Below are 57,671 nucleotides of genomic sequence, written 5' to 3'. Positions count from 1 at the left end.
ATTGTCGTACCAAGTTGTTCGCTCGTCTTTTTCAAGCATTCTAAAACAGCCTTTGAGGATTTTGAATCCAAGTTCCCGGTTGGCTCGTCAGCAAAAATGACTGAAGTGTCATTGATCAACGCTCGGCAAACTGCGGTGCGTTGTTGCTGTCCTCCTGACACCTGATAGGGATATTTATTTTTCAAACTAGTAATGTTTAAGAGCTCCATCAATTGTTCGGCCTTTTTGTTCATCACAGCGTTCTTTTCCCGATTTAAGATCATCGGTAGCATGATATTTTCTTGGATGGTTAAGCTGTCGAGCAGATTGAATTCTTGAAAAATATAACCTATATGCGAACGTCGAAATATGGACAGTTCGTCCCCTGTCATCCTACCAAGACTTTTCCCATCGATAAAAATATCTCCTGATGTAGCTTGATCAAAACCACTTAATATTTTCAACAATGAGGATTTCCCGCTCCCCGATGGTCCCATAATCGCCGTGAACTCCCCTGCTTCAAGTTCAAGATTAATATTATGTAAGGCGATTGTTTCGGCAAAATCCTTACCGCCGCCGTATACTTTTTTGATGTTACTTGCCTTAATGATACTCATGGTTACCTCCTACACGTTTCTGAATGTAAGGCTATTATAGTAAGGCAAGAACGATGTTACAATTACGCTAACTTACAGTAACATTACAATTTTGTAAGGAAAACTATTGTCTTTTACTAGTTATCATGATGTTTCATTGGGTATGTAATCGCCACGGTGGTGCCCATTCCCTGTATCGAGGATATCGACAACTTATGGTGAAGCGAATCGGCGATTTTTTTTGCGATAAATAAACCGATTCCGGTGGCATTTCGCGTCTTCCGACCGTTCTCACCTGTAAAAAATGGCTCAAATACCCTTTTTATTTCATAAGGTGAAATGCCTATACCATTGTCTTCAATGATTAATTGAATCGTATTCTCTTCTTGGCAAATCCGAAACTTAACGATTCTTTCACTTTCTTGTATGGCTGTGTACTTTATCGCATTCGAAATGATTTGTTCAATTAGTAATCTGTTCCATTTTTTATCTGTTAAAATTGATACATTTTTCTCGGAAACGCATAGCTTCGGAAATACACCATTTTGAATGAACTGATCCTTCTTTTTATTAATCATTTCGCGGAGCTCTTTTACTAGATTTGTTTCCTCAATCGAAAAATCCTGTTGAAAATAATCTAGACGTAAGTAGCTTAGTACACTATTGAGGTTTTCATTAATTAGGCGATTTTCCTTATTTATTTTTTCAAGCACCTCGATCGTTAGTTGACCATCCTGTTTACTATTTTGGATTAGTAAATCAATCACTGATGTCGGCGTTTTAATATTATGGATAATTTGTGAGATCACCTTATGTCTATGGTCATTTTGCATCTCAAGCCCATTAAGACTAGTTAAGGCCTCTTTTTCTAATCTGCTAATCGTGGCAAACGCTCGCTGTTGTTCATTTGTTAAGGTATTAACACGAGGCTTTCTATCGCCAATTCCAGCTTGGAAACTGTCTAATAAGTGGCAATATCGCCAATATCGAACTGCCCGCTCACAAATAAATAAAAGATAAACGAAACTTACCAGTAAAATCGGATAGAAGTATTCCAGCTTTTCGCCTATTTCTAGTGTATAAAAAACGATAACAAGCGAAGCACCACCATAGTATGTTAGTGTAAAGAATAATTGATCCTTCAAAAAATCAACGAAAATCCGTCTATTCATTTTGGAGCTCCAACCAATACGGGACAAATTGATAACCATAGCCCCTCTTTGTGTGAATAGCTTCATTAAGGCCGATGACAGCCAGCTTCGTTTTTATTCTAGAAATGTTAACATTAAGGGTATTGTTATCAACGAACGCGACATCATCCCACAGCTCAGTTAATAAATCTTCACGTGGCACAATGACACTCGGTCTTTCCGATAAATACTTTAATATCTTAAACTCATTTTTCGTCAGTTCATTTCGCTTGTTCTGATACGTTACAGTAAACGTATTAAAATCTAGCTGAAAATCACCGATAATTTGATTGGTTTTTTCTGTCTGAAAGCTGCCATAGGCTCTACGGATACAGGCTTTGATTTTTGACTGAAGCACTTCAACGCTAAAGGGCTTAACCACATAATCATCTGCCCCTAACTCCACTCCTAGTATTTGATCCGCATCGGTACTTCGAGCTGACGTTATAATAATTGGGACACTGCTTTTCTTCCTCATTGCTCTGCAAACATGAAAACCGTCTAAATACGGTAGATTAATATCGAGAAGAATCACATCTGGACTAATTTCGATTAGCTGCTCGACTACGTTATTGAATTCCTTTATCACAACCACCTCATATTGATATCGCAGCAACATTTTAGAGATGATTAATCTTAATTCGGGATCATCTTCAACTAAGGCAATTTTATACATCTTGTTCTCCCCCATCATAAGTTACATCAACATAATACCATAACCGATAGACGATATATTTGCCTCATTTCCTCTAAAAAAAGGCGGTCGATTGGATAAAGACCACCTTATCATTTTTATCTCCACATTAATCAGGGTAAGTTTTTGCACTTACAGTAATTTTTTTGTCCAGAATCCACCTCGGAAATATCTTGGTTCATACGAGACGACGAATGCTTTTGGTACCCTATTTTCAATAATCTTTAGTAATCTCTTTTCATTGCTTCGCTTAGCCAATACTTGCATCACCAAGCGATTTCCATCTCTACCCTCAGCTTCCCAGCTCGTGACACCAAATCCCTTTTCCCTTAATATAAATGGAACCTCAACATCATTTTTATCTATAACAATTTGTATCGTCACGTAACCCAATGCTAGCCACTGCTCAATCTTACTTCCAAGATATACACCGCTCCCCCAACCAAGGCAATAGGCAACTAAGTTCTGTATTTTATCGATATTATCCAAAACGATGTTCAACCCAATAAGATAAATGGCAACTTCAAAAACACTGATGATCGAAGCTAAAATATTCTGTCCCTTCATGACAAACAAAAGACGTATTGTAAAAAGGGAAACGTATGTAATATTTATGACGATAATAGTTAAAATCATTTCTACTTCATTCATAGTAACCTCCATGTAATGGCATTTTTCAAATCGGTTCTTATCAAGCTCGATGAGCGAATCAATATTAATCAATTTAACCATTATCGGATATTTTAATAGGTAATCCCCTCATCAATGGAGCAAAAAATACTCAGAATCGTTATACTATAGGAAGGAGTTGGTGATTTATGGATATGTTTTCAATAATTGCACAAGATAAAATTCGCCGCGCTATGGAAAATGGGGAATTTGACAATCTGCCCGGTATAGGTAAACCTTTGAAATTGGATGATCATTCCCATATTCCAGAAGAGCTTCGGATGGCTTATTCACTTTTAAAAAATGCAAATATGATTGAGGAATATGATGCATTGAGACAAGAACTGATGACCATCGATCAGCTTATTGATGCCAGTCAGGACGATGCGGACAGAGACCGGCTTAAACAAGAAAAAAGCGAAAAACAATTGCGCCTTGATGCCTTGCTAAAAAAGCGGAGAACGATGGCTAGCCCTGCATCTGCCTACTATAAAGAGCGAGTATTAGAACGATTTAAAAAGAAGGAAGAAAAATAATGCCTAAAGAGAATGAGGGGTTAATGTTAACAAAAACTCATAACCCCGAAAATAACGAACAGCTTATTAGCCAATATTTTAATCACTGTTCTGATTTAGATACAGCTTTGTGTGAAACGGAAGAATTCTTCGCTAAAATTACTTCCCAAAATGTTTCTATTTCCCCAGTGAAAAGCCCCCCATCACCGGAATTCGCGCTTCCAATTAAACAACGAATCACTGAGGGATTGTGGCGTCTTAACGCTAAGCCTTCTGCTGTTCTTGAACGAACTTCTACCAAAATTGACAAACGAGGAAGAATCGTTCCCGATTGGATGGATACTTTGAATTCTGAGTATCAAACTTTATTAGGAAAAATCGAAGCAGAAGTGAATGTAGTTGATTTTGGCGCAATTGGTGATGGTAAAACGGATAATACAGCTGCTTTTAAAAAAGCAATTGGAAAAGGACGAGTAAAAGTAATCGTACCAGAAGGAATTTTCAGCGTGAAAAGCATACAGCTTCCCTCCTGGACGATATTGGTTGGTGCTGGTAAAGGTGTGACGACCATAAAGCTACACGATTCTTCCCCAAAAGCAACGCAGCTCATTACGAATACGCAGCAATGGCTTGGGAATCATCATATCTATGTTGGCTGTATGAGTTTGGATTGGAATGTTGAAAGACTTGATTCTAGCGAAAAAACAAACTCAGGCGGCAATGCTTCAAGCTGCCTCACTTTCGCGAATGTCACCTATGGCTGGGTCAAGGATGTAGAGGCTATCAATCCTGGTTTGCATTGCTTTGATATTTCAGCCACTAAGTATAATTACGGTGGCGATGGCTATCGCGCTCGTGGCAGCAGCAGCTACGTTTGGCTTGACGGTTTAACCGGATATGGATTTGGTGACGATGGAATCACCACACATCATAGTGATTACCTATACATTTCACATTGTCATATGTGTGACCCTAGCGGCCGCGCTCATCAGAAGGGCTTTTCCAACTCAAACGGTATAGAAATTGATGATGGTTCCCGAAATGTTTTACTCGTTCACAACTCTACTGCTCGTTGTTTTGGTGGAGTGGAAATCAAAGCTCATGGAAACTCCTCGGCTGCATCTAATGTGCAAATTGTCGGGCATATTTCAGTTCATGATAACCGTTCATACAATTTTAGGCATATAGGACATCACAAGCATGATGATGCCCAATCAAAATCGGCATTTAATATTCTCGCGACACAGCTTGTGTCAATTGCACCATGCTATTCCCATTTATATAAAGATTCTACACCTCGAGCATTAGTTATTTCCGCTTATCGAAATGTGGTAATTAATAGGATGTCGATTGTAGGTGACTCAACCTCTGATTTTCAGGGAAACCCGCTATGTGCGATTCAGTATCGAGCTAGAAATATCGTATTGAATCAGATTGTGATGAGGAATTTTCTTAATGCTGGACCCGGAATAAAGGTATTTGGAGGGAAAAACCGTGCTGATTTTGTAGAAATATACAAAGCTACCGCAGATGATAGCATCGGAAAGCCGATAGAGATTGGAAAAGGCATGGAGCATATTCTTGTGGAATAGGGTGAATCAGAGGCGTGATTAGGTGGACATACATACCGCTATTTTGTTAAAAATTACGATTTTCTTATCTTATCGGACATGTAATCCCTAATTTAGCTTGATGATCGTTATTATCATGATTTTTATAACAAATAACATTCTCAATGTCCGGAAATATGTTCAAATCGGCCTTTTTTATCTTAATAGTGGACTCAGTGTCCGGAAAAAAACATAAAAGAGGCTGTCCCAAAAGTTTAAACTTAGGGACAGCCTCGTTCTTTTTTATTTTAGTTCAAACGGAAGCTTGCTGCTTGCTTGTTCAACCAAGTTCCTAACTTTGTAAAGAGAATCATGAATAGAACGGACATCGCAACGCCTTTAATTAAGTTAAATGGCAGAATTCCGGCCACGATATACTCTTTCACTTCTGGGCCACTCATTGCTGGCATGTTAAGGAAGAATGTGTAAGCTGGTAAAATAATTAAATAGTTTAAGACACTCATCACAACTGCCATAATCGTTGTTCCTAGTACGAGCGCAACTGTCATGCCCTTTTTCGACTTTAGCTTATTATAAACATAATAAGTTGGTAAAATATATAAAATTCCGGCTAAGAAATTAGCAATATGACCAACAGGAACGCCGGTTTCACTACCTTTAATAAAATAATCCAATACGTTTTTCATTAATTCGATTAAGACGCCGGCCATAGGACCAAGGACGATTGCTCCAATCAACGCAGGAACATCACTAAAATCAATTTTCAAAAATGCTGGAAAAGGTGGTACCGGAAAATTTAGGAACATTAAAATGTACGCGATACTGCTCAGCATGGCAATTGAAACTAATCCTCTTACTTTGTTTTTCTTCATCATTTTTCTCCTCCAACAAGGATCTATCATTCCTAGAAGGGAGAATTTAGTTATTAAGCTACCAAACTTTCATTCCATTAAAAAACCTCAAGTTGCATCAACTTGAGGGAGAATTCATTTTGAAGGTATGCTTAATAAACGTCTAAAACTGTATAAACGCCACTAAACCTCCATCTTCTCCCATCCAGACTTTACTGTCGGCTTTGGAATCTCACCAAATCCTGCCTTAAAAAGGCTCACGGGCTTAGAGAATTTCTTCTCAACACCGTCGGTCGGGAATTACACCCTGCCCCGAAGATAGATACTATTATTTTAATATGTTTATTATATACAAAAAAATTGGGCTTGGGAATCCTTTATGTGAAAAATTTTCAAACAAATCCGGTTTATCCGCCTTAATTAGTTGGATTAATTTGAAACATTTTGAAATCTTCAAAAAGCATGCATTATGTAAAAAACATCGCTAATGCTTAACAACAATCAAGCATAGCGATGTAGATATTGATACGTACTCGTCACCTGTGCATCAATTGTGAATTCGCCTTGTTGAATCGGTGGTGCTTCCTGGACTGTTGCTGCAGCTAATTTATATGTAGAAAATGGAATGGGTCGATTTGGCTGCTCCAGTTCTTCAACAACGCGAATTGGTAGCTTGTTTATTACTGCTCCAATCGTTCTTGCAATTTCTTCTGCCTTTTCCGATGCATTTAGGACGGCCTTTCTTAACGCTTGTCGATAATAGATGTCCGGATTAGAAACAATAAATTGAACGTTTCCGCCTCGGTTTGCACCGTTCTTAATCGCAACTTCATAAATTAACCCAACTTTACGTATATCTCTCACCGTCACCTCGATTTGATGATCGACTTGATAAGTTCGAAATACTGATTTTCCACCGACATAATCATATAGTGGCTGAATCGAATAATGACTAGTTTTAATAAAACGGTCCTCAATCCCGTGCTGTTTAATTGCCTGAATAACCCGATTTGACAACAATGCATTTTCTCTCTGGGCATCTTCGAGATTTTGATTTTCCGTCACGACTCCAACGGTTAATTTTGCTTGATCTGGCCTGACTGCAACTTCACCATTCCCACGAACCGTCATTTGATAGTGGCCACTTTTTTTTGAGTTTGTTTCTTGCTGCTTGTATCCATGATCTCTTATTCCCGTATCAAAATAATGATTGTTTTGATGCATCGTAATCACCCTTTTTTGCTTATGACACTAGTTTATGAACCTCGGGTGTCCATCGTTCCAACCAGAGCAACAATAAGCTAACCAGTATTATGACCGGTTAGCTTGTATTTTTTTTATTAATAAGATTTCCCATTTATCTTTTTTGACCTGTTTGGGTAAAATAGTGATTGCGGACTTGACTTGCCCAGTTAAATAGCGCTTCCTTCCATTTTAAACTCTCAAAGAACTCATCCACACTCATTGACTTAGAATGCCAAACAAGCGGACTGAATGGTACAACTGTACGCGTGCTCCCCCACACTCCACCAGCTTTTTGTGACATGCTATCCTGAATAACTAATAGTAAAGGGTGATTGTTGTTGTACGCCATTGCCGGTTCAAATTGAGAATATGGATTATATGGTTCTCCAAATGTTGTTTCTGTTGGTTCAACAAGCACAGCGACAGTACCATAGCTCTCCTGAACAATTGTCCGAATATGATCGATTCTCGCATCAGGAAATTGTTCTGTATTTGGCAATGTTCTTGGGAAAAGAATGACATTTTTTATTTCCTTAAACATCCGGATAACAAATTGCTGGTTTTCTGAAAGCGGTGAAGCATCAGGCGGACCGATCGTTTTTAGATCTTGATGACTGAAAAATACGGGTATTTTATAAATAACACTACCCGCCTCATTCAATTCATGTAAATCTTTTTTAAGCAGGCTATTTTCCTCTTCAACCTGCAATTGTTCTTCAGATATTTCTTCCTCAACCGGCAATATATAATTCTCATAAATCGTCGTTTTACTTGCTAGCACCGGCTGATTTGTAGAGTTAGACAACTCTTCTTCACTTGCAGGTATTGGTTGTTCATGCACAACTGGTTCATTCGGTGTGACTGGTGCTGATTGATTTGTGATAAGCTGCTGTTTTGTGATGAGCTGTGGATTTGTGATGAGTTGTTGTTTCGGTGGAGCAGGTTCACTTTTCTTGATGGAAATCGGATTAGGCTCCTGAGGCTGCTGATTATGAAATATTTCTTTTTGATTTGTTACTTTTCTTTGAATTTTATTTCCGGTAACCCTTGATTGAGTTCGCGATGCTGGCGTTGTTTGTTGAACAGGTGGGATTTGTTGCTTTGTTTGGTTAGGTTGACTTTGTGCTACCGACTCCTGCTCGGGAGCTGTCGGCTTACTTTGGACAACATGCTCCTGGATTATTTCCGCTTGTTTGCTTTGGATGTTTCGGACAATCTGCTGTTGTTTTGGTGGTGGTGGACTGCTTTGAACGTTTTGCACAAGCTGCTGTTGTTTTGGTGGTGGTGGACTGCTCTGAACGTTTTGCACAAGTTGCTGTTGATTGGGTGGTAGTGGACTGCTCTGAACGTTTTGTATTGTTTGCTCCTGTATCGTTGTTTGTGGTTGCTCCTCCGCTAACGGTTCCTGAATTGATGATACTTGCTGCTCATCTTCATTTATCTGATTCTCTTTTTTCTGTTGGCTTTCTCTAAGAAGCCTTTGTTTTCGCAAATACTCCTTACCCTCTTGTTGGAGTTGTGAAAGCTTCACTTTTCTCACACTCATATGGCATCGCCTCCTTATTTAAAGATATTCATAGGACAATGTCCGTGATTGGATAAATAGCCTAATGTTTGTACTTTCTGTTCATTTATTGTGCATATTTTCCGTAAAAATCTCAAATGGTGGAACAGAATAATTTTTCATATTATAATAGACTTTATATTTTTTAAAAATAAAGAGGTGTTCATGTTTGCCAAAGAAGCCGGTTAAACTTTATTTTGTTCGTCATGGTCAAACGAAATTTAATGTAGAAAAACGATTACAAGGTCACGCCGACTCTCCATTAACTGAAAATGGAATCATGCAGGCAAAAGCAGTTGGACGCGGGCTTGAGCATATTCATTTTAAAGCAGCCTACGCAAGTGACAGCCCTCGGGTAATCAGCACGGCGAAACATGTAATAGATACAAGAGACATTCCACTCACAACCGACCCCCGCCTAAAAGAAATGTGCTTTGGTGTTTTTGAAAGTCAAGTCATTCCAGAGATTAAGGGCGACGACGGCGAACTCCTAAAACGCATATTTAGCTTGGAAGATTTACATCTCGCAGCTCCACAAGGTGAAACTTTTATGGAGGTCTTTGCTCGAACAAAAGCCGCCATTGATGATGTAATCACACGCCACCATGATGATGGTGGAAATATTCTCATATTTTCTCATGGCGTCACGATTGGTAATTACTTAATGCAAGCCTACAAGCTAAGTCAATATCCAAAACTTGAGAACTGCAGTGTTTCAGTCGTTAGCCACTATGCTGGGCAGTCCAATCTTGATATGTTAGCAGACACTTCATTCCGCGAAACTGGCAGCAAATTACTCTATTAATCTATTGTTTTCATTAGCGGACATTCAATCCCTTATTTGTGCAAATACCAGTATTTTCGAGGGGGATGCGGACATTGAATCCTCTATTTGCCAAACTCCTGTCAAACTTTCATGATTTTGACTAAATAAGGTCTCTGGTGTCCGCAAATCTCCAAGATACAGGATTTTTGTTGCGATTAGGGTACTTGGTGTCCGCTTAATTCGATGAACAATATTTAGCGGACATCCAATCCCTTATTTGTGCGAATTACTGTATTTTCGAGGGGGATGCGGACATTGAATCCTCTATTTGCCCAAAGTCCCGTCAAATTTTCATGATTACGACTAATTAAGGTCCCTGGTGTCCGCAAATCATCAAAATAAAGGATTTTTCAAACAATTAAGGTATTCTGTGTCCTCTCGAATCCCTAACTTAAATCGCTGTTACCATCCCACCATCAACCATGAACGAGCTGCCCGTCATATACGTGCTCGCGTCGGAAACGAGGAAAGTAACCACTTTTGCAAATTCCTCTGGTGTACCATACCTACCAAGCGGGATCGTCCTCTTCGATTGTGCAGTGGCCTCTTCAAGTGTGATGCCTTGCCGTTCAGCGTTCAATCGATCTAAATGCTGGGTTCTTGCAGTTGAAATTCGCCCAGGTGCAACCGTATTAATAAGAATGTTGTACGGTGCTAATTCAACAGCTAATGTTTTCGTGAGACCGACAATCCCCAATCTGAATGTGTTTGAGAGAATCAAGCCTGGTATCGGCTGTTTAATTGAGGTCGATGCGATATTAATAATTCTGCCTCCTTGCTGCTTCATTTCAGGCAATACTTCACGAATCAATCGAATATAGCTTAATAAATTTAATTCAAATGCACCTTGCCATTGGTCGTCAGTAATTTCCTCAAATTTTCCACCTGGTGGTCCGCCGGCATTATTCACGAGGATATCAATGCTCCCAAACGTTTCCACCGTAAATCTTACTAAGCTTTGGATATCCTCCTGCTTTGTAATATCCGCCTTAAAAAACACGACATGTCCTTTATTTACCCTTGTTAATTCCTCCTGAACCTGTTGGAGTTTGACCTCATCGCGGCTGGTGATGACAACATTTGCCCCTTCAACCACTAGCGCTTCAGCAACTGCTTTTCCCAATCCTTGACTCGACGCAATCACCAACGCATTTTTCCCTTTAAGATTTAATTCCATCGCTACAACCCCTATTGTAAAAATCAACCAATATTCACATGGCATATGGTATTGTTCTACAATAAAACCCTTTTTATGTATCATCGAACTCTTCATGCTAAACTACATTTTCTTTTTCCGAAAATTTGTCGCATCAGTGGCCTCCATGACACATTTCTCCTTATTTTTCTCGTTGATTTGTTTCATTGAAGTCTCCCATGACACACTTCTCCTTATTTTTCTTGGAGTTTTGTTTCATTGAAGTCCTCTATGACACACTTCTCCTTATTTTTCTCGTTGATTTGTTTCATTGAAGTCTCCCATGACACATTTCTCCTTATTTTTCTTGGAATTTTGTTTCAATGAAGTCTCCTATGACACACTTCTCCTATTTTTCCTTGGGCATTGTTTCATTGAAGTCCTCTATGACACATTTCTCCTATTTTCACTTGAAGTTTTGTTTCATATGACATCGGCTAAAACAAAAATGCCCCAGCCATATTAAAGGCTGAGACACTTCTTCTTCAAACATTATTAATCATGAAAATTCGTACCATCTGTTGTTGCTTTGACGATTTCAGCACGGATGACAAAATCACCAAAATGCTCGCCTTCTTGGCGTTCCTTCGCATAGCGAGGTAAAATTTGGCGTAATTCGCTTAGAATCTCAGCTTCACCGATGTTCTCACGGTACATTTTGCTGAGGCGGCTTCCATCATGGGCTGCACCAAGATACATATTGTATTTTCCTGGTCCTTTACCGATGAAGCCAATTTCACCTAGTGCGTGACGGGCGCAGCCATTTGGGCAACCTGTCATACGAATCGTAATTTCTTTATCGTTCAAACCGTTTTCATCAACGATTTCTTCAATTTTATCAATTAATGTTGGTAAATAACGTTCTGCTTCAGCCATTGCCAATCCGCAAGTCGGTAATGATACGCAAGCGATTGAGCTGCGGCGCAGTGCAGAATAATGCTTACCATCTGTTAAGCCAAACTTTTCGATTAACTCGTTAATTTTCTTCTTTTTCTGGCTTGATACATTAGCAATAATCACATTTTGATTAGAGGTCAAATGGAAGTCACCTGTATGTACCTTCGCAATTTCACGTAAACCAGTTTTTAACTTGTAATCTTCAAAATCTGCGACACGACCGCCTTGAATAAATAATGTAAAATGCCATTTTCCTTGAATACCCTTCACCCAACCATAACGATCACCGTTAGAATCAAATTGGAACGACCTTGCTTCTTCAAGACTCCAGCCAAGGCGGTGTTCTAATTCTGCTTTCACATTCTCAAGACCTAAACGATCGACCGTATATTTAAAGCGGGCATTTTTACGAACAGAACGATTACCATAGTCACGTTGAATCGTGATTGTTTTTTCCGCTACGTCATAAAGTTGATTAGGCTTAACAAACCCGATTACTTTTCCTAACTGCGGGTATGTTGCGGTATCACCGTGGGTCATTCCCATACCGCCGCCGATACTTACGTTAAAACCAACTAGCTTTCCGTCTTCAACGATTGCAATGAATCCTAAATCTTGTGAAAAGACATCGATATCATTAGAAGGTGGAACCGCGATTCCAATTTTAAATTTACGTGGTAAGTAAAGCGGTCCATACATTGGCTCTACTTCTTCAATCTCAGGTGTACCTGCAACTTTTTCTTCATCAAGCCAAATCTCATGATAAGCTCTTGTACGAGGTAGTAAATCATTTGACAACTTTTTAGACCATTCGTACACCTCAGCATGAATTTCAGATTGATACGGATTTGAGGCACACATCACATTACGGTTTACGTCACCGCAAGCAGCAATCGTATCCATTAGGGCACCGTTAATCTCTTGAATCGTGCTTTTCATGTTCCATTTTAAGATTCCGTGCATTTGAAATGTTTCACGTGTTGTTAGCTTCAAGGTTCCATTCCCGTATTTTTCAGCAAGCTCATCCATTACCAACCATTGATTAGGAGTTGCAACGCCTCCTGGTAAACGGACACGAAGCATGAATTGATAAGCAGGTTCGAGCTTTTGCTTCGCACGTTCGTTGCGCACATCACGGTCATCTTGTAAATAACTACCATGATGCTTCATTAAGCGGTTATCATCCTCAGGAATCCCAGCGCTTAAACGGTCAAGCATCACTTCCTTAAGGGTTCCACGCAAATAATTACTTCTATCTTTTATACCCTCAACATCACTAGGGGGGCCATCTGGCGCTTTTAATACTTTATTAACCATCTCGTTATTACTCCTTCCAGACAAAAATCAATATACGTCACGTTGATATCGTTTTTGTTTTTTCATGTCAGCTAGGTACTCTTCAGCTTTTTCACGGCTCAAACCGCCTTCAGCTTCAATAATGTCGATCAGTGTGTTTTGTACGTCTCGTGCCATATGATCTTTGTCGCCACATACATACACATGAGCTCCCTCTTCGAGCCAAGCAAATACTTCGCTGCTATTTTCTATCAAGCGATGTTGAACATATACTTTCTCAGCTGTATCTCGAGAAAATGCTACGTCCATTTTTGTTAACACACCGTCCTTAACCCATTTTTGCCATTCTGTTTGGTAAAGGAAGTCGGTAACGAAATGACGATCTCCAAAAATCATCCATGATTTTCCTTCTGCTCCTGTTTCTTCACGCTCCTGCATGAAGGATCGGAATGGGGCAACTCCTGTTCCTGGACCAACCATAATGATAGGTGCAGTTGGATTTGCTGGAAGCTTAAAGTTTGGATTTTGCTGAATAAAGATTGGTAATTTATCTCCTGGCTCTAGACGATCAGCGATTAAGGTCGAACATACACCTTTGCGCTCACGACCATGAGCTTCATAGCGAACTGCTCCAATTGTCAAATGTACTTCATCCGGATTTGCTGCAATACTGCTAGAAATCGAATATAGACGAGGAGGCAATTTTCTTAAAATTGAAACGAAATCCTGTGCCGAAATATTCCAAGGTCCGAAATCACGAACTAAATCAAGCAAATCACGACCGCTTGTATAGGCATTAATGGTCTCTTTATCACTTGCTAATAAGCGTTTTAAATCCTCATTAGCGGTTAATTCAGAAGCTTTTAATAGAAGAGATTTATTTAACAATGTAATTTCCACATGCTTCGTAAATGCTTCTTTTAGTGTAGAAACATCACCATTCTTATTAATAGACACTGTTTCTTCTGGGTTCCATTTTAATTCTTCAAGTAGGGCTTGAACCAACTCTGGATTATTTTCAGGGTAAACACCTAGGCTATCTCCAGGTTGATATGTTAGACCGGAACCTTCCAATGAAAGCTCTAAATGACGAGTTTCCTTATCAGATCCGCGCCCATTCAAGTTCAAGTTTTCTAAGACTTCCGCATAAAAAGGGTTGGTACGTGAATACGCACTTTCAGTTGTTCCAGACGCTGCTCCAACTGGAGCTGTAGCCGTTGTTTGAGCTTGAGGAGCAACTTCTCCCTTTACTTCACTTAGACTGCCAATAACACCTTGTAGCCACTCGGCTGCTGGTCCTTCAAAATCAAGATCGCAATCAAACCGTGGGTATAGGCGTGTACCGCCAAGCTCAGCAAGTCGAACATCGAACTCTTTTCCAGTTTGACAGAAGAATTCATACGAACTATCACCAAGTGCTAAAACCGAGAACTGAAGGTCATCTAATTTTGGAGCACGCTTCCCATGAAGGAATTCGTGAAAGGAAAGAGCGTTATCTGGTGGTTCACCTTCTCCGTTCGTACTTACTACAACTAATAGGTTTTTAACCTTCTTTAAATTGTTTGGTTTAATATCAGCCATAGATGAAACAGTGACTTTAAAACCTTGGCTTTCTAGAGTCTTACCAGCTTTTTCAGCCACCCGCTGTGCATTACCAGTTTGAGAACCGAATAGAACGGTCACTTCTTTTGAAACTGGTGCGGCTACTGTTTCTGATTTTACTTGAGCTGCTCCCACCATTACATTTTCCGATGTTGCAGAAACAGTGGTATTAACGGATGCAGCTAAATAGCCACTTAACCAAACCTTTTGAGAATCAGTTAGTGTTGGCAGAATACGATTTAGGAGCTCTGCCTGCTCCTGATTAAACGGACTGTTCAATACTTGCAATTGCAAAAAAATCCACCTCACATTGGTATATAACGTTATCGTGTGTCATTTTCAAGTTTTCATTACGCGGTCATCGATGAATCGTTAAATAATTTGATAATTTAATATTATCTATATTATTCCGATATTTCAAGTAGGTTTTATTAAAAATTGTAAAAAACACACAACTTTCGATAAAATTTTCGGTATTTTAATGATTTTTCTAAGAATTTCATGATTTAAACTTTACCGTAATTACTCACATTAGTAAAATAAATATAATTAATCGAAACCATTAAAAATACTAATCGTTAGGTGGGATAATCTTGTTTTATGATGCATTAAAGACATTTGTAACGCTCGTGGAGATTAAAAATTTCACGAAAACAGCAGAAATACTGCTGATGTCTCAGCCAAGCGTTAGCCTTCATATCAAAAATTTAGAGAAGGAATTTCAAACTCAATTAGTTCAACGTTCCCCAAAGGCACTAAAAATCACGCCAACCGGGGAACTATTATACGATCGCGCCAAGCAAATGATTACTATTTACGAACAAACAAAGCAGGATATTTTGGAGCATCATCATGCAATCAAAGGTGAGTTAAAAATTGGAGCAAGCTTCACAATTGGTGAGTACATTTTACCATCGTTATTAATTGATATCCAAACCACATACCCTGAGCTTGAACTTCGAGTCATCATCGGCAACACAGAAGAAATTGTGCAGTTTGTTAAAACGTATCAGGTGGATATCGGATTGATTGAGGGGCAAACGAACGAATCCAGCTTGAATGTTCAACCATTTATGAAAGATGAATTATTCCTGGTCACGTCAAACCAACATTACTTAGCAAGTAAATCTGAGGTGACCATTGAGGATTTGCAAAATCAAGTTTGGTTAACAAGAGAATCAGGCTCTGGCACACGTGATTATCTTTCCCATGTGATTCGATCAAATGGATTAAAGGTAAAGTCGTTGCTTACGATTAGCAGTACCCAAGGAATAAAAGAAACATTAATTAACGGTCTCGGTATCTCTTTATTATCAGGTAGCGTTATTCAAAGGGATCTCCAGCAAGGCTATTTAAAAAGTTTGAAGCTTAATAACCAAAGCTTTAACCGGACTCTATCCTATGTATACTCACCCATCCTTGAAGAAAAAAAGAACGTAAAAATTTTTATCCAAGCGCTTAAGAAAAAATGGTCTTGTTAGGCATATTCACTTGCCTATACAAGACCATTACATAGTTGATAAAAAATATTACTTGTTCACCCTGAAATATATCTTTCATTAATAATGCTGCGATGATGAATTTCGTGACCGGCAATAATGTATGCTAGGGCCCGAACAGTTACCTGAGTTCCGTTGGCTGACCCGCTATTGTGCCAAGCACTTTCTGGTAATGTTTTTAAAAGCTGTATCGTCGATTCCCGAACCGTTTTAAAATTCTCACCAAGTTCATTTAAAGTTATTTGATCAAAATTGGCATGTTCCACATAACTTTGCTCATCAAAACCAGGAAGAGATGCTGTTTCTCCACGAGCAATAGACATTAAACGATAGGCCATGATTCTCTCCGTATCCGTCATATGACCGATTACTTCCTTCACACTCCACTTTCCAACCTGGTAGCGATACATGGCTTGATCTTCATTTAGCCCTTGAATCAGTTTAAGTGTTTCCTTTAATTGTGATGATAGAATTTCGATAATTTCACCTTCAGGGACACGTTTAACGTAAGTGGCAAAATACGGACCATATTCAGTTGAATCGATCTTATTATTCATACTATTCTCTCCTCCCACAGTTAAATCACCTTTAACCTATAAGAATAGTATAAACTTAAAATCTTATGATTTCATCACCCAAATTGCCAAACACTATGACTAAGATTTCCATAGCGATAGCTCCGATGTAACAATTTTGCATTTCGATTAGAATCTGCTGCTCCCATCGCATAGAAAAGCGGGATAAAATGCTCCACCCCGTGCGGAGGGACAGCATGCTGTGCATGGGGTGCTAGCGATTGGTATTGAAATAAAGAAGGTAAATCCCACACTTTTACATGCTGTTCAAGCCAATCTTCAAACTCCTCAGCCCACTCGTCAATATGATTTTCCTCTCCAAATCGTACGGCGCGTAAATTATGAACGGTACCCCCACTAGCAATAACTAAAACATCCTTTGCTCTTATGTCAGCCAACGATTTTCCGATTTTGTACTGCTCACTAGGAGATAAATTAGGGGCAACCGACATGGATATGACCGGTATATCCCCATCAGGATAAAGCATACTGAGCACGACCCATGCTCCATGATCGAGGCCCCTTTTCGAATCTATGTCACAAGGAATTCCGTGTCGAGACAATAGCGCCTCAATTTCATTCGCCAGCGTTGCGTCACCGGTGGCAGGATATTTGATTTTGTACATCTCTTCTGGAAAGCCATAAAAATCATGAATCGTTTCATACTCGTCTACATTACTAACCATTTGAGTTCCTGATGTCCAATGGGCCGTAAACAGCACGATTGCCTTTGGACGTGGCAATATTTTTCCAAGCTTTTGTAAAAACTGTGTATAATCATTCTTCTCGATTGCTAGCAACGGTGCTCCGTGGGCTATAAAAAATGAAGGTATCAAAATAAATCTCCCCTTTTGTTTTTTATTATGAGAAGTTTTTTAAGAAGTGAGTCGCTTCGACTTTTAAAGATGTTTTAATCCTGCAAGATAATATACCAAATAGCATCCCCTACTTACTCACTATTTTTCATAATAAAAAAGAGTGGATATTCAATAAGAATATCCACTCCATGAAAATCTTCTCAATTCGTCACAAGGTAATCAACCAATCTTGGTTTTGGTGTACCAAAAATTTCTGCTTCAAGCTTACGTCCAGTTGGAGTTGCAGCAAGTCCCCCTTCAGCGGTTTCCCTTAAAGCCGCTGGCATTGACTGACCAATTTCATACATCGCGCTGATGACTTCATCACACGGGATTCTGCTGGTGATTCCAGCTAAAGCCATATCGGCTGCTGTCAATGCATTGGAAGCCCCCATGGCATTTCGCTTCACGCAGGGCACTTCTACAAGGCCAGCAACAGGATCACATACTAATCCAAGCATATTCTTTAAAGTAATTGCCATTGCTTCTGCTGATTGTTGCGGTGTGCCACCTGCCATTTCAACAATTGCAGCCGCGGCCATTCCGGCAGCCGAGCCTACTTCTGCTTGACACCCCCCGGCTGCCCCTGAAATAGAAGCATTATTAGCGACAACAAAACCGAATGCTGCTGCTGTAAATAAAAATTCAATCATCTCATATCGTGTTGGATTCAACTGATTCTTTACCGCAAATAATGTACCTGGAACGACCCCAGCCGACCCAGCTGTCGGAGTAGCGCAGACTGTCCCCATTGCAGCGTTCACTTCATTTGTGGCGACTGCTTTACTGACCGCATCCAATAAAAGCGTTCCAGATAATGATTTTCCACTATTAATGTAGTTTTGCAGTAAAACGGCATCACCGCCAGTTAAGCCTGTCCTTGATTGAACTCCCTTTAAGCCTCGCTCGACTGCTTCCTCCATAACGGTTAAATTAAAATCCATCTTTGAAATAATTTCGTCCCGTGAAAGTCCTGATATTTCAATTTCCTGCCTAATCATAATTTCAGCGATTTTCACTCTATCTAATTGGGCTAACTTAACAAGTTCTGCTACATTTCGAAACATGATGTGTCCTCCTGATGCCTTGATTATGTGTAACTAGTTTGATAACTAGTATCGATGTTTGTTGTTTCCCTCGTTGTTATTCGACCATGCGGATGACTCGCTTTACGTCTTCAAGCATTTTCAGCTCATTCATTACGTCATCCTCAATTTTTTGGTCAACCTCAATCACCATGATCGCCATTTCACCTTTTTCTTTACGAGAAACTTCCATATGACCGATGTTTATTTTATATTGAGATAGAACTGTTGTAACAGAGCTTACAATGCCATATCGATCACGATGAATGACGAGGATGGCTGGGTCACCAGATAATTTAAGCTTAAATGAATTAATTTCCGTAATTTCAATCGTTCCGCCACCAATCGAAATCCCAATGATTTCAATTTCCGAATCATCATCAGATAGGTTGATTTTCACAGTATTCGGATGTTCAGGAACGGCCTTTTCCTCCCGAAAAACCACTTCCATTCCAACCATTTCTGCAATTTCTAACGAGTTTGGAATTCTTTCATCAAATGTATCAAAATCTAATAGACCAGCAACTAGAGCTAAGTCTGTCCCATGGCCTTTATATGTTTTGGCAAAGGAACCATATAATGAAATGACCGCCTTATTCGGCTGTTTTTCAAATAATGTACGTGCAATTCGACCAATTCGAGCTGCACCAGCTGTATGTGAACTAGATGGTCCAATCATCACCGGACCAATGATGTCAAAAGCAGACCGATATTTCATCATCGCAAACACTCCTTATATATGAAAGGGTAATAAACCCATACTTTTCAAAATTGACAGGCAGTTCCCCTCCCCTTACGATTTTCGAATCGAATCACAATCGAAATGGTAAGGATTGGACAACTGCCCAGTTTTGTTATTTTTTAATATATTATGAGAAATCGCTAAATTAACTTGCTAATAATTCTTCTTTTTCGCTTTCAATCTGATTTAATTGATCAACCGTTTTAATCTTATAGTTTTTAAAGATAATAGAACCTAAGAATCCACTTGCTAAACCAATTGCTGCACATGCTAAAGCCACAAGTGTTACCTTCATTGGGTCGTTAAACCCGTACATTACAGCTAATCCAGCAATCGGAGTAGCCGTACCTGTTGCGTTATTTATCAAACCTGATAAAGCAATCACGACACCAGCACCTGCTCCACCAATAAAGTTCGTTACATAAACAGGAATCGGATTGGCTGAAATGATGTGCGCTTGAGTTAATGGTTCAATCGCTACAGAGATTGTCGTCCTTCTATCACCAAACTTCATACGATCAAATAAAACATAGTTCATGAAGGAAGATCCGAATACAGCCAAAGCACCAACCGCCATTGGCATACCTGTTAAACCAAGCATGGCTGTTAACGCCATTGAGCTAAGCGGTGCAGTGGCTACGACAGTAATAACTCCACCTAAAATGATTCCCATTAAGATTGGATTACTATTAGCTGTTTCGGTAATAATTCCTCCGATATTAAGCAATGTTGCATTTACTACTGGTACCATTAATTCCCCGATAAAACGTACTAATGGGGCACAGAAAATAATAATAACGATTAGGTCAAGTCCACCTGGGACTTTCTTTTCGATGAGTTTCACTAGAAATGCCACTAAATAACCTGCGATAAATCCTGGTAGAAGTCCAAGTCCAGCACAGCTCACTCCAAGTAATAATGCATATACTGGAGAAACTCCAACTGCGAGTGCAACTAAAGCTGCTGCTGCAACACCGCCCATACTACCCGCGGCAGTCCCTACTTCTCCAAGAAATTTGATTCCTAATAAATCTCCACCTACAAACAATTGAAACGCTTCAACGAGGAAAGCTGCACAAGCGGCACCCGCAAGAGCAGCCATTGCCTTCATTCCTTTTGGTGCTTTATAGCTAAATAATGAAAATAATCCTAAAACCAATAATAGTAGTGCGGTACCTTTAATAATCTCCATGATGTCTCTCCCTGTATGTTAGTACAATTCTTTGTTTAACTATGTTTTTACTTGGTTTTCTAAGTGATATTCGTTCTGAGCCCTAATCTTATTGAGATAGTTATAGATTGTAAACTTGGAAACTCCTAGAACTGATGCTAGATATTCTGTTGAACCTTTTATTAAAAAAGCTCCTTTTTCCTCTAGCATTCCTACACATTCGATCTTTTCGTCTAGACTCAAGGTTGCTGGCGCCTTTTTAAACTTTAATAATACTTGGTCGACCATATCTTGAATGACATCTTGAACTGTTGAATAGAAGTTCTCAGATTTCATATGATGATTACTATCAAACGAAAGGAATTGCTCCATATCTGCTGAAAATAACATCATTTGTGTAACGTCGTAATTAATGCAAAGCGCACCAATAACGCTCTGTTTTCTATCCCGAAGAAAAACAGTAGATGATTTCATCATATTCCCTTTTTGGGATTGAGTTTTATAATTAGGAATATCCTCAATGTCCGCTGGGTTTTTCTTCAGTTCAGATAGTATTAAGTCTGTAGATGGTGAACCAATTTTTCTTCCTGTAACGTTTCCCGCTATGTGAATTAATGATTTTTTTAAGTTTTTAAAATCATGAACCACCACTTCACAGTTACTGCCAAACATTGTTACCAGCATATCTGCTGTCCGAATAGCATGATCAAAAATTTGAGTATTATCGTCGACTTCCATATTCATCATCACTCCATTGAAAACGATTACATATAGATTAAAAAAATTTTTGAAGCCTTCGAGATTGATATACCAGATGTTATTTCGAAATATCATTCTCACTTGTTGTAGAATAACACAGACATAATAATATTCCAATAAAATTTTAACGCTTACAAAAAAATTTTAACAACATTTCCTTTTTAGTTCTTAATTTCGTAATAAATACAAAGCCAACACTCAACAAGAGATTTCTCCTGGCAAAAAGGAAAAAGGCTAAAGAATCACTCTTTAGCCTTCTGTTTTAACGATTTATTATTTTGAAACATCTTTTAAAATACTTAGGTCAATCATACCATCAATTTTATTGCTTGGAATATATCCAGCTTCCTTACTAATGTCAGCCATTTCTTGAATAACCTTTTCGTTCACCTCAGTCGTCACTTCAAGACGAGAGAATGCTGCTTTAACTTCATCTTTATTTAATTCTTTACCCGTTAACTCTTTTAGATGCGCGATAACAACCTCTTGTGCTTCTTCAGGATTTTCTTTGATAAATTCAACTGCTTTTTTATGAGCTTCTAAATAGGATTTCGTTAAATCCGTTTTTTTCAAGAAATCATTGCGTGCTGCGACAACTGTGTTTGTTGATTCTTTACCCCAAGCAAACTCGTCCCAATCTAGAATTAATTTACCGTTAGCTTGGTTTTCTAAAACATAGCCCCAAGGCTCTTGAGTTGCTGCTCCATCAACTGATTTTTGTACGAATAATGTAGCGGTATCCGCTGGTGCTGCTGCAAATAAATCAACAGTTCCTCCGCTAGTTTTCGCTTTTAAACCTGCATCCTTAAGCGCTTTTCTCAGCATAACATCTTGTGTGCTTCCGACAACAGGAATCGCTACTTTTTTACCATCAAAGTCTTTTAATTCTTTAATGCCTGCTCCGTCTCTAGCTACTAACACTGCCCCGCCATTAACTGCTCCTGAAATAATATGATATTCTTTATTTTTCACATAGAAATTTAATAACGGACCAGGACCGACTGTGCCGACATCAATTGCTTTTGTAGCCATTGCTTCCATAAATAAACCACCGTTTGTTACCGTTTTTGTTTCAATTGTTACATTTTCACCAAAGGATTCTTTAAAATAGCCTTTTTCGAGTGCTACGATTGTGGCAATATGCGTTAAGTTTGGAAAGTAGCCAATTTTTACGGTTTTCTTTTCACCGTCACTGCTTGCATTGTTTTCTTTCGTTTCATCGGCTGCACCGCAACCTGCTAATACTCCAATTAATAGTGCTGAAATCAAAACGTAAACCCAAGATTTTTTCAACATAGTCTCTTCTCCTTTTTTAAATAAAAATATTAACGTTTTACGCCCCATTTTGTTTGAACGTTGCGTTCTAAACGGGTAAAGACAACATTATCAACCAATGTACCAATGATAGCGATGATAAACATAACCGACAGGACTAGATCCATCTGTCCTAATGAACGGCCCATTTCTAATAATTGACCAAGACCTCCACCGCCGCCAAGTAGTTCACCTGCCATCAATGCCCGCCATGAGAATGCCCATGCGACTCGTAGTCCGGAAATGAGCTGCGGCACTGATGCTGGTAATATGACAGTTCTGATAAAATGAAAACCTGTAGAACCATATACCTTCGCTACTCGCTGATAGAGTGGCGGAACATTTTTAAAACCACTTGTTGCGTTTGTAGTCATCGTCCATGTCGCACCAATTGTAACGATAAACAGGATTGAAAAATCATTTAGTCCAAACCAGATAATCGCAAGCGGGAACCAGACAATACTTGGAATGGATTGGAGTGCTGTTACAAGAAACCCTAATGTATCTTCGACCAATTTATAGCGCCAAATAAAATAACCCATAATAAGTCCGAGGATAATAGCAATTGAAAAACCAATTAAAATCCGTCCGATACTTTTTCCTACCGCAGCGGTGATTTGTCCGCTAATGAGGCCGTTATATAATGTTTCAAACACTTGAGTTAAGCTTGGAAACATAAAATCTGGTAGGCTGGAAGTTCTAGATGTAACTTCCCATATTATCGCTATCACCGCGATGAATATGATCCGTCTTAAAGCTGTAGTCATCGCCCATCTCCTCCTTCAATACCTTCTCTATTTCTTCCTGTAAAATTGTTAGGATTCTTTGCTCTTTATTTAAGGTCACACTATCAGGCATTATGCCATCCTGCATCGTTCTAATATGAACCGTTTCTTTTATTTTTCCTGGGCGAGTCGCAAACACGACAACCTTTTCTGAAAGTAGCACTGCTTCACGAATGTTATGAGTTACGAAGAAAATCGTCACCTTTGTTTTCCGCCAAATTTCCAATAACTCTTTGTGAAGTACCATTCTAGTTTGTTCATCTAATGCAGAAAATGGTTCGTCCATTAATAAAATATCTGGCTCCATTACAAGTGCTCTTGCAATTGCAACCCGTTGTTTCATTCCCCCAGAAAGCTGATGCGGATAGGAATTCACATATTTACTTAAATGAACCATTTTAAGTACCTCAAGTGCTTTGGCCTTTGCTTCATCTTTTGGCAAGTTTTTAAGTTTAAGACCATATGTAACATTTTCAAGAACCGTTAACCACGGAAACAAACCAGCCTCTTGAAACACAACCACACGATCTGGTCCAGGCTTTGTTACATTTTTGTCCAAAATGCGAATTTCTCCTTTATCTGCCTGATCAAGTCCTGCGATTAAGTATAATAATGTGGATTTCCCACATCCTGATGGGCCTACTATCGAAACAAAGCTCCCTTTTTCAACTTCTAAATTTATACCATCAAGTACTTTTACTTTTTCCTTTTTATCATTAATAAAAGTCTTTTCAATTCCATCAATTGTTAAATACATGTTTACTCACCTCAATGTAATACCAAGTAAACTCATTGGTTTTATGAATTTAATAATGCTAAAAAACGCATGTTTTGTCAACTACTATTTTTTAGTATGTTCAATTTTTCTGTGAACTTTATTAAAATAAGGGTATCAAATACTTTTTCAGAATATATTTTGCATTGTTTATAAATTAGTCAAATTCTTGGTGTAATTTTCTAATTATTAAAATTATAATTATATTATGAAAATATTTGTTTTGACAATATTTTTTGAAAGCGAGGCTAGTTTTTATGAAACAGGCAAGTATGATTTTTGCACTAGTATTCGTGATCTTTACTCTTTCAGCTTGTTCTGACAAAGAAGAGTCAAAAGAAGAAATAGACCCAGTAAAACTCTACCAGACTCTTAAAAATGATAGCTCTCTGACTGCTTTAGGTAAGATTCCAATCCCTGAAGATAACCCAATGTCTCCTGAAATTGTAAAGTTGGGTAACCAGCTTTTCTTTGACTCGCGTCTTTCCGGGGCCAATGATCGGAGCTGTGCAACGTGTCATGAGCCAGAAAAAGGCTATGGAGATGGTAAACCAAAGTTTGAGATGATTAATGGTGAAGATGGGGCTAGAAACAGTCCAACAATTATTAATTCCGGCTACTATAAAGTAAATTTTTGGGATGGTCGTGCAAAATCCTTGGAAGAGCAGGCACTTGGTCCGATTGAAAATCCGAATGAGATGAATCAGAACCTCAATGCTTTAGTAGATGAGTTAAAGGGTATTGAAGGTTATCAAATAGCTTTTTCGGCAGCATTTCCCGATGGGATTACAATTGATAATATTGCAAAAGCTCTAGCTGCCTTCGAAAGACAGATTGTGGTTGAAGATACTCGGTATGATCAGTTCATGGAAGGAAATACAGAAGCTTTAACACAGAAAGAATTGCGCGGCTTAGATTTATTTGCTGGAAAAGCAATGTGCTCAACCTGTCATAATGGTCCTAACCTTACCGATAACAATTTTTATAATGTCGGACTTGAATCAAAAGATGAGGGACTTTATGCCTTAACGAAAAAAGCCGGTGATATGGGAAAATTCCGAACATCTGGACTTTACGGCATCACGCACACTGCCCCATATATGCATAATGGTAGTATCGCGACCTTAGAAGATGTGATCGATTATTATGATAAAGGTGGGGACGAGGATCGTAATAAAAGCTTTTATTTAAAAAATTTTATGTCACCAATTGGGTTGACTGATGGTGAAAAAGCCGATCTATTAGCTTTTCTTAAAGTGCTCGGTGGAGAGCCACCGATTTTTGAGGCTCCTGAGCTCCCATAGTGACTCTGCTTGATGATTTTCAGCAACTTGAGGCTTATCAAGGGTTTTGCGGTGAAGTTTTCGGTTTGAGCTTTTGACCGAATCACACCGTAAAACCCTATTTTATTGGATATTTCAATTATCCACCCAATTTCTTACCTGCAATCTCACGAAGAATCCTTTGAAAATTAGTAAACGAAGAATAGTAAATCTCCTTATCCTCGAGGATAGCAAACTCCTTCGCCTCCCACATCGCTCGGTGCGAAATAAAGCGAGTGAGTACAACAATAATGTCAGCAGACTTTAACATGTCATAAAACACAGGGTCTAACAAGCGAGCATCATGAGTAATGATCTCATATGGGATCTCCCCTGTTATTTTTTTTGCACGATATCCGCCTAAAATTAAGATAGTTTTTCCGCTAAACTCATTTTCAAGTGAAATGATGTTTTCTTCCTCAGAAACCTCAGTTAACTCTACTCCATCTTCTTCAATAATAGCTACATTATTTGGCTCATGAACTGACAGCCTTGCTAGTTCTTCCTTAAGCTCAGCTATCAACCCCTTCAACTGGTGAATTTTCCGCAAATCATACTGATTTCTATTTTCCTGTTCAACCATAAATGCCGCAATTTCCAATTCATCAATACGGGCGTAGGCACTGCCCAATTTTTCCGATAATTGCCCATTCTCCTGCTGCAGCTGACGAATTTGCGACTGCTGTTTCTCAAGTGTGCTATGGAGCCTGTTATCTTCTGCACTAGCACCATTAGTAAAGTACGCTGAATACTTCTCAATAAATGGTTTAAGTAGGTCAGGACAAGGTAAATATTGAAAAATAAACTCGGCCCGCTTATCACCAATAATCCTAATTTCCTTATCAAGCTCCCAGCCAAAAACCGTAATGCGCAAATAATGTTCAATCACTTTTTCATTGGCTGCCCGCCAAAATGATTGTTTATCAGCCTCCGTTTTCACTAGTTTAGCTACTCGACTCAACAAGCTTTCCTTAGAAGCGTCCGAAGGAACATCGTCTGAAAAGACTCTTAGTCCTTCCAAAAGCTCAATTCTAGTTAATTCTCGGCAAAATTGTTCCCATTTGGCTATAGCAAGATAAGAAAACGCATTCCAAAAAGGCTGGGCTCGTACATGGAAATAGTCGTAATGCTCAACCGCAGCTTCTAAAAGTGATTGTATGTACTGATGCTTATTCATCTGCCCAAGCTCAACTAATTTCTCGATATCCTTCTTGGCTAAAAGCTGATTAGAATGATGCTCCCACATCGTAATTTTTTCTTTTTTAACATAACGCTCACATTGGTCACATTGAAGGGTACTCCCAACGGTTAAAATCAACAGATCATCCTGATGATTCTCTATTCTTAATGGATTAATTTTTATGTTTGAACCCATTGGACTAGAAAGCTGCTTATTGCATTTTTTACAATAACCAATTGACTGAATGCCGACTTCAAGTGACATAGCAAGGGCTCCATCCTCAGATACCGGATTGATCAAAGGAATCGTGGTAACATAAACCGTTTGGTCTTCACCAATTTCAGCTTGGATTTCTTGAAACTTGTCAACATTCACGAGAATCTCAGTAGCATATTTGGCTGCTAATTGTTCTGCAAGCTCTTCTATTTGAACTAGATTTGAAAAATGAACATTAGTAGCGATTTTTCCAACCACGACCTCATCATTTATCGAAACACGGGTAAGAATGCATAAAAAATCCGAATTTATCTCACATTCCAATCGCAGCTTACCCTTTAACAAATCAATTAATTTTTGGGTTAATAATCGCACGAACTGCTGAAAGCTTTCTTCAAGACTCTGTTTAGCAATCTGTTCCACCGCAATAATATTATTCCCTAAAAGCATAACCATGACATGTTTGGCTAATGCGCTACCATACTGTTCAACATTGCCTTTCTTATCATTCCATTGTTCATGATGGAAGACTTCAATTTTTTCAATCGTAAAATTCCCATTACGGTTAAACGGAAAAATCAATTGCGCCCGTAATTGTTGCTGTTGATGGAAAAAATAAACCAATATTGTTGTATGGAACTGATGCTGTTCGTCAAAATAATGACAAATCGTATCTATATCTGGTTTAACCTTTGAAATCCGCACCTAAAAATGACTCCTTTGAATGTCAAATAATAATAATCAAATCATAACGCATCTTGATTACCATCAGCAAACACAAATGAATGAATTTTCTCGCATAATTGTGAAATACTTAACAAATAACTCACATGTTACATAATCATATGTTATAATATGATTGTGTAACATGAATTAAGGGGATATATTACAATGGAATACGTTGAAGCTCTAAGAGATATCAAGGAAATCCAAGCAATGAAGCGCTATTTAAAGAGGCATTCAGAAAGAGATTATGTTCTGTTTGTTTTCGGAATTAATACGGGGCTTAAGATTAATGAATTATTGAGTCTATCTGTGAGGGATTTAATGGATGATGGCTGTGTTAAAGATTTCATTCTAATCCCTTATAAAGAAAAGGCTCAAGAAATTTATTTAAATCAAAAAGTCAAAAAAGCAATCACTGATTTTGTACATTCCCAGCATTTGAATAATGACGACTTTTTATTCAAATCAGCAAAGACCGGTGAGCCTATTTCACGACAACAAGCCTATCGAATTATTCACCAGGCTGCTGTTGAAGCTGGGATTTCTGGAAAAATCGGGACTAATTCAATGCGTAAAACTTTTGGCTTTCATGCCTATAAACGAGGGATTGCGATTTCGCTCCTGCAAAAGCAATTTCATCATTCTACACCTTCCGAAACGCTTAAATACCTTGGTATTTCAAAGGATGAAAAAATCCGAACAGAAATTGACGTTAACTTATGATTTCATCCGCTTAATCCATGACCAACATGAATAGGAGGAACTGAAATGAAAATTCGTGAAATCGAACTTCCAGGAATCGGAAAAAAATTCGAAGTAATTACAAAAAATCAAGAGAAGATGGTTATCATTATCCATGATGATGGTCGAAGAGATCTTTACTATTTCGATCAAAATGATCATGAGGAGGCAATTGCCAGCACCACTTTATCTGACACTGAGGCTAGACAAATTGCAGGGATTATTGGCGGTATGACTTATAGTCCTAAAGCATTGGAAACGATTGAGATTGCATTTGATGATTTAGTAATCGAGTGGTATAAAATTCAAAACGGAGCAAAAGCCGTAAATCAATCCATCGGCGACCTCAAGATTCGGGAAAATTACCATATCACGATTGTCGCAATCATCAAAAAGAACAATCAAAAAATTAATACACCTGGACCTGAGACTTTACTCGAAGCAGGCGATACACTCGTTGTTTCTGGTCATCGAAATCAAATCAAAGTAATTATTAAAGATTTACTTGCGCGAAGGGATGGGTGAAGCGAATGGCTAATCATTTAGTATTTGAAGTAGGTACAGCTCTTGTCTTAGTCGGGATGGCAGCGGTTCTTGCTAGCAAACTAAGATTTTCGATTATCCCCTTTCTCATCCTGTTAGGAATGGCCGTTGGACCGCACGCTCCCCAAATTGGAATTATCGACCTCACCTTTATTAAGAGCTCAGAGATTATTGATTTCTTTGGACGTATTGGGGTTTTGTTTTTACTTTTCTATCTTGGTCTAGAATTTTCAGTTGGAAAATTAGTGAGATCAGGCCGTTCAATTGTTATTGGTGGAAGTATATACGTCTCGATGAATTTTCTCCTAGGTTTACTTTATGGATTCATTACAGGTTTTCCAATTATGGAAACATTAATCATTGCCGGACTGCTCAGTGTTTCATCTAGTGCCATTGTCGCCAAAGTGTTGGTTGATCTAAAGCGAACTGCCAATGCAGAAACGGAATTAATTTTAGGAATCATCCTATTCGATGATATCTTCCTTGCATTATTTTTGTCAGTCATGTCAGGACTTTTATTAAATGGTTCTGCCTCAATCGTCGGCACAATCACATCCGTTCTCATCTCCCTCGCCTATATGATTCTATTTTTTATCATTGCAAGAAAAGGTGCACCACTACTTAATAAACTATTAAATATAAAATCCAATGAAATTTTTATTATCGTCATTTTTGCAGCTTTGTTTTTCATATCGGGATTCTCAGAAATGATCCATGTTGCTGAGGCGATTGGCGCCTTACTACTGGGATTAGTCTTTTCTGAAACTGAGCATCGGGACCGAATCGAAAAGCTAGTCGTCCCATTTCGTGATTTCTTCGGAGCAATGTTTTTCTTTAGTTTTGGTCTTAGCATCGATCCATTTAGCTTAGGTGGCGCAGTCTGGCTTGCCTTAGGTGCTGTCGTGCTCACTGTTGTTGGAAATTTTGTCGCTGGACTCATATCTGGTCGAAAGGCCGGATTATCTCACAAAGCCTCCTCCAATATCGGCTTGACGATTGTCTCCAGAGGGGAATTTTCAATCATCGTTGCTAATCTCGGAATTACGGCAGGATTAATGCCAGTCTTAAAACCATTTACAGCTGTTTACGTTTTGGTTCTTTCGATAATCGGCCCACTACTCACAAAAGAATCAAAAGCTATTTATCTATTACTCAATAAAATCTTCAAATGGGATGTAAAGAAAAAAGTAAAACAAACAAAAGAAGGCGCATAACACCTCCGTAAATTTATAAACAAAAAAACGAGCCAAATCATCTTTGAAAAGTTGACTTGACTCGTTTTTTTCATTATTTTATTTTGAAATTCTTCGCTTTTGCGTTCTCTTACTAAAAATAAATATACATCCAGCAAGGGTCAGCACTGAAACAAATTTACAGGCAAGAATTAAATAGCTCGTTGTTAGCGGGTCTAAAGTAATATGTGGTAAAAATACAAGCGCTAACACAATGAGTATTCCAAAGAGAAGAATACTATAGGCATATTGATAAGCCTTATTGATAATCATTTGGCTTTTTTCTTTATTTTCATTATTGTAAACCGTATATAAATACCCCATCACGAGGACAAAGAAATAAGTTAACCCAATCATAGCAATGCCGATACTCATTTATTTTGCCTCCTTTTATTGAGGATAAGAAAATAACAAGTATTCATAATAATGCCTACCTTCATTTTACCAAAAAAACAATTCGAAATCTTGACTAATATTACTCATTTTCTACAATTCTATGATTTGTTATACTTAATGGTAATAATCTTACGAAACAGAGGTACATACTTTGCAGACAAAAAATAAATTGCAGTATTGGTTAGTCCAAATCCTGCTCATATTAACCATTATATTTGTTTCAACGAAAATATCGTTTTTATTTCAACCAATCGGAATTTTCTTTTCAACCGTCTTTTTCCCGATATTAATTACAGGGTTTCTTTATTTTCTTCTTAATCCTGTAGTTACTTTCTTAACTAGAAAAAAAGTCCCGAAAATCCTTGCGATACTGTTTATTTATCTAGCTTTTACTGGGTTAACAGTACTGGCTATCGGGAACTTAGTCCCTGCGGTGTCAAAACAGTTTACAGCTTTAGCAAATGATCTTCCGAGGTATGCAGACAAAACTTTAGATTTCTTTGATGACATGGCTCATTCTAGCCAATATCAATGGGTGATCGATGAGCAAAGCGACCTGCTTGAAACAGTTGAAGATAAGCTGATTCAATTTGCGAATACTCTTCCGAATCGTATTACCACAAGTATTACCAGCATCGTAGGCGTTATCGCAAATATCACTGTCATTTTGGTTACTGTGCCTTTCCTTCTCTTCTATATGTTTAAGGATGGACATAAATTTCCGGAAAGCTTGACCAAATTTCTACCTGTATCATACCGAGATGAAGGATTAGTTGTGTTAAAGGAAACGGGAGAAACTTTATCCGCATATATTCAAGGCCAAGTGACCGTTGCGCTTGCAGTCGGAACGCTGTCGTTTATCGGTTATATGATTATTGATTTGAAATATGCGCTCATTCTAGCCTTAATTGTCGCTGTGACGAATATTATTCCTTATGTCGGACCGATTCTTGGGGGTACGCCAGCGGTTATCGTTGCATTATTTGACTCTCCGACAAAGGCCTTGCTCGTCCTACTCGTCATTGTCATTGCGCAACAGATTGAAGGCAACGTCCTTTCTCCGCTGATTCTTGGAAAAAGCTTGGATACTCATCCAGCAACAATTATTATATTATTACTAGCAGCCGGTAACCTCGCCGGTATCCTTGGGATGGTACTTGCCATTCCAACCTATGCAGTTGTAAAAACAATTGTTTTAAACATCGTTAAGTTTTTAAATTCTCGGAAAAAGCCACCGGTACCCGTAGACTCATAACGTTTTCTAAAAGAGGCTGGGACATAAGTATTTCAGCTAAACAAAAAACCGAACTGTTTTGTGACATTCTTACTTAGAATTTCCTAATAGTTCGGTTTTTTTAAATAGGCACTACCATGAAATAACTGTGTGCAATTTTTTTTGCACGGGAGTCTGATAACCCGAATGTTGATTTACTTGTGTTTAAAAATAAGCGGAAGAATTCCGCTTATTTTGGGTAATACCCATATTTCCCTATAAATAACAGGAGTTTTTCCCCTTATTTCATAAAAATCACTGTATTTTGTCTTTTTGGGAGCAGTTAAGCGGAAATTCTCCTCTTATTTCAAATCAATTAGCTCCCCTTACATACAATAACGGGAAATTCTCCGCTTATTTTTTCTCATACCTTCCTGAAAATCACCTATGAACTTTAACATAGAATCATTTAGTTCTGTCCCAGCTTCTTTTTTTATGCGAACATCAAGAATTATTTAAAAAATAAATCAGGAAAAACGTTTTAGACAAAAAGTGGTATACTATGAAATGAATCTAAAATATAGGCGGGATTAATATGATTGCAAAAACAGAAGCGGACATTAACGCTTTAAAAGAAATTGGAAAAATTGTCGCTGAAATTCGCGATGAGTTAGTTAGAAAATGTATTCCAGGCGTAACAACTAAAGAATTGGATGAGCTTGCTGGAGAATTATTTGATCGTGCTGGTGCCATTTCCGCACCAAAAGGCGAATATGATTTTCCAGGATATACTTGCATAAGTGTAAACGAAGAAGTTGCTCACGGAATTCCTGGAAATCGCGTCATAAATGAAGGTGATCTTGTAAATATAGATGTCTCTGGATCAAAAAATGGCTATTTTGCTGATACAGGCATTTCCTTTGTTGTTGGTAAAGGCGATGAGGTTTTAACGAAAATTTGCGACGTGGCGCAGGAAGCTTTTGAAGCTGGATTAAAAAAAATCAGACCTGGTGCCAAGAAAAGCGGCATTGGTAAAGCTGTACACCAAACGGCGAAAAACCATGGTTTAACTGTCATTATGAATCTTACAGGCCACGGAATTGGCCGTACCATACACGAAGCACCTGATCATATTCTTAATTATTACGATCCATTTGATAATGAATTGTTGAGAGATGGTATGGTCATCGCTTTCGAACCATTTATTTCCACTCAAGAAGAAGAAGTTTATCAATTAGATGATGGCTGGACTTTTGTAACCGAAAATAGCTATGTAGCCCAATACGAGCACACAATCATTATTACTAAAAACGGGCCAATCATCATTACAAAATAGAGGGAACTATTCAAGCCAGTTCCACTGTCTATGCAGACATACCACATAAAATGCACCGCTCTATTGCGGTGCATTTTTGTAAACAGTAAACTTTTAATTTGGCAAAGCTTCTAATGTTTTATATACTGTGGTGTTTCATCATTTAATGGAGAAAGATGAAGCTTTAGGTCCTTAGTCAATGACGCAAAAAATATTTCTTCCACATCGTTTATTCCTTTATTGTTGAGTTGTTCCATAAGCCATGATACGTTTGTACCTAGCTCGATTAGGGTTTCATAGTCAATTTCCCCTTCAATAATTATTGGATATGGCATATTATCCCTGTTCATTTCCAACCCCAAATCATCACGTATTACTGGAGATTGATTTGCATGTTTATATACAGAAATCTTTCCGTTTGCCTCTATAATTCCTAACTTAATTATCGAGATATCAAAAACCTCTTTCTCCCTAAGCATCTGAAGGATATTATCTAATGAATAACGTATTTTTCGTAAGTTGTTAACCATTAAAACACCATCTATAATCACAATAGTTGGCTCAAAAGTTAGTGCATTTCCAATCTTTCTAAATCTAAGATTTAAATATGAAATGACTTTCTGAAGTATTGCAATACCAATAATTGCTGTTGCTGTATGTATGTGTTCAATTTTAGGATCCGCAATATCTGCACCTACTACAGACCCAAGCGTTAATATAACCAAAAAATCAAATATGGGTAATTCGCCAATGGATCTTTTCCCCATAAAAAGGGTCACTAATAATAAGAGTGGGAGTATAGTGACTATCCTTCCATAAACAATCAGAGTATCTTTCAAAAACTCCATCTCTTCACCGCCTTAAACAAGTACAATTATGATTTCCTTTTAGGCGTTTTGTTATGTTTTATTAAGCTACATTGCTTCAAAAAGAATGTCAAATTATTTAAGAATTGATACTCTTTTTGAAGCAATTTGAAATGCTATAAATTCGGTAAAAAATTTCTTGCATCTGTCATCCCCTAACCTTCAATATTGAGAAAGTTAGTATGATGAGGCATTTCTGAATCTGATTTTACTATTGTCATAAATACCAAGGCTATCAGCATACTGATTGCTGCTGCAAAAAATAAGATGCCAAACCCCCAGTAATCAATTAGTAGTCCAAGCATCGGCGGAGAAATGATTGCGGATAGAGATGAAACTAAATAATATAGACCCGTTCTAGTTCCAAAGCTTTGCTCACTGCCTGTCTTCACGATAAATGGATAAGCATTTATGTTAATACAAGCCCAAAATACCCCGCCGATTAATAATATTAACCGTAACGCAAGAACGGTTTTCACCCAATTCAAGACTAGAAAAACGCCTATTAAACCAACTATTCCAATCATAATCATTTTTTTCATCCCATACTTCGCCCCATAATGTCCACATGGAATCGAAGATAGGACAAAACTTAACGAGAAAAAGGCTAACGAGAATGCAGAGGAACTTTCAGTTAAACCAAGCTCTTTGACTCCATAAAGTGTGAAAAGTGCCTCCATTCCTTGGATAGCTATGAACCAAAAAAAGATGGCGAGAAGTAAAAATATGGTGGCAGGATTTAATTCTTTCATGTAAGGAATTTTATTTGTTGTAGTTTGGACCGTATATTCAATCGCATCTCGTTTTTCATTAATATTTTTAAAAATAATCCATAATGCAATTAAAAAAATGGCTGCAACCGCCAAAAATGGAAGGGTTTCATTCATCTTAAATAAGAATGAACCGATGCTAAAGGCTAAAATAGCTCCGCAACCACCCATAAAATTGATGATTCCATTGGCTTTTGCACGATCATGCTCTACGGTTATGTCTGGCATTAACGCAATCGTTGGCGAACGAAAAATAGCCATCGATAAATTCATACAGACCATAAAAATGATTAACGTCAAAAGTTGGCTATGAAACGGAATTAGCGCAAAGAATAAAGCTGCAACTGGAATTCCAACTAATAAAAATGGCATCCGTTTACCGAACTTTGTATTCGTGCGGTCGCTCATATGACCAATATATGGTTGCAGAAACAAGGCTACATAATTATCCAACGTCATTAGAAATCCTATGAGCGCTGTACTAGTTAAATAATCATCTAGAAAAAAAGGCACAAAGCCGTTATACAAGGCCCAACCAATACTAATGCTAAAAAACCCAAACCCCAATAACCATGTTTTTTTCATCGCACACTCCTTTTGCACTATTCCCTATCCAGGTAGTACTATTAGCTTATGCTTTCAAAGGAGTAAATATGGTCCTTTGAAGAACCCCAACCGATTCTGGTAATATAAGTACAAAGAGGTGATGGTATGTGCGGTAGATTCACATTAACGGCTACGTTAGAGGAAATATTGAATCGATTCGATATTGAGGAATTTCTGGATGAGGATACCTACCTTCCAAACTACAACGTAGCACCTTCGCAGTCAGTTCTAGCGATTATTAATAACGGCTCGATTAATAAAATGGGCTATTTACGCTGGGGATTAATACCACCATGGGCAAAGGATATGGCGATTGGCTATAAAATGATCAATGCGAGATCTGAAACGCTTTTGGAAAAACCGAGCTTTAAGGTTCCGTTTCAAAAAAAACGTTGCCTCGTCATTGCTGATAGCTTTTATGAGTGGAAAAAACATGATGACAAGTCAAAAACACCGATGAGGATCAAGTTAAAAAACAATAATTTGTTTGGGATGGCCGGATTGTGGGAGCATTGGAAATCACCTGAAGGTAAGTCGGTTTTTACTTGCACCGTCATTACCACCTCACCAAATGAATTGATGAAGGATATTCATGACAGAATGCCAGTCATACTAAAACCTGATGACGAGAAAATTTGGCTTGACCCAACAATTGGAGACATTTCACAGCTTACCCAACTACTAAAGCCACTGGAACCTGAATTAATGGAGGCATATCAAGTAAGCTCCCTTGTTAATTCTCCCAAAAATAACTCAATTGAATTGATTCAAAGTATTTGTTAATGGAAAAGAGCTGAGGAATATTCCTCAGCTCCATTTTGATTACTATTATAAACCAGGAAGTTCAGGTGCTGCATACAAAGGCACCTCTCCCCCTAATGATTTTAAGAAAGCTAGTAGGTCCGCCTTTTCTGCTTTAGTTAATCCGAGCGGTTGCATAAATTGCTTCATGAAGAAGCTCGTATTAGGATGACCATCACCACCACGATCATAGAACTCGATTACTTCCTCTAAGGTTGCAATGCTTCCATTATGCATATACGGTGCTGTATGAGTAATACCATAAAGACTAGCAGTTCTGATTCGACCAATATCAGCCTCATCTTTCGTGATTTCAAAACGACCTTTGTCCTCCGTGTTCAAGCCAATATTGTAATATTGATTATCAGATAAATTTTCACCATTGTGACAAGTAAAGCAAAATGCTTTGCCGGTAAATAGCTTAAGACCACGCAACTCCTCTTGAGTCAACGCATTCATATCTCCTTCTAAGAAACGGTCATATGGTGTATCCTTCACGACAATTTGTCTTTGGAAAGCAGCTAGAGCCTTTGCGATATTTTGTTCTGTTATCCCATCGGGAAAGGCTGCTAAAAACAATGTTTTATAGCCCTCAACTACTTTTAGCTCTGGAACTAAGTCGGATAGTTTTTGGTTCATTTCGTTTGGATTTTCGATTGGCCCTAGTGCTTGCTCCTCAAGAGAAGCGGCCCGCCCATCCCAAAAATTCACAGAATAATATCCAGAATTTATTACAGTAGGACTATTTCGCGCCCCATCGCTACCATCATACGCTTTAAAAGTAGGACGATCGTCGCCATACCCCATGTTTGGGTCATGACAGGTGGCACAGCTTACTTGATTGTTTCCAGATAATCGCGGATCAAAGAATAAGGTTTGCCCTAATTTTAGCACTTCCTCTGTCATTGGATTATCTTCTGGAATCGGAATATCTCCTAGAGGCATCATTTGTGAATGATTCTTTAAACTCGCATAAAGCTCCTCTGGTTTAATGGTTTTAGTTTGCGTTTCTGTTGATTGTTGTTTTGAGTTTTTTGTTGGGGCTGGTACATCACTTTCAGTAGAACAGCCTAATAAACCGATACTGAGAGTAGTAAGTAATAGAAGCATTCTGAGCTGTAGGTTTTTCATTAGATGTTTCTCCTCAATTGAATAGATTTAATATAAGTATAAATGGAGAAACACACAAAAAACTTTAGTATTATGGATATATTGTTAAGCTTTTTGGGGTGTTGCTGCTAACGCTGTTAGGACAGAGCCAACTGCCTGTATCCAACTCCCAAGAACATCGATAGATTCACCAGTTTGTTCATTCCCTTTTAGTTCTTCAATTCCACCTATAGCTTGCATTGAATTTCCAATAGATTGAAGCAAATTCCCAATGATATCTAAACCAACATTTGGATCAAGCTGTTCTCCTGGAGGATTGTTTTCAATATCATCTGCTACTGCCATAAGACCACCTGTAGCTTGAAACCAATTCCCTGTAATAATTAATTTTTCTTGAGTTTCTTTTTCAAAATCAATTACCATTCCAGAAACTACCGTAACATTTCCAGTAGCCTGAATTTGATTCCCTATTTTCGAAAGGGTTATCTCCGGTTCCTGATCAGCCTGTATCGCATTTCCGGCTGCTTGTAAAACATTTCCCCATAAATTTAGCGCACTTAGTAGTTCTTTATCTATCTTTTTAAAAGGGGTACTCCCAACTGCAGACATAACTGTTCCAACCGCTGCAACCCATGCAGCACCACTGCCAGGTTGATTTTTCATACTCTCCTCCATTAAACGGTTGTTTAAGGTATCTTTAAATTGTATTCACAAACCGCCTAGTGGTGCGAATTATTGATTTACTCCATGAAAAAAAGCGCCTGTTCGAAAACAGACGCTTTTTTATGCGTTTGCGGCAATAGACCGTATGACCACATTCATACGTTTAGCCTTGCAGCATGTCTATTGACTTATGCAAATTAGCTCATCGCCTAATTAATATATCATCGGCTTTCCTTAAATGCAAGATGAAAATTCACCCAAAACTAAGATGGAAATTATCATATTTATTACCAGCTAAAAATATGAATATAATTAGTACTTTTTCTTTGCAAAAAGTCCAATTCATTGAGTACAATTATTTTATAAACTTAGCTTAATAATTTTTCCAATTTTTTAATCTTATAAACTCTGAAAGGTGTTGAAGAATATGGCTAAAAAACCAGAAAACAACAAGAAAATCTCAGTAGATTCATCAGTAACTTTAAAAGGATTTGTCAAAGCCATCTTTAACGATACAATTCATGTACAAATTGGTGGAAAAGTTATTCCAATCCCTGCAACTGATTTAAATCTTGAGAAATAATCCCATCAATTCATGCCAAAAGAGCAGCAAGTCGCTGCTCTTTTTTATTTTCACCTCGGAGAAATCCGTGTTTCGGTCCGAACTTCATCTAGTTCCCAGACGTATTGTAATAACTCTCTAAAGACAACATCCAACTGCGGAATAAGGTTTACGTGCTCCTCAGCTAGTGATTTAGCATAATTTGAAATTCTTTCGATTTCTAATTGCATGTAATGATGAAGTTCTGTAAATTGAATAGTTGTCCCGCTTTCAACACCAGCCCTTTTCTGTTGAATTAAGGATAATATCGACTCTTTAATCGCACAAGATGCTAAAGTTCCTTGAACTAATTCCTGGAAATCAAGCGGTGGATAGCACTTGTGTTTCTCAATCCATAAACAGGCTAAAATTGGGCGTATTACATAAAAATACTTCTTAATCTTTACCTCATGTCCTTGTAAAAATTCAAGATGATTGCGTTTTGCCATATTGATATAATGAAACAATGCTGACTTGGAGGAAAAGGCAGACTGTGCAATCTCACGCAGAGCGGATATGCATTGCTCATCCTGAAAATAGATGATCGACGAATGAAGCCATTCCAGCAAATGTGGATTGTTTTTATTTAGTAGCCTAAGCGCCTTCCGAAGCTCCCACCCATGCAAATCGATCCTATTGTCTACAGGAAAATCAATAACATCACGCTTTTCTTCGATTGAAAAATACCATTCTTTTCTAGGCACATATAGAAAACGAACATCATAGTCGCTAGATTCCGATGGAATGCCCCAGGACCTGCTTCCAGATTCGACGGCAAGGATGATTTTCACCTCGTAAGATTGTTCAATTTGGCTAAGCGTCTCTTGTATTTTTTCCTTCACTATTACACTCCCTAAAATCACACCATCTAGGTTTATTTTTGATAAAGGTTTCCGCCATTTTCTCGGAATTGGACCGCTTTTTCTTTCATGCCTTTATCAATAAGTTTATCGTAACTGCTGTCTTTCAGTTCCGCAAGGTCTCGGATATCATGTGAAATTCTCATGCTACAAAATTTCGGACCACACATAGAGCAAAAATGGGCGGTTTTTGCCCCTTCAGCAGGCAGCGTTTCATCATGGTATTCCATTGCTCGTTCCGGATCTAGCGCTAAATTAAATTGATCACGCCAACGAAATTCAAATCTTGCTTTTGACAGAGCATCATCACGCTTTCTTGCACCTGGATGACCTTTAGCCAAATCCGCAGCATGTGCAGCAATTTTATAGGTAATTACACCGACACGAACATCTTCTTTATTTGGTAACCCAAGATGCTCCTTTGGTGTCACGTAACAGAGCATGGCCGTTCCAAACCAGCCAATCATTGCCGCTCCTATCGCTGATGTTATATGATCATAACCGGGTGCGATATCAGTCGTTAATGGCCCTAACGTATAAAATGGAGCTTCTCCACATACCTCCATTTGCTTATCAACATTTTCCTTAATTAGGTGCATCGGAACATGACCAGGTCCTTCAATCATTACTTGAACATCATGCTTCCAAGCGATTTTGGTCAACTCACCAAGAGTCTCTAATTCAGCAAATTGCGCCTCATCATTAGCGTCCGCAATTGATCCAGGTCGCAACCCGTCCCCTAATGAAAAGGCAATATCGTATACCTTCAAAATCTCACAGATTTCTTCAAAATGGGTATATAGAAAATTCTCTTGATGATGTGCTAAACACCATTGTGCCATAATCGATCCCCCACGAGAAACAATCCCTGTCACTCGATTAACCGTTAATGGAATGTACCGTAATAACACTCCAGCGTGTATTGTAAAATAATCTACACCTTGCTCGGCTTGTTCAATTAACGTATCTCGGAAAACCTCCCAAGTCAGATTTTCTGCAATCCCATTTACCTTTTCAAGCGCTTGATAAATAGGTACTGTTCCAACTGGCACAGGACAATTGCGGATAATCCATTCTCGAGTTGTATGAATATCTTTGCCCGTTGATAAATCCATCAACGTATCCGCGCCCCAGCGAGTTGCCCATCTCATTTTTTCGACTTCTTCTTCAATCGAAGAACTTACAGCAGAATTTCCGATATTCGCATTGATTTTCACATGAAAGTTTCGTCCAATAATCATCGGTTCACTTTCAGGATGATTGATATTTGCTGGTATGATGGCGCGTCCACTTGCAACTTCTTTTCGAACATATTCCGGCTCAACATTTTCTCTAATCGCAATGAATTCCATTTCTGGTGTGATCATCCCTTTGCGAGCATAATGTAATTGTGTCACATTTTTCCCATCAAGGGCTCGTAATGGCTTTCTTTTTAAACCAGGATAAGCTTCGGGATTAATCATATCACCTTTCGTTTTGTAGCCATTATCCTCTGGATTTACAGAACGGCCTCCGTACTCACAGACATCGCCGCGTTCATTAATCCATGCTCTCCGTAATGGTGGCAATCCATAACGAATATCTGAAGTATATCCTGCATCTGTATACGGACCACTCGTATCATATACTGTTATTGGCGAATTTTCGATTTCCCCTACTTTACTTGAGGTTGGACTTAATAGAATTTCACGCATAGGGACCTGTATATCAGGTCTGGAACCCTCCACATATACCTTCCTGCTCCCTGAAAAATTTGACAGAATGTCTAGGTTCATTTCATTAATTGATTGCTTTTCCACAAAAATCTCTCCTTTTTTAATAAAGGACAAGAACCATTTCATTTTCAGCATGAAAAAACCGGGTCTAATTTAAGACCCGGTGATGTTAGTATAATAGCAGTCATGTCAAAATCGACACCACTAATCAATGCTAACTTCCCCACGCTGGTATGAACCAGATCAGGTCCTGAGGGTTAAGGAACTTCACCGTGTTCCTCTCTCAGCCCAACTTATTGGACACCCCTAGTTTTTATTTTTTAATATGTTCGGCTTAACTATAAACAACTACATAAGTGTTGTAAACCATTTTTTAACAATATTAAAAATATTATACTTATTACCTATTTCGTTTGTGTTTTAATAGTCACTTAGTATTATTACTTTTTTAAAGGACTATGTTGAATTGGACCTTTAGCTGCTGTTTTAGCTTTTCGACATACTCTTGGCTGAGATGGCGGGTGCCACCTCGAATGATTTCTTCGGCATAGCAAAGTGGAGGTGCTGTATCAGGTTTTTTGTTTACGACAATAAATGTCAATACATTTTTCAACAGGAGACCATTCACTTTGACATCTATTAGCGCAGGACGATAGGATTTGTATTTTACCCCTTCACGGCGATAGAGATAAGCGAGTCCTGGTTCTGCTACTTCGTACAATACCCCTTCGACGATTCCACCTGATTCCACGATATCAGCGCGACCTCCATCTGATACTCGTCTCGTGTAGCCGAGTGTGTAGCCTTCAAGAACACCTGAACCAACAATGTTCAAAAAATAACGATCAACTCCAGCACTGACAAATCTCTCATCATCCATACAGCTACCATAAGCAAAATAAAGGAAAGTTGGATGCTGTTTAAGGCTATTGTAAATAGTCCAGTCCCCTAACGGAATGATTTGCTTTAGGATACCTTCTTGGTCAGGATGGATGCTGTATACAAACGCCTCAAAATCACCCTTATCAGTTGAAACAGTTTGACTATCTCTGTTGTATAGATTGTTTTGCCCAGGACCCAGATAATCTTCAAGCTCATCAATCGCTTTAAGTTGCTGAAAATCGATCTCGTATAATTCACCATAAACAACTCCATCATTCGAATCCTTCAACGCTGGGTATCCTAAACCAGTATCATACAAGATGCCTTTCGTCCAAGCTTGCTGGGCAAGGCAGCACGCCTCTTTTAATAAATGATGGTTGGATTCATGGCGCCTTAGTGTTCCATATACAAAAACAAGATACTTCTCATCTGCTCCCACCGAACCACTCCTTTTCTATTGGGAAGAGCTATCGTTCCTTTTATCCTATACTATTCTTTTAATCCATTGAATTATCTCAACTACCTTATTTTTAAAAAAGGATTGCTTGTCCAAAACGAATGATTCGTCTGATTTTAGCGGACACTGAGTACGTTATTTGTGACAAAGATACTGTATTTCAAAGCTTTGCGGACATTAGGGACCTTATTTAGTAGAAATTTTAGTGATTGGACCGTTTTTTGGGCAAATAGCGGATTCTATGTCCGCTAACGCCTCGTTGTCCCTGTATTTAGCATAAATAAGGGCTTGGTTGTCCGCTAACATTAAGCCCAAAATGAAAAAACCCGATTAACGGATTTTTGATACCTTCCGTCAATCGGGTTTGGATGAATGTTATTAAGCGTTTTTCGCAAGTTTCATTTTTGCTTGTGGTTTGAAGATTCCAAATGGCTTACCTACAGGGCATACAACGCGACCAAAGTGATTGTTTAATACGTTCGCACCCGCACCATAGAATCCAATTAAAGAAATTAATAACTCAGAAACAGCTGCTACATCATGTGCTAATTCTGGAGCGATACCAAAAGTTGAAAGAATAAGTCCAACAAACAATACATCAATTAATACAAAGATTGAGAATAGAACCATGTTTGTTTCCATAGCACCAACAGTCAAGAAAAGACTTAAAAATAAGTAGCCAATAAATGCAAATGCAAGTTGCTTAGGATCGACTTGAGCTGCAAGTTCTTCACCAAATACGCCCATTTGAATTAACCATGAAGTTCCAACACCAATCCAGAAAAGACCATATGCACCAAAAGCAGTTTGTCCAAAAACGTTATTGTGTTTAGCATCTTGTACACAAGCGAATAATTGTGCGATACCACCTAAGAAAAATGCCCAAGGAATAATGAATGAAAGACCTTCAGTAATCCCTAATTTTTGTGATGAAGCGACAAGCGTTACCATTGCAAGACCGAACATTCCAAGCGCAGAAGGATCTGCTACCTGAACTTTTACGTTTTGTGTATTGTTTTCCATTTCTTACTTCCCCCTACTTCAAATAAAAAATAATAGATAAAACAGATAGGTTAACTACTTTTTCACAGTTTGAATCTACTTTATGGTGTGTAATACAAGAACTGCCAATATCCCTATCTGCAGGCAATTCATTGATGAAATGTTTAGTATTCAACCTGTATCAAATTAATACTAGTAGCTTCCCTCCCCCGCGGGCTTGCATAGAAAGCGTTTTCGTTATTTTGATCTTTTTTGATATGTTTTTGTTAGACAAGAAAGCGTTTACTCTTTGTTGTTTAACAAAAGCATGTCATCGCTGAATACAACGGCAAACTACTATTTTCTGCAAATCTCCCTTTTTAGAATTTTTTGATATTTCAAATTATATCTTTTTGTGGGTTTTTGTCAATATCATTCAGAGAAATATTGTTTATTTTCAGAAAATTTGTACATTTGTTCTAGTTCCACTGTAATATATTTACAAACAAAATATAAAAAGGACTTTCGACCTACTTATAATCGACAGTAAAATCTTCAATTTTATGACAAGAAAATCACCATTCAGCGTGGAATGGTGATTTTTATTTTAATATTCAAATAAACTATTTTGATAGAAGAAATTCGGTTTATTTAATTGGTTATTAAAAGGTTTATGGAATATATGCGTAGTTGCAGGTGAAACCGGAGGAATCAGCCAGACCCAATTTCCCGTTACCTCTCTGCCACATGCTGCTTCCTTCTCCTCAAACAGCTTAAACTGCTGTGCAGCTGTATGATGATCAACCATACTGACTCCAGCTTCCTTATAGGAATGGATAATGGCTTGATTTAATTCTACTAATGCGCGGTCCTTCCATAATGAGGTATTCGTATTAATATCCAAGCCCATCAAAGTCGCAATCTTCGGCAACATATTATATCGATAGTCATCTGCGAAATTTCGTGCACCAATTTCTGTTTCCATATACCAGCCATTAAAAGGTGCTGCAGTATAATGAATTCCACCGATTTCTAATCGCAACTGAGCAACAATTGGGACACCATACCATTTCAAGCCTAAATCGGCAAACCATTCATATTGTGGATGATGAATGTCAACCTCCAATACCTTCTCCTTTGGAAGTGGATACCACTTAGGCTGATGGTCCTTTACTTGAATTACTAATGGTAGCAAATCAAAATGGGTTCCCTCCCCTTCCCAGCCAAGTTTTTGGCACATCTTCGTAAAGGGTAAGGAATGCGAATCACCGATAATACCTTTATCAGTTTCATATCCAGCATAGCGAATGATTTGATGATTCCAAAGCTTAACCTGAACCTCATTGTTCATCTTCGGCTTAAAAATCGTAATCGCTGGTCTGATTTTCCCATTATTTGTGGCAAAATCAATATGTTCGAATATCGCATCCCGAATTTCTTCCTCTGTTTCTAATTCGCGTTTATCGATAATATGTAAACTTTCCCAGAATAATCTGCCGATACAGCGATTACTGTTGCGCCATGCCATTCGTGCGCCATGCTCTAGCTCTTCATATGTATGTTCATAAAAACCTTGATTATGTATTTGTTTTTCTATTTCCACTAATCTTAGTTGGATTTTTTCCTCTGTTTTACCCAATTCTTGATAGCAAACTGTTACAAACTCCCTTGCTTCATTAAAAAGCAATTGATGTTCCTCTTTCAACAGCACTTTATTCATTCCCATTCCCTCCTTATATTATCCCAATATCCATTTTATTCTTTCCTAATCCCTCAGGTCTATCAATAATTGATTAACCATTTTAAAACTGTAAATATGTTACTATTTTCCTAAAAAATAATGGACTGTCCACTGAATCAGATTTGGACAGTCCGTACATAATATATTTTTTCCAATAGCATCACGAATGTTTATCTTCCTTCCCCCAATCAATTGAGAGGTCCCTGGCAATTGGTGTTTCGATAATATATTTTATCTCTTGTTGATCCTCGGTCTGTCCAAGTGCCCACATAAGCTTTGCTACAATCGCTTCTGTATTCATATCACCGGATACAATCACATTGTATTGAGCAACCTTTCGTCCCACCTCATACAAGTAAAGATCATGACCTTCTTCCAGACATTGAGTTGAAATCAAAACAGCGATGCCACTTTCCGTTAAATCTTTTATTTTCGGAAGGAGACTTCTTTCCTCAAACGGGACTCCTCCATTACCGAAGCTTTCGATTATGATTCCTTTATAATGCGCTTTAATAAAATCAAAAATTTCCGGTTTTGTGCCAGGATATAGCTTTAGCAAAAAAACATCTGGGCATAGTTTCGTATTCACCGTTAATTCCTTTAAAGATGAAGTAGGCTTCCAAACGTATTGAATTTTATTTTCAGAAATAGTTGCAACATAGGGATGATTGATACTTTCGAAGGCGTCAAAGCTCTTCGTTCGCATTTTGACTGCTCTCGTGCCAATGATGACGCGCCCATCAAAGACTACAAACACTCCCCCAACATCTTCACATGCAAACCGAACAGCATCATTCAGATTTTTCTTTGCATCTGTTTTTTTAAAACTAATCGGGACCTGTGAGCCGGTAATCACAACTGGCTTACTTAAGCCCTGGAGCATATATGATAATCCCGCTGAAGTATAGCCCAACGTATCCGTACCATGAGTAATGATAAACCCATCATATTGTGAATAATTTTGCGTGATTGTTTCAGCCATAGAAACCCAGTGTTCAGGCTGCATATTCGTGCTATCACGATTCATTAATATTTTACAGGACACATCTATATTTTTTTCTGTATCTTGAAAGTATTGGAGCAGTTCCTCAGCTGATAACCCAGGGACTAGCCCTTCCTCTCCTTCGATTGAAGCAATTGTACCGCCTGTTGCAATTAATAAAAGCTTCTTCATGTGGACCTCCCAAATCGTATACAACCGAACGAAAAAACATCGATAAAAGTCAATTATACGGCTTACTTTTGTCAAGTTACAATATATGTATTCATATTTTTAATTAGCTGCTATATCATTTTCTCTCCATCACTGTCATTTTTATATTTTAGCTGTGTAAAATTTGGATGTTGATTTCCGCTCCAATCAACTTGCCAAAAAACAACGCTGTGCATTAACGCTGCCTAATTTTTTAACTATCGCATACTTTACCAAAAGTCTCATTCATATACTAGGTAGAAAGTTTTATTATATGCCATTTTTACGTAAAGGAGGTATTTCATGATTGTTTTTATTAGTGATTTACATTTAATGGATGGAACTGCAGGTAAGCATTATTTAGGCGTAGAAACCTTTAGAGATATCTTTAAGGAAATTGCGATTCAAGCACAGGATGCAGGCGTCGGTGGAAGTTCTAATTCAAAAGTCCTAAAAATTGTTCTACTAGGAGATATATTCGATCTCGTTCGGACGGAAACTTGGTTTATCAAAAAACAAGATGGAAAAATCGTTGACACAATAACGGTCGAGGATCGTCCATGGGGAAATCCCTCAGATAAAACCGAAAAGCTGGCATGTGAAATATTCGATAATATCGTTAAGGAAAACTCAGAGATTATTGACATTATTTCCTGTAAAAATTGGAAAGACTTAGGGTTTCCAATCAAACCAGAAGTTGTTTATATTCCAGGAAACCATGATCGCTTATGCAATCTATATGCATCCCTTCGTGACCGTGTAACTAATAGCCTTGGCTTAGATAATTTATCAAAAAATGAAAAGTTTTCCTCTATTTTCAAAGATAAACAGCATGGAGTTTTTGCACGGCATGGCCATGAATATGACTCCTTTAATTTCACCGGTTCTTATGATGAAACACCCATCGGTGATGTCATCGCCGCAGAAATCGCCTCAAAACTACCCATCTCAATCCAAAAACATCTAAATGGCACCCAACTTTCATCCGAAAATCAGCAAGTAATTTGTGATCATTTCCGTAATCTATTTGATATTCGTCCATTAACCGCGATTATTCATTGGTTGTTTTATCAAGTTGAGCACAGCACGAAATACGACAAGGATGTTAAGGAAAAAATCAATTTAGCGTTTCAGGAGGTTGGTGAAGAGTTTGTAAAGCTTGATTTTGTTAAGCGGTGGATTAGGCAAAACGACTTATTGTGGAATCCCATGGATCAAGCTGATATCGTCCAAATGCTCATCTCAATTTTAAGAACCTTTAATATGAATAGTTTCAAATGGCAGCTATCACTATGGGAAAAATCTAAATATGTAAGAAATTTGTTTACCACCGATCATTACCTTGACGGCGCAGTGAAGGATTTTAACAATGAAGCGAAGGATTACCAATACTTGCTATACGGACATACACACCAGCCACTCCAGAAAGCGATTAACATCATTGATAAAGATAAAGAACAGCTTTATCTAAACACCGGCACATGGCGTCCAGCTTATTATCAGACAACCTCCAAGACAGGCTTCACATCGTGGAATAATCTCACCTATACCATCATTTATCAGCCTGGAGAATTCCATGCTGGAAAAACCATTATTAAACCAAGGTTTGAGGTCTGGACTGGAGCAATGAAAAACTAAATACCAGGAAACACAAAAAACCAGATTCCTATAACCGGAATCTGGTTTATATTTTATTAAGTTACAAGCCACCTTTGCCGTAACTTTATTAAGAAAGTTTTAAACCACCACTCCTCAAAGTGGGTGTTTTCAGATACCTAATCCGCATGTCCTCCTTGTCATATAGACGAAGGCTTGTCGGTTAGATAGCGATGTTAAACTCCCTAACCAAGTATAAAGGTTAAAACTTTATTATCGTCACGAACAACGTAGCTTATGGTCTTATATTACATAAATACTACGTAGGAGTCAATTACAACTGCTGGAATTTTTCCTACTTATTTTACAGATTTTCAAATTTTATCTATTGCGTTTTGAGCATTTCTTTTTGTTAGAACCATCCTGTTGGTTAAAATAAAGCTTATATTTATTATTTCATCTAGAAAGAAGCTGAAAACAATGGGTCAATCATTTTCTCAACATAACAAGTCACATATAACGCTACCTTTTTCAGTTTTGGACCTCGCTCCAATTGTAGAAGGAAGCACGGCCTCAGATGCATTAAAAAACACATTGGATTTAGCCCAACATGCAGAAAAATGGGGTTATAATCGATATTGGCTAGCAGAGCACCACAATATGCCTGGCATTGCCAGCTCAGCTACAGCTGTTGTAATAGGACATGTTGCGAATGGTACGGACACGATTCGAGTGGGTTCAGGAGGAATCATGCTGCCAAACCACGCAAGCCTTGTCATTGCCGAACAATTTGGAACGCTAGAATCATTATTTCCTGGTCGTATTGACCTAGGAATCGGACGTGCACCTGGAACAGATCAATTAACGGCACATGCTTTAAGACGAAACCTTCAGCATGATGATTTTAAACAGCAATTAGCAGAACTGCGTGGTTATTTCAGAGCTAACAACCGTTCAGTTGTTAGAGCCATCCCTGGTGAAGGATTAAATATTCCGATATGGCTATTAGGTTCAAGCGGTTATAGCGCTAGATTAGCTGGGCAGCTAGGATTACCGTTTTCCTTTGCCAGCCATTTCTCTCCAGAATATACAATTCCTGCATTGGAATTATATCGTAATAACTTCCAACCATCTGAAATTCTTGAAGCACCCTATGCTATGGTCGGTGTAAATATTATTGCAGCAGGCAGTGATGAAGAGGCCCACTTTCTAGCCAGTTCCATGCAACAGCAATTTATTCAACTGATTCGCAATTCTCCAGGAAAGCTTGCCCCACCTATTAAAAATATGAACGAAATCACCACTGAAGCTGAGAAAAATCTCCTTCATGAGCGGTTAGCGACTTCGATCATTGGCGGTAGGGAAACAGTGAAAGCAAGACTACAAGCTTTTCTTAATGAAACAGGTGCAGATGAAATTATCGTTAATGCACAAATTTACGATCATCGAGCAAGACTACGCTCGTACGAACTCGTATCAGAAATTATGAAAGAGATGAATGTAAATGAAGAATAACGAAATTGTCAATTTATTAAACTCATCGAAAAAAAAGACATTGGTGAAAGCCTTTATACAAGGTTGTCTCAATGCAATCGATTTTGGGAGCGAGTGTGAAGTCATCAATATGGGCGAAGGTGGAGTCGTCATCGGTGACTGGGAAGTGATTAAGCGGGTTCTTGAAGCTCATTCCGATGTGGTTGAAAAATACCATATCGAAAACGATCGGCGCAATTCATTGATTAATTTATTAGATACGTTGGATATCAATGCGAGAATTGAACCTGGAGCCATTATTCGCGAGGGAGTAACGATTCAGGATGATGCTGTCATTATGATGGGAGCCTGTATCAATATTGGTGCAACGATAGGTGAAAAAACGATGATTGACATGAATGCTGTCATTGGCGGTGGGGCCCAAATAGGGAAGAGCTGTCACATTGGGGCCGGAGTGGTGATTAAAGGGGTTATCTCCTCTCCAGACGCATCACCTGTAGTCATTAGTGATCACGTTATTGTCGGTCCAAATGCAGTCATTATGGAAAGCGTATCGATTGGAAAAGGAGCAGTCATCCGTGCCGGAGCAATCGTTTCTGAAAATGTTGATGAAGGAGAAGTTTTCCCAAGGTAAGAACAAAAGCGCAAGCGCCTTGATCAGGGGCGACAGAAAAGGTCCGCCCTGCAGGAAATCCTGATTTCCGGAAGGGATTGTAGGAAAGGTGAAAGTGGCTCGTTCAGGAGCGACGGGCGTAAGACGAATCACGCAAGAGATGATAATCTCTGGAGGGATTTGGCTTAGACCATCGCTCCTAGCCCATTCACTTGACAAGCTTGTGATCCCGAGCCCCTAGGCCGCTTGCGCTGGACGTGTTTAACGTTGTGAAACTTATCCACAGCGTTAAAATTGATAATTTCCTAACCAAGATTATAAAAAAGCTGGTCACTAAAATTCATCAAGTGTCCAGCTTTTATATTTTATATTAGGTAACCTAACAGCGCTGCTCCGACACCCAAGATAATAGATGTACTAACGTAAACGATAGCCAATCCAATATGACGATTTTGAATCAAAGTTACGGTCTCAAAACCAAACGTCGAAAAAGTAGTAAATGCCCCACAAAATCCTACTCCAGCAAAATACCATACCCAATCGTAAAGTTGATGCTCTAAATGGAGTTTTGCCAGGACACCTAATAGAAATGAGCCGCTAATATTAATCAGCCATGTATGAAGCGGAAATGGACGCTTTAGTTTTAGCCGACTTTGGAATTGTAATCCGATAAAATACCTAAGTGCTGCCCCAAAGGAACCACCTAAACCAATCAACCAAATCATTTGGATTCACCACCTGCCCTGCTACTCATGATGGCAGTTTTCCAGCCTAAAAAGGAACACAAAAGTCCAATTAGAATTGAACCTAATACATAAAGGACTGCCAGCAAACGATGTCCAGATTCAACTAAATAAATCGTTTCGACTGAAAAAGTAGAGAAAGTAGTAAATGAGCCGAGAAATCCAGTACCAGTTAACAACACAATATTTGCAGGAATATTCTTGTTAATTGTCGCAAGGGTTAGAAGCCAACCGAGCACGAAACAACCAAGGATATTTATGACAAAAGTACCAGTTGGAAAGCCATTAGTTGTCGACAACCACTCCCCTAAACCAAAACGACTGATACTACCTAAAAAGCCACCGAGCATCACTATTAATATTTTCATTATTCCACCTATATGTATGAGTTTCTTTGCTTACTCCATTATAAGTGATTACATTAATCATTGACTATAAGTTAATTTTTTTCCAAAAAAATAAAAATGAATGCCACCTTCTACTATTCGAAACGGTAGATAGTAGCATTCATTTCAAGGGTTTCTATAATTGAATCAACATTTTGAAAAGCTACTATAGTAGCTTTGATAAAAAGTTAAAAAAGAACCTAATCTATTAGGATTCTTTTTGACCATCTCGATTATAGCCCCAATATCCATGTCCATGATGCCCATGACCTGGATAATAGCTGCCATGTCCATGGTGATAGCCGTGTCCTGGATAGTAGCCTCCGTGTCCATGATGATAGCCATGTCCTGGATAATAGCCACCATGACCATGGTGATAGCCGTGCCCTGGATAATAGCCTCCATGTCCATGGTGATAGCCACCGTAGCCCCCAGAGCCGCCGAAACCACCAAAGAATTGTCTTTCTTCCATATCCATCCACCTCCTAATCTCGTTATACATTACTATATGAAATAGGAAGAATTGAGGAGTGGATACTTGTCCCGATAATTAAATATATTCTAAAGAAACGAAGCTGGGTAATGAGTATATCAGCAAAACAAAAAAACGAACTATTATGCGAAATTCTACTTAGAATTTCCTAATAGTTCGAGTTTTTTTCTTTTTACAATACCACTACCCTGAAATGACTGGGAATTACATTGATCTGCCAAATTTTTTCATGTGGATCTGTTAACCAAATGTTGATAACCTTGATATAAGGGGAAGAATTCCGCTTATTTTGGGAAATATGGGTTTTTTCCTAAGAATAAAAGGAGTTTTTCCGCTTATTTCATAAAAATCACTGGATTTTATCTTTTTGAGAGTAGTTAAGCGGAAATTCTCCTCTTATTTCACCTCAATTAGCCTCCCTTACATTCAATAAGCGGAAATTTTCCGTTTATTCATTTTCATACCTACATGAAAATCATTCAGTTTTAATAGCGGACAATTTAGTTCTATCCCAGCTTCGTTCAGAAATGGTTTTAAGGTAAATTAGAACTTCCCATTAAATAACGATCAACTTCGCGCGCTACTTCTCGGCCTTCATTTATCGCCCAAACAATTAAACTTTGACCACGACGAACATCACCAGCAGCAAAAACACCTTCAACATTTGTCGTAAACTTACCGTATTCTGCTTTAACTTTATTGTTAACAGTTTCTAATTCAAACTGAGAAAGCAATTGCTGTTCTGGTCCTTCAAAGCCGATTGCAATTAACACGAGCTGTGCAGGCCAAACCTTTTCAGTTCCAGGAAGCTCAGTGAATACTGCTTTACCGTTTTCGTCAAAGGATTTTTCCATCTGAATCGTATGCAATTCTTTTACGTGACCAAATTCATCTGCGACAATTTTCTTTGTTTGGATACAATATTGGCGAGGATCCCCGCCGAATGCCGCTTCCGCCTCTTTATGGGCATAGTCGATAGTAAATACTTGCGGTTGTTCAGGCCACATGTTATCTGCATTACGAGAACCTGGAAGCTGAGGATGCTTACCAAATTGGACAACACTATTACAGCCTTGGCGAAGCGCAGTGGCCATACAGTCAGCACCAGTATCCCCACCACCAATGACTATGACGTCCTTGCCTTCTGCACTGATAAATGGTTCATCTTCCAATTTTGTACCTAATAAGCTCTTCGTTGCTTGAGTTAGGTAATCCATCGCAAAATGGATACCATCAGCTGAACGACCTTCCAAAACTAGGTCACGTTGCTTTTGGGCACCAATCGCCAAAATCACTGCATCGTATTGTGCTTGAAGTTCTGCGGCTGTGATATCTTTGCCCACTTCAACATTTGGTGCAAACGAAATTTCTTCCTGTGCTAATAAATCAACACGGCGCTCAACGACACCTTTATCGAGCTTCATATTTGGAATACCGTACATGAGTAAACCGCCAAAGCGATCATCCTTTTCATACACGGTGACACTATGACCTGCTTGATTTAATTGATCTGCAGCAGCGAGTCCCGCTGGACCAGATCCAATTACGGCTACTTTTTTACCTGTACGTACCGCTGGTATTCTCGGTGTAATCCAGCCTTCCGAGAAACCTTTATCAATGATAGCACGTTCAATATTTTTAATTGCGACAGCAGGTTCATCTGTTAAATTAACGGTACATGAGCCTTCGCATGGCGCAGGACAAACTCTTCCAGTAAACTCAGGGAAATTATTGGTTTTGCTCAAACGTTCTAATGCTTCCTGCCATCTTCCTCGATAAACTAGGTCATTCCACTCAGGAATTAAATTGTGCAGCGGGCACCCTGAGGTGAATCCGTTTAGCTCCATACCCATGTGACAGAAAGGAGTCCCGCAATCCATGCAGCGGGCACCCTGTCTTTTCAATGTGTCATCGGAGAAAGGCGCAGAGTATTCTTTCCAATCATTTAGACGTGTTCTCGGATTGCGTTCCTTTGCTTCTTCACGCACATATTCCATAAATCCGGTTGCTTTTCCCATCTTCCTCTCCCCTTCCTTAGTTTCCTACTGTTTCTAGTAATTCTTTTTTTGCTGAAGGGGCTTTTTGTTCAATTACATTTGCTTCAAATGCTTTCATTACTGCCTCTTCGTTCGATAATCCACTTGCCTTTTGTTCCTCAATTTGCGCCATCATGCGCTTGTAATCTTTCGGAATGACTTTAAGGAACTTCCCTTCAAAATCACCCCACTGATTCAACACTAGATTTGCCAGTGGGCTACCTGTATATTGATGGTGCTTGAGAACTAATTGTCTGACTTCATTAATTTCGTTTTTATCTATTAAAGTTTCAAATTCAATCATCTCATCGTTACAAAGCTTCTTCGTTTCTTCATGATTTTCGGATAATAAGTAAGCAATACCACCCGACATACCTGCTGCAAAGTTTTTACCAACTGGACCAAGCACAACAGCACGGCCACCCGTCATATATTCACAACCATGGTCCCCCACACCTTCAACAACCGCATCAGCACCACTGTTTCGAACACAAAAACGTTCTCCAGCAAGACCATTAATGTATGCTTCTCCACTTGTTGCACCGTACAAAGCAATATTTCCGGCAATGACATTATTTGCTGAGTCAAGGGCTAGTTCAGGTTTTGAAGTAACGATAATTTTACCACCAGATAAACCTTTACCAATATAATCGTTCGCATCTCCAGTTAAATACATCGTCATGCCGTTCGGAATGAATGCGCCAAAGCTTTGGCCCGCTGAACCGGTAAAGCGTAGCGTAATACTATCTTCAGGGAGTCCCGCTTCCCCATATTTCTTCGAGATTTCACTTCCAACAATTGTTCCTACAACTCGATCAATATTGGTAATGTTAAAAGCTGCATCAATCTTAGTTTTGTTTACAACCGCTGTTTGAACAACCGGCAAAATCTCACGCATATCCAAGGATTTCTCAATTTTATGATCTTGCGGAGAGCTAAAGGTACGAGGACCTTCTGGTTTCTGCAACAATGCTGATAAATCAAGGTGTTTTGCCTTCCAATGATTTTGAGCACGATCACTTACCGTTAACATATCAGTTCGACCAACCATGTCTTCAACCGTTCTAAAACCAAGCTCTGCCATCATTTCTCTTACCTCTTGAGCAACAAACGTAAAGTAATTTACGATATAATCTGGGTCGCCAACGAATTTTCTTCGCAATTCCGGATTTTGAGTGGCAACCCCAACTGGGCAAGTATCTAAATGACAAGCGCGCATCATTACACATCCAAGTACAACAAGTGGTGCTGTTGCAAAGCCAAATTCTTCAGCACCTAAAAGCGCCGCCAGTACTACATCACGACCCGTCATAAGCTTACCATCGGTTTCTAAGACAACACGATTACGCAAGCCATTAAGCATCAGAGTTTGATGAGCTTCAGCTAACCCAAGCTCCCAAGGCATACCAGTATGTTTAATACTTGTTTTCGGTGATGCCCCGGTTCCACCATCATAACCACTAATAACTATGACATCTGCTGCACCCTTTGCAACTCCAGCTGCAATTGTTCCTACACCAGCTTTTGAAACAAGCTTCACGCTAACTCGTGCGTTGCGATTAGCATTTTTCATATCATGAATTAACTGCGCTAAATCTTCAATAGAATAAATATCGTGATGTGGTGGCGGTGAAATTAATCCTACTCCTGGAGTTGAACCGCGAACCTCTGCAACCCAAGGATAAACTTTATTTCCTGGAAGCTGTCCGCCTTCTCCAGGCTTTGCACCTTGTGCCATTTTAATTTGTAGTTCATCAGCATTTACAAGATAATGACTTTTGACTCCAAAGCGACCAGAAGCAATTTGCTTGATAGCACTGCGACGGGAATCCCCATTAGCATCAGGAATATAGCGAGCTGGATTTTCGCCACCTTCACCGCTATTGCTTTTTGCTCCAATCCGGTTCATTGCAATGGCCAAAGCCTCATGAGCTTCTTGGCTGATTGAGCCGAATGACATGGCTCCTGTTTTAAATCGACGTAAAATCGATTCTACCGATTCAACCTCTTCAACTGGCACAGGCTGACGATTTTCATTAAATGAAAACATATTACGCAAAAAGCCCATTCGTTCTTCATTTGCAGCATTAGAGAATTTTTTATAGGTTTGATAATCATTCTTTCGAGTCGATAATTGTAAAGTATGAATAGTGCTTGGATTAAAAGCATGGAATTCCCCATTTTTTCTCCATTGGAATTCACTGCCGGAATCAAGCGTGTCATCAACAGAAGCACCATAAGCGTCTTGATGTCGTAGCAGCGCTTCCTTTGCGACAACATCCATTTCAATCCCACCAATTTGCGATGCAGTTCCATTAAAATAATGATTAATCAAGTTGGCACCTAAACCAACAGCTTCAAAAATTTGGGCCCCACGATAGCTTTGAACAGTGGAAATCCCCATTTTAGACATAACCTTTACAACACCTTCAGTTATTGCCTTCATATATTTATCCACTGCGTCTTGATAGTTAAGTTCTAGAACTCCATCTGCAATCGCTTTTTTATAAACCTCAAAAACAAGATAAGGATTAATGGCATCTACACCGTAGCCAATCAATGCTGCAAAATGATGAACTTCCCTAGCCTCACCAGATTCTACAAGGATGCTAGTTTGTGTACGGCTTCCGCGATGAACAAGGTGCTGATGAATCGCACTTGCAGCTAACAATACTGGAATTGCCACCTTTTGTTCGTCCAGATTTCGGTCTGAAAGAATAAGGAGGTTCACGCCATCCACAATTGCCTGCTCTGCTTCTTCGCAAATTTCAACCAAGCGTTGTTCTAAGCTTTCCGTAAATAAGGTTTCGATGGTCCTACTAACGAAATAATCCGTTACACCCTCTTTAATCTGTGTGAGTTGATTATTTGAAAGTACAAATGTATCAAGCTCAATGCGGCGAGCATTTTCTTCATTTGGATGGAGGAGATTCCCTTCAGCCCCCAATAACGTCATCGTCGATGTTACAATATGCTCACGAATCGCATCAATCGGCGGATTAGTAACCTGCGCAAATGATTGTTTAAAATAATTAAATAATGATTGTGGACGTTCCGATAAAACCGCAAGTGGTGTATCTGTTCCCATTGAACCAAGCGGATCTTTACCTTCAGTTACAACTGGTATTAAATACTTATTAATATCCTCATGCGTATAGCCGAATGCTTTTTTACGAACTCTTAAGTCTGGAAGTGGCTCAAGATTGGTTTCCTTCAACTCACCGTTTAATTTTACTAGGTTGTTATCAAGCCACTCTTGATAGGTTTCGGTATTGGCCATTTCAGCTTTTATTTCCTCATCGGAAATGATTCGACCTTGCTCTAAGTCGATTAACAGCATCTTACCTGGGCTTAAACGATCTTTATAAAGGATATTACTTTCTTCTACATCAATAACGCCAACCTCAGATGATAGAATAATATAATCATCCTTCGTCACATAATAACGTGCAGGACGAAGACCGTTCCGATCCAAAATAGCCCCGATTTGTTTTCCATTTGTAAATGAAATGGCCGTCGGTCCATCCCAAGGCTCCATAAGTGAGCTGTGATATTGGTAAAAAGCTCTTTTTTCATCTGAAATATGTGGGTTTTCAGTCCAAGGCTCTGGAATCAACATCATTGCTGTGTGAGCTGGAGAACGACCAGCGAGCACGAAGAATTCGAATGCATTATCCAACATGGACGAATCACTACCGGTTGTATCTAATACAGGAAGCACCTTATGCAAGTCCTTGCCAAACGCTTCAGATACAAATTGTTGTTCACGGGCTTTCATCCAGTTGATATTTCCTCTTAATGTATTAATCTCACCATTATGAATTAAATAGCGGTTTGGATGAGCTCTTTCCCAGCTCGGAAATGTATTCGTGCTGAACCGGGAATGTACTAGTGAAAAGGCTGATACAAATAACTCATCCTTTAAGTCT

General features: G+C 38.7%; 51 protein-coding genes, 1 other RNA gene and 2 riboswitches (2 of these 54 cut by a window edge). Of the genes, 15 read left to right on the top strand and 37 right to left on the bottom strand.

The genetic code is table 11. The features are described 5' to 3' along the window. The 4 genes from FXW34_RS04800 to FXW34_RS04785 form a co-directional block, all read right to left on the bottom strand. Window positions 1-596 carry the 5' portion of an ABC transporter ATP-binding protein gene (locus FXW34_RS04800; protein WP_147532830.1) on the bottom strand. The gene continues 169 nt to the left of window position 1, outside the view, so only the first 596 of its 765 coding nucleotides appear in the window; its start codon is at window positions 594-596; its stop codon lies beyond the left edge, outside the window. A gap of 116 nt (window positions 597-712) precedes the next feature. Next, a complete protein-coding gene (locus tag FXW34_RS04795; protein WP_187118831.1) occupies window positions 713-1,747 on the bottom strand; it encodes a sensor histidine kinase in 1,035 nt (344 codons plus the stop codon). Continuing rightward, window positions 1,740-2,441, bottom strand: a complete 702-nt coding sequence (locus tag FXW34_RS04790; protein ID WP_147532828.1) for a response regulator transcription factor — start codon at window positions 2,439-2,441, stop codon at window positions 1,740-1,742. Before FXW34_RS04790 ends, FXW34_RS04795 begins: the two co-directional genes overlap by 8 nt. 150 nt (window positions 2,442-2,591) lie before the next feature. Continuing rightward, a complete protein-coding gene (locus FXW34_RS04785; protein ID WP_147532827.1) occupies window positions 2,592-3,110 on the bottom strand; it encodes a DUF2179 domain-containing protein in 519 nt (172 codons plus the stop codon). Window positions 3,111-3,277: 167 nt separating this feature from the next. On the opposite strand from FXW34_RS04785, the gene FXW34_RS04780 reads away from it, so the two are divergent. Together FXW34_RS04780 and FXW34_RS04775 are read left to right on the top strand one after the other, a co-directional pair. Continuing rightward, a complete protein-coding gene (locus FXW34_RS04780; protein WP_147532826.1) occupies window positions 3,278-3,664 on the top strand; it encodes a DnaJ family domain-containing protein in 387 nt (128 codons plus the stop codon). Next, window positions 3,664-5,235 (top strand): glycosyl hydrolase family 28-related protein, encoded by a 1,572-nt coding sequence (locus FXW34_RS04775; RefSeq protein WP_246140863.1) that lies wholly within the window; start codon window positions 3,664-3,666, stop codon window positions 5,233-5,235. The genes FXW34_RS04780 and FXW34_RS04775 overlap by 1 nt, the downstream gene beginning before the upstream one ends. A gap of 266 nt (window positions 5,236-5,501) precedes the next feature. On the opposite strand, the gene FXW34_RS04770 is transcribed toward FXW34_RS04775, so the two are convergent. The 3 genes from FXW34_RS04770 to FXW34_RS23280 all read right to left on the bottom strand — a co-directional run bounded on the left by FXW34_RS04770 (window position 5,502) and on the right by FXW34_RS23280 (window position 8,856). Beyond that, on the bottom strand, window positions 5,502-6,086 hold the full coding sequence (locus FXW34_RS04770; protein ID WP_147533039.1) for an ECF transporter S component: 585 nt from the start codon (window positions 6,084-6,086) through the stop codon (window positions 5,502-5,504). A 168-nt stretch (window positions 6,087-6,254) separates the two neighbouring features. After that, window positions 6,255-6,389: riboswitch (FMN riboswitch) on the bottom strand. Between the two features lie 177 nt (window positions 6,390-6,566). Continuing rightward, window positions 6,567-7,289, bottom strand: coding sequence for an SIMPL domain-containing protein (locus tag FXW34_RS04765; RefSeq protein ID WP_147532825.1), 723 nt, complete (start codon window positions 7,287-7,289; stop codon window positions 6,567-6,569). A gap of 133 nt (window positions 7,290-7,422) precedes the next feature. Continuing rightward, window positions 7,423-8,856, bottom strand: a complete 1,434-nt coding sequence (locus FXW34_RS23280; protein WP_246140862.1) for a hypothetical protein — start codon at window positions 8,854-8,856, stop codon at window positions 7,423-7,425. A 187-nt stretch (window positions 8,857-9,043) separates the two neighbouring features. On the opposite strand from FXW34_RS23280, the gene FXW34_RS04755 reads away from it, so the two are divergent. Next, window positions 9,044-9,679, top strand: a complete 636-nt coding sequence (locus tag FXW34_RS04755; RefSeq protein WP_187118830.1) for a histidine phosphatase family protein — start codon at window positions 9,044-9,046, stop codon at window positions 9,677-9,679. Between the two features lie 412 nt (window positions 9,680-10,091). On the opposite strand, the gene FXW34_RS04750 is transcribed toward FXW34_RS04755, so the two are convergent. From FXW34_RS04750 to FXW34_RS04740, 3 genes are all read right to left on the bottom strand, one after another. After that, complete coding sequence (locus FXW34_RS04750; RefSeq protein WP_147532823.1) at window positions 10,092-10,877, bottom strand: SDR family oxidoreductase; 786 nt, start codon at window positions 10,875-10,877, stop codon at window positions 10,092-10,094. A 513-nt stretch (window positions 10,878-11,390) separates the two neighbouring features. Continuing rightward, entirely contained in the window at window positions 11,391-13,109 is a 1,719-nt protein-coding gene (cysI, locus tag FXW34_RS04745; protein ID WP_147532822.1) for an assimilatory sulfite reductase (NADPH) hemoprotein subunit, read from the bottom strand. 27 nt (window positions 13,110-13,136) lie between these two features. After that, window positions 13,137-14,984, bottom strand: coding sequence for an assimilatory sulfite reductase (NADPH) flavoprotein subunit (locus tag FXW34_RS04740; protein WP_147532821.1), 1,848 nt, complete (start codon window positions 14,982-14,984; stop codon window positions 13,137-13,139). Between the two features lie 299 nt (window positions 14,985-15,283). Here FXW34_RS04740 and FXW34_RS04735 point away from each other — a divergent pair, with 299 nt between their 5' ends. Further along, window positions 15,284-16,171 carry a LysR family transcriptional regulator gene (locus tag FXW34_RS04735; protein WP_147532820.1) on the top strand — a complete coding sequence of 296 codons (888 nt, stop codon included), beginning with the start codon at window positions 15,284-15,286 and terminating at the stop codon, window positions 16,169-16,171. 56 nt (window positions 16,172-16,227) lie between these two features. Here FXW34_RS04735 and FXW34_RS04730 read toward each other — a convergent pair whose 3' ends face one another. The 9 genes from FXW34_RS04730 to FXW34_RS04690 form a co-directional block, all read right to left on the bottom strand. Next, entirely contained in the window at window positions 16,228-16,746 is a 519-nt protein-coding gene (locus tag FXW34_RS04730; RefSeq protein ID WP_147532819.1) for a DinB family protein, read from the bottom strand. 74 nt (window positions 16,747-16,820) lie between these two features. Beyond that, complete coding sequence (locus tag FXW34_RS04725) at window positions 16,821-17,600, bottom strand: DODA-type extradiol aromatic ring-opening family dioxygenase (protein ID WP_147532818.1); 780 nt, start codon at window positions 17,598-17,600, stop codon at window positions 16,821-16,823. Between the two features lie 182 nt (window positions 17,601-17,782). Next, window positions 17,783-18,688: an L-serine ammonia-lyase, iron-sulfur-dependent, subunit alpha gene (sdaAA, locus tag FXW34_RS04720; protein WP_147532817.1), complete on the bottom strand. Its 906-nt coding sequence runs from the start codon at window positions 18,686-18,688 to the stop codon at window positions 17,783-17,785. Window positions 18,689-18,764: 76 nt separating this feature from the next. After that, window positions 18,765-19,424, bottom strand: coding sequence for an L-serine ammonia-lyase, iron-sulfur-dependent subunit beta (gene sdaAB, locus FXW34_RS04715; RefSeq protein ID WP_147533037.1), 660 nt, complete (start codon window positions 19,422-19,424; stop codon window positions 18,765-18,767). A gap of 169 nt (window positions 19,425-19,593) precedes the next feature. Then, window positions 19,594-20,640 (bottom strand): PTS sugar transporter subunit IIC, encoded by a 1,047-nt coding sequence (locus tag FXW34_RS04710; protein ID WP_147532816.1) that lies wholly within the window; start codon window positions 20,638-20,640, stop codon window positions 19,594-19,596. A gap of 39 nt (window positions 20,641-20,679) precedes the next feature. Then, window positions 20,680-21,357 (bottom strand): helix-turn-helix transcriptional regulator, encoded by a 678-nt coding sequence (locus FXW34_RS04705; protein ID WP_147532815.1) that lies wholly within the window; start codon window positions 21,355-21,357, stop codon window positions 20,680-20,682. A 294-nt stretch (window positions 21,358-21,651) separates the two neighbouring features. Continuing rightward, a complete protein-coding gene (locus tag FXW34_RS04700; protein ID WP_147532814.1) occupies window positions 21,652-22,674 on the bottom strand; it encodes an aliphatic sulfonate ABC transporter substrate-binding protein in 1,023 nt (340 codons plus the stop codon). A 29-nt stretch (window positions 22,675-22,703) separates the two neighbouring features. Continuing rightward, window positions 22,704-23,459 (bottom strand): ABC transporter permease, encoded by a 756-nt coding sequence (locus FXW34_RS04695; RefSeq protein WP_147532813.1) that lies wholly within the window; start codon window positions 23,457-23,459, stop codon window positions 22,704-22,706. Next, complete coding sequence (locus FXW34_RS04690; RefSeq protein ID WP_147532812.1) at window positions 23,392-24,234, bottom strand: ABC transporter ATP-binding protein; 843 nt, start codon at window positions 24,232-24,234, stop codon at window positions 23,392-23,394. The genes FXW34_RS04695 and FXW34_RS04690 overlap by 68 nt, the downstream gene beginning before the upstream one ends. Window positions 24,235-24,509: 275 nt before the next feature. Here FXW34_RS04690 and FXW34_RS04685 point away from each other — a divergent pair, with 275 nt between their 5' ends. Next, window positions 24,510-25,556, top strand: a complete 1,047-nt coding sequence (locus FXW34_RS04685; RefSeq protein ID WP_147532811.1) for a cytochrome-c peroxidase — start codon at window positions 24,510-24,512, stop codon at window positions 25,554-25,556. A 118-nt stretch (window positions 25,557-25,674) separates the two neighbouring features. On the opposite strand, the gene FXW34_RS04680 is transcribed toward FXW34_RS04685, so the two are convergent. Next, a complete protein-coding gene (locus FXW34_RS04680; protein WP_147532810.1) occupies window positions 25,675-27,675 on the bottom strand; it encodes a DUF2325 domain-containing protein in 2,001 nt (666 codons plus the stop codon). A 186-nt stretch (window positions 27,676-27,861) separates the two neighbouring features. On the opposite strand from FXW34_RS04680, the gene FXW34_RS04675 reads away from it, so the two are divergent. Genes FXW34_RS04675 through FXW34_RS04665 form a run of 3 tightly spaced genes read left to right on the top strand, consistent with a single transcriptional unit; the run spans window position 27,862 to window position 30,194 of the window. Continuing rightward, window positions 27,862-28,419: a tyrosine-type recombinase/integrase gene (locus FXW34_RS04675; RefSeq protein ID WP_147532809.1), complete on the top strand. Its 558-nt coding sequence runs from the start codon at window positions 27,862-27,864 to the stop codon at window positions 28,417-28,419. A gap of 45 nt (window positions 28,420-28,464) precedes the next feature. Then, a complete protein-coding gene (locus tag FXW34_RS04670; RefSeq protein WP_147532808.1) occupies window positions 28,465-28,962 on the top strand; it encodes a cation:proton antiporter regulatory subunit in 498 nt (165 codons plus the stop codon). A gap of 5 nt (window positions 28,963-28,967) precedes the next feature. Then, a complete protein-coding gene (locus FXW34_RS04665) occupies window positions 28,968-30,194 on the top strand; it encodes a cation:proton antiporter (protein WP_147532807.1) in 1,227 nt (408 codons plus the stop codon). 78 nt (window positions 30,195-30,272) lie between these two features. Here the strand turns inward: FXW34_RS04665 and FXW34_RS04660 are convergent, their stop codons facing one another. Further along, entirely contained in the window at window positions 30,273-30,587 is a 315-nt protein-coding gene (locus FXW34_RS04660; protein WP_147532806.1) for a hypothetical protein, read from the bottom strand. Between the two features lie 172 nt (window positions 30,588-30,759). On the opposite strand from FXW34_RS04660, the gene FXW34_RS04655 reads away from it, so the two are divergent. Both FXW34_RS04655 and map read left to right on the top strand, forming a co-directional pair. Further along, the gene (locus FXW34_RS04655) at window positions 30,760-31,863 is read left to right on the top strand and encodes an AI-2E family transporter (RefSeq protein ID WP_147532805.1); all 1,104 of its coding nucleotides are present in this window, start codon (window positions 30,760-30,762) and stop codon (window positions 31,861-31,863) included. A 553-nt stretch (window positions 31,864-32,416) separates the two neighbouring features. Next, window positions 32,417-33,157: a type I methionyl aminopeptidase gene (map, locus tag FXW34_RS04650; RefSeq protein ID WP_147532804.1), complete on the top strand. Its 741-nt coding sequence runs from the start codon at window positions 32,417-32,419 to the stop codon at window positions 33,155-33,157. Window positions 33,158-33,267: 110 nt separating this feature from the next. Here the strand turns inward: map and FXW34_RS04645 are convergent, their stop codons facing one another. Continuing rightward, complete coding sequence (locus tag FXW34_RS04645) at window positions 33,268-33,984, bottom strand: YetF domain-containing protein (RefSeq protein WP_147532803.1); 717 nt, start codon at window positions 33,982-33,984, stop codon at window positions 33,268-33,270. A gap of 173 nt (window positions 33,985-34,157) precedes the next feature. After that, the gene (locus FXW34_RS04640) at window positions 34,158-35,357 is read right to left on the bottom strand and encodes an SLC45 family MFS transporter (RefSeq protein WP_147532802.1); all 1,200 of its coding nucleotides are present in this window, start codon (window positions 35,355-35,357) and stop codon (window positions 34,158-34,160) included. Window positions 35,358-35,483: 126 nt separating this feature from the next. On the opposite strand from FXW34_RS04640, the gene FXW34_RS04635 reads away from it, so the two are divergent. Next, entirely contained in the window at window positions 35,484-36,161 is a 678-nt protein-coding gene (locus FXW34_RS04635; RefSeq protein WP_147532801.1) for an SOS response-associated peptidase, read from the top strand. Between the two features lie 45 nt (window positions 36,162-36,206). Here the strand turns inward: FXW34_RS04635 and FXW34_RS04630 are convergent, their stop codons facing one another. Together FXW34_RS04630 and FXW34_RS04625 are read right to left on the bottom strand one after the other, a co-directional pair. Further along, entirely contained in the window at window positions 36,207-37,310 is a 1,104-nt protein-coding gene (locus FXW34_RS04630; RefSeq protein ID WP_147532800.1) for a cytochrome-c peroxidase, read from the bottom strand. Between the two features lie 84 nt (window positions 37,311-37,394). Beyond that, window positions 37,395-37,964, bottom strand: a complete 570-nt coding sequence (locus FXW34_RS04625) for a DUF6944 family repetitive protein (protein ID WP_147532799.1) — start codon at window positions 37,962-37,964, stop codon at window positions 37,395-37,397. 415 nt (window positions 37,965-38,379) lie between these two features. Between FXW34_RS04625 and FXW34_RS22810 the strand changes: the two genes are divergently transcribed. Further along, on the top strand, window positions 38,380-38,535 hold the full coding sequence (locus FXW34_RS22810) for a hypothetical protein (RefSeq protein ID WP_187118829.1): 156 nt from the start codon (window positions 38,380-38,382) through the stop codon (window positions 38,533-38,535). A 50-nt stretch (window positions 38,536-38,585) separates the two neighbouring features. Here FXW34_RS22810 and FXW34_RS04620 read toward each other — a convergent pair whose 3' ends face one another. The 6 genes from FXW34_RS04620 to FXW34_RS04595 form a co-directional block, all read right to left on the bottom strand. Then, complete coding sequence (locus FXW34_RS04620) at window positions 38,586-39,395, bottom strand: nucleotidyltransferase domain-containing protein (protein ID WP_147532798.1); 810 nt, start codon at window positions 39,393-39,395, stop codon at window positions 38,586-38,588. Between the two features lie 32 nt (window positions 39,396-39,427). Beyond that, a complete protein-coding gene (gene thiC / locus FXW34_RS04615; protein ID WP_425457402.1) occupies window positions 39,428-41,188 on the bottom strand; it encodes a phosphomethylpyrimidine synthase ThiC in 1,761 nt (586 codons plus the stop codon). Window positions 41,189-41,331: 143 nt separating this feature from the next. Further along, window positions 41,332-41,446, bottom strand: a riboswitch (TPP riboswitch). Between the two features lie 130 nt (window positions 41,447-41,576). Continuing rightward, on the bottom strand, window positions 41,577-42,449 hold the full coding sequence (locus FXW34_RS04610) for a gamma-glutamylcyclotransferase family protein (RefSeq protein WP_147532796.1): 873 nt from the start codon (window positions 42,447-42,449) through the stop codon (window positions 41,577-41,579). Window positions 42,450-42,845: 396 nt separating this feature from the next. Next, on the bottom strand, window positions 42,846-43,490 hold the full coding sequence (locus FXW34_RS04605) for an acetate uptake transporter (RefSeq protein ID WP_147532795.1): 645 nt from the start codon (window positions 43,488-43,490) through the stop codon (window positions 42,846-42,848). A 565-nt stretch (window positions 43,491-44,055) separates the two neighbouring features. Continuing rightward, window positions 44,056-45,168: a nitric oxide synthase oxygenase gene (locus FXW34_RS04600; RefSeq protein ID WP_147532794.1), complete on the bottom strand. Its 1,113-nt coding sequence runs from the start codon at window positions 45,166-45,168 to the stop codon at window positions 44,056-44,058. Between the two features lie 181 nt (window positions 45,169-45,349). Continuing rightward, window positions 45,350-46,363 (bottom strand): asparaginase, encoded by a 1,014-nt coding sequence (locus FXW34_RS04595; protein ID WP_147532793.1) that lies wholly within the window; start codon window positions 46,361-46,363, stop codon window positions 45,350-45,352. A 321-nt stretch (window positions 46,364-46,684) separates the two neighbouring features. On the opposite strand from FXW34_RS04595, the gene FXW34_RS04590 reads away from it, so the two are divergent. After that, window positions 46,685-48,019 carry a metallophosphoesterase gene (locus tag FXW34_RS04590; protein ID WP_147532792.1) on the top strand — a complete coding sequence of 445 codons (1,335 nt, stop codon included), beginning with the start codon at window positions 46,685-46,687 and terminating at the stop codon, window positions 48,017-48,019. Window positions 48,020-48,080: 61 nt separating this feature from the next. On the opposite strand, the gene ssrS is transcribed toward FXW34_RS04590, so the two are convergent. After that, a non-coding RNA gene (ssrS, locus tag FXW34_RS04585) (6S RNA) lies at window positions 48,081-48,277 on the bottom strand. A 180-nt stretch (window positions 48,278-48,457) separates the two neighbouring features. Between ssrS and FXW34_RS04580 the strand changes: the two genes are divergently transcribed. After that, a complete protein-coding gene (locus FXW34_RS04580) occupies window positions 48,458-49,492 on the top strand; it encodes an LLM class flavin-dependent oxidoreductase (RefSeq protein ID WP_147532791.1) in 1,035 nt (344 codons plus the stop codon). After that, window positions 49,482-50,105, top strand: a complete 624-nt coding sequence (gene dapD, locus FXW34_RS04575; RefSeq protein ID WP_147532790.1) for a 2,3,4,5-tetrahydropyridine-2,6-dicarboxylate N-acetyltransferase — start codon at window positions 49,482-49,484, stop codon at window positions 50,103-50,105. The genes FXW34_RS04580 and dapD overlap by 11 nt, the downstream gene beginning before the upstream one ends. A 344-nt stretch (window positions 50,106-50,449) precedes the next feature. Here dapD and crcB (FXW34_RS04570) read toward each other — a convergent pair whose 3' ends face one another. From crcB (FXW34_RS04570) to gltB, 5 genes are all read right to left on the bottom strand, one after another. Then, window positions 50,450-50,809, bottom strand: coding sequence for a fluoride efflux transporter CrcB (gene crcB / locus FXW34_RS04570; protein WP_147532789.1), 360 nt, complete (start codon window positions 50,807-50,809; stop codon window positions 50,450-50,452). After that, window positions 50,806-51,195, bottom strand: a complete 390-nt coding sequence (gene crcB, locus FXW34_RS04565; protein ID WP_147532788.1) for a fluoride efflux transporter CrcB — start codon at window positions 51,193-51,195, stop codon at window positions 50,806-50,808. Before crcB (FXW34_RS04565) ends, crcB (FXW34_RS04570) begins: the two co-directional genes overlap by 4 nt. A gap of 226 nt (window positions 51,196-51,421) precedes the next feature. Next, window positions 51,422-51,685 carry a hypothetical protein gene (locus FXW34_RS04560; protein WP_147532787.1) on the bottom strand — a complete coding sequence of 88 codons (264 nt, stop codon included), beginning with the start codon at window positions 51,683-51,685 and terminating at the stop codon, window positions 51,422-51,424. A gap of 554 nt (window positions 51,686-52,239) precedes the next feature. After that, entirely contained in the window at window positions 52,240-53,724 is a 1,485-nt protein-coding gene (gene gltD, locus FXW34_RS04555; RefSeq protein ID WP_147532786.1) for a glutamate synthase small subunit, read from the bottom strand. A 16-nt stretch (window positions 53,725-53,740) separates the two neighbouring features. After that, window positions 53,741-57,671, bottom strand: the 3' portion of a protein-coding gene (gene gltB, locus FXW34_RS04550; RefSeq protein ID WP_147532785.1) for a glutamate synthase large subunit. It continues 635 nt past the right edge of the window; only the last 3,931 of its 4,566 coding nucleotides appear in the window; its start codon lies off the right edge, out of view; the stop codon is at window positions 53,741-53,743.

It is taken from the genome of Bacillus marasmi (assembly GCF_902168435.1).
Lineage (GTDB): Bacteria > Bacillota > Bacilli > Bacillales > Cytobacillaceae > Bacillus_BU > Bacillus_BU marasmi.
The sequence above is the reverse complement of the archived record's forward strand: the minus strand, read 5'-3'. Positions and strand labels throughout refer to the sequence as shown.

Bases quoted from the DNA above. Each gene is read 5' to 3' on its own strand.
- FXW34_RS04795 (WP_187118831.1), bottom strand. From the start codon at position 1,747: ATGAATAGACGGATTTTCGTTGATTTTTTGAAGGATCAATTATTCTTT.
- FXW34_RS04790 (WP_147532828.1), bottom strand. From the start codon at position 2,441: ATGTATAAAATTGCCTTAGTTGAAGATGATCCCGAATTAAGATTAATC.
- FXW34_RS04785 (WP_147532827.1), bottom strand. From the start codon at position 3,110: ATGAATGAAGTAGAAATGATTTTAACTATTATCGTCATAAATATTACA.
- FXW34_RS04780 (WP_147532826.1), top strand. From the start codon at position 3,278: ATGGATATGTTTTCAATAATTGCACAAGATAAAATTCGCCGCGCTATG.
- FXW34_RS04775 (WP_246140863.1), top strand. From the start codon at position 3,664: ATGCCTAAAGAGAATGAGGGGTTAATGTTAACAAAAACTCATAACCCC.
- FXW34_RS04770 (WP_147533039.1), bottom strand. From the start codon at position 6,086: ATGAAGAAAAACAAAGTAAGAGGATTAGTTTCAATTGCCATGCTGAGC.
- FXW34_RS04765 (WP_147532825.1), bottom strand. From the start codon at position 7,289: ATGCATCAAAACAATCATTATTTTGATACGGGAATAAGAGATCATGGA.
- FXW34_RS23280 (WP_246140862.1), bottom strand. From the start codon at position 8,856: ATGAGTGTGAGAAAAGTGAAGCTTTCACAACTCCAACAAGAGGGTAAG.
- FXW34_RS04750 (WP_147532823.1), bottom strand. From the start codon at position 10,877: ATGGAATTAAATCTTAAAGGGAAAAATGCGTTGGTGATTGCGTCGAGT.
- cysI (WP_147532822.1), bottom strand. From the start codon at position 13,109: ATGGTTAATAAAGTATTAAAAGCGCCAGATGGCCCCCCTAGTGATGTT.
- FXW34_RS04730 (WP_147532819.1), bottom strand. From the start codon at position 16,746: ATGAATAATAAGATCGATTCAACTGAATATGGTCCGTATTTTGCCACT.
- sdaAA (WP_147532817.1), bottom strand. From the start codon at position 18,688: ATGTTTCGAAATGTAGCAGAACTTGTTAAGTTAGCCCAATTAGATAGA.
- sdaAB (WP_147533037.1), bottom strand. From the start codon at position 19,424: ATGAAATATCGGTCTGCTTTTGACATCATTGGTCCGGTGATGATTGGA.
- FXW34_RS04710 (WP_147532816.1), bottom strand. From the start codon at position 20,640: ATGGAGATTATTAAAGGTACCGCACTACTATTATTGGTTTTAGGATTA.
- FXW34_RS04705 (WP_147532815.1), bottom strand. From the start codon at position 21,357: ATGGAAGTCGACGATAATACTCAAATTTTTGATCATGCTATTCGGACA.
- FXW34_RS04700 (WP_147532814.1), bottom strand. From the start codon at position 22,674: ATGTTGAAAAAATCTTGGGTTTACGTTTTGATTTCAGCACTATTAATT.
- FXW34_RS04695 (WP_147532813.1), bottom strand. From the start codon at position 23,459: ATGACTACAGCTTTAAGACGGATCATATTCATCGCGGTGATAGCGATA.
- FXW34_RS04690 (WP_147532812.1), bottom strand. From the start codon at position 24,234: ATGTATTTAACAATTGATGGAATTGAAAAGACTTTTATTAATGATAAA.
- FXW34_RS04685 (WP_147532811.1), top strand. From the start codon at position 24,510: ATGAAACAGGCAAGTATGATTTTTGCACTAGTATTCGTGATCTTTACT.
- FXW34_RS04675 (WP_147532809.1), top strand. From the start codon at position 27,862: ATGGAATACGTTGAAGCTCTAAGAGATATCAAGGAAATCCAAGCAATG.
- FXW34_RS04670 (WP_147532808.1), top strand. From the start codon at position 28,465: ATGAAAATTCGTGAAATCGAACTTCCAGGAATCGGAAAAAAATTCGAA.
- FXW34_RS04665 (WP_147532807.1), top strand. From the start codon at position 28,968: ATGGCTAATCATTTAGTATTTGAAGTAGGTACAGCTCTTGTCTTAGTC.
- FXW34_RS04660 (WP_147532806.1), bottom strand. From the start codon at position 30,587: ATGAGTATCGGCATTGCTATGATTGGGTTAACTTATTTCTTTGTCCTC.
- map (WP_147532804.1), top strand. From the start codon at position 32,417: ATGATTGCAAAAACAGAAGCGGACATTAACGCTTTAAAAGAAATTGGA.
- FXW34_RS04645 (WP_147532803.1), bottom strand. From the start codon at position 33,984: ATGGAGTTTTTGAAAGATACTCTGATTGTTTATGGAAGGATAGTCACT.
- FXW34_RS04640 (WP_147532802.1), bottom strand. From the start codon at position 35,357: ATGAAAAAAACATGGTTATTGGGGTTTGGGTTTTTTAGCATTAGTATT.
- FXW34_RS04635 (WP_147532801.1), top strand. From the start codon at position 35,484: ATGTGCGGTAGATTCACATTAACGGCTACGTTAGAGGAAATATTGAAT.
- FXW34_RS04630 (WP_147532800.1), bottom strand. From the start codon at position 37,310: ATGAAAAACCTACAGCTCAGAATGCTTCTATTACTTACTACTCTCAGT.
- FXW34_RS04625 (WP_147532799.1), bottom strand. From the start codon at position 37,964: ATGGAGGAGAGTATGAAAAATCAACCTGGCAGTGGTGCTGCATGGGTT.
- FXW34_RS22810 (WP_187118829.1), top strand. From the start codon at position 38,380: ATGGCTAAAAAACCAGAAAACAACAAGAAAATCTCAGTAGATTCATCA.
- thiC (WP_425457402.1), bottom strand. From the start codon at position 41,188: ATGAACCTAGACATTCTGTCAAATTTTTCAGGGAGCAGGAAGGTATAT.
- FXW34_RS04605 (WP_147532795.1), bottom strand. From the start codon at position 43,490: ATGGAAAACAATACACAAAACGTAAAAGTTCAGGTAGCAGATCCTTCT.
- FXW34_RS04600 (WP_147532794.1), bottom strand. From the start codon at position 45,168: ATGAATAAAGTGCTGTTGAAAGAGGAACATCAATTGCTTTTTAATGAA.
- FXW34_RS04595 (WP_147532793.1), bottom strand. From the start codon at position 46,363: ATGAAGAAGCTTTTATTAATTGCAACAGGCGGTACAATTGCTTCAATC.
- FXW34_RS04590 (WP_147532792.1), top strand. From the start codon at position 46,685: ATGATTGTTTTTATTAGTGATTTACATTTAATGGATGGAACTGCAGGT.
- FXW34_RS04580 (WP_147532791.1), top strand. From the start codon at position 48,458: ATGGGTCAATCATTTTCTCAACATAACAAGTCACATATAACGCTACCT.
- dapD (WP_147532790.1), top strand. From the start codon at position 49,482: ATGAAGAATAACGAAATTGTCAATTTATTAAACTCATCGAAAAAAAAG.
- crcB (WP_147532789.1), bottom strand. From the start codon at position 50,809: ATGATTTGGTTGATTGGTTTAGGTGGTTCCTTTGGGGCAGCACTTAGG.
- crcB (WP_147532788.1), bottom strand. From the start codon at position 51,195: ATGAAAATATTAATAGTGATGCTCGGTGGCTTTTTAGGTAGTATCAGT.
- FXW34_RS04560 (WP_147532787.1), bottom strand. From the start codon at position 51,685: ATGGAAGAAAGACAATTCTTTGGTGGTTTCGGCGGCTCTGGGGGCTAC.
- gltD (WP_147532786.1), bottom strand. From the start codon at position 53,724: ATGGGAAAAGCAACCGGATTTATGGAATATGTGCGTGAAGAAGCAAAG.